The following is a 57671-nucleotide window of genomic DNA, read 5'->3' on the forward strand; positions in this document are numbered from 1 at the left end:
CGGCGCGCAGTGGTGCGCGGCGGCTTTGGCGCTTTTCCTTTACGCCCAATAGGTTCGCGATCGTTCCCAGACATGCTTTTATTCTCCAGGCATAGCTACGGCTGCGGCCGTTACTCTAACTGCTTTCTCGTGCTGCGCATGGCAGAACCCTCTGAATTCGATCCACAGCGTGTCACGATGAAAATTTCTTGGTGCGCCTTGTCGGTAAGGCGCTGGCCGGATCGTCGGGCCAGGGATGTTTCGGATAGCGTCCTTTCATCTCTTTTTGCACTTCTGGATACGCTCCCCGCCAGAACGCTGCAAGGTCACGGGTGATCTGCAACGGCCGGTGCGCGGGTGAGAGCAACTCCAGCACCAGCGGAATGCGGCCTTCGGCCACCGCGGGATTTTGCGCTTCACCAAACATCTCCTGCATACGCACTGCCAACGCCGGAGGCTTTTCAGCATCGTAACGTATAGGCAGGCGACTTCCGGTCGGCACAGTGTAATGAGTTGGCAGCACAGTATCCAGCCGCTGACGTTGTGACCATGTCAGCAAATGTAATAATGCGCTGACAAGATTGACGCCCTGCAGACTCCTGAGATCGCGCACGGATCCCATCTCGGGTAACAGCCAGCGTTCAAGCGAATCGAGCAAACTCTCATCATCCAGCGCTGGCCACGCCTCTTCCGGCAGCCAGGCCGCGGCACAGTGCAAGCGCAAGCGCAGCTGTTCGGCTTCGGGGGTCCAGCCGAGTACCGAGAGCCCTTTTTCGCGGATCCAGCGCAACATCGCCGGGTGTAAAATCTCCGGTTCCGGTCGCGCCTGCGGCTGTGCTTTTAGGACCAGCGCACCCGCGAGTTCCCGTTTCCAGGCGCGCAATGTCCCTTTCTCTTCATCCCATTCCACATCAATGCGCTGCGACACCAGTTCAGGACATTGCTGGCGTAACGCACTTATCTCTACCGGCAGCGCCAGTAACATGCGGGCTTCGGCGGCACTGGCGCCCTGTAACAGGGTCGGCGCGATTAACCACTCATAGCGGCTCAGGCCATCCTGTTCATCCAGCATGGCGCCAATACCGTTAGCCAGCTGATAGCGTGCGCTTTCGCCTCGCCGCTGCGCCAGACGATCGGCAAAGCCTGCCACCAATAATGCGGGGAAGAGATCGGGATCGGCGCGGCCATCGCTGGCATTCAACCGTTGCTGCCATTGACGCGCGCGCCTTTGCCAATGCGGCTGGGGTCGATTAAGGGCGTCGCGTAAATCTGCACTACCGTTGCGCGGTGGGTCTTCCAGTATCGCCACCAGCAGAGCGGCACTGGCGATGGCATCGTGGCCCTCTGCCGCACAAAGAATCGCCGTCAAACGCGGATCGCTGCCAAGCGTCGCCATTTTACGGCCGCGCGCGTTAAGCCTGCCGTTTTCTAATGCGCCTAAGCGCGTGAGCAAAGCCTGTGCCGCTCGCAAGCTGCGTGGCGGTGGCGCGTCCAGCCAGCAGAGCTGTGACGCATCCTGGCAACCCCATTGCAGCAAATCGATCTGCAGCGCGGCCAAATCGCTATTGAGGATTTCGGGTTCACTTTGCGCCGCTGCACGCATCGCCTGCTCCTGCGGCAACAAATGCAGGCAAATGCCGGGTTCAAGACGCCCGGCTCGCCCCGCACGCTGGGTCATGGAAGCCTGGCTGATGCGTTGCGTTTGCAGGCGCGTTACGCCGCTACGCACATCAAACTGTGCCGAACGCTCCAGTGCGCTATCCACCACTAAGCGGATACCTTCAATGGTGAGACTGGTTTCGGCAATGTTAGTGGCGAGCACCACTTTGCGGCGACCGGCGGGCGCAGGCAGAATCGCGCGACGCTGCGCATCCAATGAGAGCGCACCATATAAAGGAGAGAGATCCACGTCTTCACCGACGCGGGATTCCAGCTCGCGCTTCACGCGCTCAATCTCTGCCACGCCAGGCAGGAACAACAGCAGCGAGCCCGACTCCTCACGCAGCAACTGCGCCACTTCTCGCGCCACCGCTTCGTCAAAACGCTGTTGCGGGTTGAGAGAGGCATAACGGCGTGTCACCGGAAAGCTGCGTCCTTCAGAGACAATAAAAGGCGCAGCAGGCAGCAGCTGACACAACCGATCGTTATCCAGCGTTGCGGACATCAGCAGAATTTTCAGGTCATCGCGCAGCCCCTGTTGTACATCCAGCAGCAGCGCCAGTGCTAAATCGGCCTGCAGACTACGCTCATGAAACTCATCGAGGATCACCAGCGACACGCCTTCAAGCATGGGATCGCGCTGCAGCATGCGTGTCAGAATGCCTTCGGTCACCACTTCCAGTCGCGTATGGGGGCCGCAGCAGTTTTCGCCGCGCATACGGTATCCCACAGTGGCTCCGGGCTGTTCACCCAACTGATCCGCCAGGCGCTGCGCCACATTACGCGCCGCCAGACGACGCGGCTCAAGCATAATGATGCGCCCCGTCAGCACCGACTGCTGTAGCAATTGCAGCGGCAGCCAGGTCGATTTTCCCGCGCCGGTGGGTGCCGCCAGTAAAACTTGTGATGACTGAGACAATGCATCCAGCAATGCAGGCAGCACCTCACTTACCGGTAATTCACTCACACTTAACTCCCACTCTGCCTGTGCTAACATGGCGCGCATTGTAGCACTCAACGGCCACGTCACCATGTCAATACAACGTCTGTTTTTTGCCCTCGAACTGCCCGCGGCGCTCCAGCAACAGCTGGTACAGTGGCGCGCAGATCACTTTGCAGAGGAGGCAGGAAAACCGGTGGCCGCCGCCAATCTACATCTGACGCTGGCGTTTCTGGGGGATGTCAGTGCTAAGACCTCGCAGCAGTTACAGCAGTTAGCTTCGCGCATTGTCCAGCCCGGTTTTAGCCTGGATTTGGATGATGCGGGGCACTGGCCGCGCCCTGGCGTCGTGTGGCTTGGCTGCCAACGTGCGCCGCGCGGCTTGTTGCAGTTAGCCAGCTTGCTGCGTGCTCAGGCGGCACGACACGGCTGCGCGCAGAGTGCGCAGCCTTTTCATCCGCATATCACCCTGTTGCGCCACGCCACACAAAAAGTGGCCTTACCACCGCGCGGCTTTCACTGGCGCTACGATGTCAGTGACTTTGCGCTGTTCTCATCGACTTTTAGTCAGGGACGCACCCGTTATCGGCGGCTGGCGCGCTGGCCATTGCCTTCTTCGTCAGGAGCCTGAATGCAGTTTGATCCACCGCTAAAACCCGCTCGTCTTATCGCGCGCTATAAGCGTTTTCTTGCCGATGTCGTGACACCAGAGGGTGAGACACTGACCATTCACTGCGCCAATACCGGCGCGATGACCGGCTGCGCCACACCGGGTGATAACGTGTGGTATTCCACTTCAGACAGCACCACGCGCAAGTATCCGCACAGCTGGGAACTGACCGAGACACAACAAGGCCACTGGATCTGTGTGAACACCCTCAGAGCCAATCAACTGGTGCGTGAAGCCTTAACCCTTGACGCGATTCCAGAATTGTCCGCTTACAGCCACTGCCAACCTGAAGTGAAATACGGTACGGAAAAAAGCCGAATTGACTTCCTGCTGCAAGCGGAGGGCAGATCAAACTGCTATATTGAAGTCAAGTCCGTCACCCTTTTACAGCAGGGTAAAGGCTTTTTTCCGGATGCGGTGACGGCTCGGGGACAGAAGCATCTGCGCGAACTCAGTACTATCGCGGCAGAGGGTCATCGAGCTGTTTTGTTGTTCGCCGTTCTGCATACGGGGATTGAGGACGTCTCCCCGGCGCGCCATATCGACGCACACTACGCAGAACTACTGGGACAGGCTCAACGCTGTGGAGTGGAAGTGTTGGCGTATCAGGCTCAGATTTCACCTGCTCAAATGTTACTCACTCAGCCCGTCGCCGTGACGATTAACGCAGAGTTGTAATATTTATAGCAATTTGCTGTGATAGGAATATTCTGGCCGGTGCGCTAAATACGCTGTTCCTCACAGGCTTGTCAAGGTGCGAATATGAATAATTGCCAACCTTGACTGCTTCTGCTATTTATAGCGGCCTGTTTTTTCCCTGATGGGAATCGATATACCCCTTAATAATTCGCGTTGCAGGCAGTCGGTGGTCATTTAGCCAATGCACATGCAACCTGAAGTATGACGGGAAGGGCGTGTTATCCAGGAGAAACAACATGCAAGAAGGGCAAAACCGTAAAACATCGTCCCTGAGTATCCTCGCCATCGCTGGTGTGGAGCCGTATCAGGTGAAACCGGGCGAAGAGTATATGAACGACGCCCAACTGAGCCATTTCCGCAAGATTCTGGAAGCCTGGCGCAACCAACTTCGGGATGAAGTAGACCGCACTGTGTCACATATGCAGGACGAAGCTGCTAACTTCCCGGATCCGGTAGACCGTGCCGCACAGGAAGAAGAGTTCAGTCTGGAATTACGTAACCGCGATCGTGAGCGTAAACTGATCAAAAAGATCGAAAAAACGCTGAAGAAAGTGGATGACGACGATTTCGGCTACTGTGATTCTTGTGGTGTAGAAATTGGTATTCGTCGCCTTGAAGCGCGTCCGACCGCCGATCTCTGCATCGACTGCAAAACGCTGGCTGAAATCCGCGAGAAGCAGATGGCAGGCTAATGGCCGTGAGCAGACTGTCGCCGCACTGCCGGGAAAACCACTGTTTTCCCGACGTGCGGTGCACCTCAAAATGACCGCACTCCTCTCCTCCTGTGTTGGGCGCTTCGCCCCCTCTCCTTCTGGTGATCTGCATTTTGGTTCGCTGATAGCCGCATTAGGCAGCTATCTGAGCGCACGTGCGCAACAAGGCCGCTGGCTGGTGCGCATTGAAGATATCGATCCACCACGGGAAGTGGCAGGCTCAGCCACGCGCATCCTGCAACAGCTGGAACACTATGGCCTGCATTGGGATGGCGACGTGTTATGGCAGTCGCAGCGCCATGATGCCTACCGGGAAGCGTTGAGCTGGCTGCAACAGCATCGTCAAAGCTACTTCTGCACCTGCACGCGCAGTCGTATTCAGCAGCTCGGGGGCTTCTATGACGGCCACTGCCGGGAATTGCATCTCCCCGCAGAAAACGCCGCGCTGCGTTTGCGTCAGCATCGGCCGGTGTATGGCTTTGACGATCGCCTGCGTGGTCACTTAGCCGCCGAACCCTCGCTGGCGGAAGAGGACTTTATTATCCATCGTCGGGATGGGCTGTTTGCTTACAACCTGGCGGTGGTGGTGGATGACCATTTTCAGGGTGTAACGGAAATCGTTCGTGGGGCAGATTTGATCGAACCCACGGTGCGTCAAATCGCGCTCTACCAGCAGTTCGACTGGCCGGTGCCGGCATATCTGCACCTGCCGCTGGCCATCAATGACGAGGGTAATAAGCTCTCGAAACAGAATCATGCGCCCGCTTTACCCGCGGGGGACGCGCGTCCATTACTGGTGCACGCGTTGCGTTTGTTGGGTCAACCGATACTGGAGGGTTGGCAAGATGCCACCACGGAGCAATTACTGAAGCACGCAGTGGCTCGGTGGAGTATCCAACTGATCCCACAACAGAACGCGCGAATAGCGGATGAGGCGACATCGCCATTCCTAAATGGTTCGCAACAGGCTATGATTAGCCGCTGATTTATTAACACCCTTTTTATCACTGTCGAGGTGTCCCATTTTTACCCGAGTCGCAAATTTTTGCCGGAGAGTCCTCAAGCGTGACGAGGAAGCGCCTGAAGAGGTGGAAACTGAAAGTCTGATGACCGTCATTCCCCGTGAAAGCCATAACATCTCACGCAAAGATATCAGCGAAAACGCCCTTAAAGTGCTGTATCGCCTGAATAAAGCCGGTTTCGAAGCTTACCTGGTAGGCGGCGGCGTGCGCGATTTGCTGCTGGGTAAGAAGCCAAAAGACTTTGATATCACCACCAACGCCACGCCTGAGCAGATGCGTAAGCTATTCCGCAACTGCCGCCTCGTGGGCCGTCGTTTTCGCCTGGCGCACGTGATGTTCGGTCCTGAAGTGATCGAAGTCGCGACCTTCCGTGGTCATCACCAGGAAGAAGCGGAAGACGATCGCAACAATTCCCAGCGCGGCCAGAACGGCATGCTGCTGCGTGATAACATTTTTGGCAGCATCGAAGATGATGCGCAGCGCCGCGATCTCACCATCAATAGTCTGTATTACAGCGTGGCGGATTTCTCCGTACGTGATTACGTGGGTGGGTTGCAGGATCTGGAAGACGGCGTGATCCGGCTGATTGGCGATCCAGAAACGCGTTACCGCGAAGATCCGGTACGTATGCTGCGCGTGGTGCGTTTTGCCGCCAAGCTGGAGATGCGCATTGCCGCGGAAACTGCCGAGCCGATTCCTCGCCTGGCGACGCTGCTGAATGACATCCCGCCTGCGCGTCTGTTCGAAGAATCCCTCAAACTACTGCAAGCCGGTTACGGATTCCGTACCTATCAGATGATGCGCGAGTACCATCTGTTCCAGCCGCTGTTCCCTACCCTGACGCGTGGCTTCACTGCCGAGAGCGACAGCCTGATGGAGAAAATGCTGGCGCAGGTGCTGAAGAACACCGACAACCGCATTCAGAACGATATGCGCGTCAATCCGGCCTTCCTGTTTGCCGCGATGTTCTGGTATCCGCAGCTGGAATCGGCCCAACGCATTGCGCAGGAAAGCGGACTGACCTATTACGACGCCTTTGCGCTCTCGATGAATGAAACGCTGGATGAAGCCTGCCGTGCGCTGGCAATTCCTAAGCGTATCACTACCTTGATTCGCGATATCTGGCAGCTGCAGCTGCGCATGTCGCGTCGTCATGGCAAACGCGCCTGGAAGCTGATGGAGCATCCTAAATTCCGTGCCGCTTATGATCTGCTGGCGCTGCGAGCCGATGTGGAAAACAACCGCGAACTGCAAAGCCTGACCCATTGGTGGGGCGAGTTCCAGGCGGCGGCTCCGGTCGAGCAGAAAACCATGATGAACACGCTGGGCGATGATCCGGTGGCACCGCGTCGCAAACCGCGTCGCCCGCGCCGTCGTCCAACCGGCCCACGCCGCGATACCAATAGCGCATCATGATTCGCGTTTACCTCGCATTAGGCAGTAATCTGGCCGATCCGCTGCATCAGGTTGATGCAGCGCTGGCCGGGCTTGATGCGATACCGCACACCTCGCGCGTTGCAACGTCTTCACTGTACCGCACACCACCGTACGGCCCGCCAGATCAGCCTGATTACCTGAATGCGGTGGTCGCGCTGGACACCACGCTGGAAGCTGAAGCCTTGCTCGATCATACGCAACGTATCGAGCTGGAGCATGGGCGCGTGCGCAAAGCGGAGCGCTGGGGACCGCGCACCCTCGATATCGACATCATGCTGTTTGGTCAGCAGACGATTCACACGCCACGCCTCACCGTGCCGCACTACGACATGCACAACCGCGCGTTTATGCTGGTGCCGCTGTTAGAGATCGCCCCAGGCCTGCGCTTGCCCAACGGTCAGCCACTGACCGGCATCCTCGCCACGCTGGATCGCAGCACCATCCGCTTGTGGTCTGAGTAAGCCGCAATAATCGCACTACGGTCGTATCGCCTTTTCAATCAATCCAGTACACTGCGCGCATCAGAAAACTCTGGAGTGTACGATGAAACCGACAACCATCACCCATCTACGCCAGCTCAAAGCCAGTGGCCGCAAATTTGCCACCCTGACGGCCTACGATTTTAGCTTTGCCCGCCTGTTTGCCGATGAAGGCATTCAGGTGATGCTGATTGGTGACTCCCTTGGCATGACCGTGCAAGGCCATGAATCCACATTACCTGTCACCGTGGCGGATATCGCTTATCACACCGCTGCCGTGCGCCGTGGCGCGCCGAATGCGCTGGTGATGGCCGACCTGCCGTTTATGAGTTACGCCACACCGCAGCAAACCTTCGATAACGCCGCTCAACTGATGCGTGCCGGTGCCAACATGGTGAAGCTGGAAGGCGGTGAATGGCTGGCAGACACCGTGCGTATGCTCACCGAGCGCGCCGTGCCGGTCTGTGGTCATCTGGGCCTGACGCCGCAGTCAGTGAACATCTTTGGCGGCTACAAGGTGCAGGGCCGTGATGAAGCGGGCGCTGAGCGTTTGCTGGCCGATGCACTGGCGCTGGAAGCCGCTGGAGCACAATTGATGGTGCTGGAGTGTGTGCCGGTGGCGCTGGCAGATCGCATCACCAAAGCGTTGAGCATTCCGGTCATCGGTATTGGTGCGGGTAACGTCACCGATGGACAGATTCTGGTGATGCACGATGCCTTTGGTATTACCGGCGGTCATATTCCAAAATTTGCCAAAAATTTCCTCGCGGAAACCGGCGACATTCGCGCGGCAATTCGCCAGTATATTGCCGACGTTGAGGCGGGCATCTACCCTGCCGCCGAACACAGTTTCCAGTAAATCAGGAGATTTGCAGTGCTGATTATTGAATCGCTGCCGATGCTGCGCCGAGAAATTCGTCGCTGGCGGCAGGAAGGCAAACGTATCGCGCTGGTGCCCACCATGGGTAACCTGCATGACGGCCACCTGACGTTGGTGGATGAAGCGCGCGAGCGAGCCGATATTGTGGTGGTCTCGATTTTCGTCAACCCGATGCAGTTTGAACGCGCCGATGACCTGGCGCGCTATCCTCGCACCTTGCAGGATGATTGCGAGAAGCTTAATCGCCACAGCGTCGATTTGGTATTTGCCCCTGCGCCAGCGGATGTTTATCCCAAAGGGCTGGATAGCCAAACCTTCGTTGAAGTCCCCGGGTTATCATCACTGCTGGAAGGTGCCAGCCGCCCTGGTCACTTCCGCGGTGTTTCCACCATCGTGAGTAAACTGTTCAATCTGGTGCAGCCCGATATCGCCTGTTTTGGCGAGAAGGATTTCCAGCAGCTAGCCATTATTCGCAAGATGGTGGCTGATATGGGCTTCGATATCGAGATTGTTGGTGTACCGACCGTGCGCGCGCAAGATGGTTTGGCATTGAGTTCACGTAACGGCTACCTCACCAGCGAAGAGCGCGCGATCGCCGCCGGTCTGAGCCAGGTGATGAACAGCATGGCCGAGCGTCTGAATAACGGCGAGCGCCATGTCGAAGAGATTATCGAAACGGCCGAGGCCGCATTGCGTGAGAAAGGTTTCCGCCCTGATGGCCTGGCCATTTGCGATGCCGACAATCTGCAGCCGCTGACGGTAGATAGCCAGCGCGCCGTCATTCTGATGGCCGCCTGGCTGGGCAATGCGCGCCTGATCGATAATCAGCAAGTGGATCTGACGGAGTAATCTCCGTCGTTTAATCGCAGCTTAACAAGGTTATTCGTTATGATTCGTACCGTGTTACAGGGCAAACTGCACCGCGTGAAAGTCACTCAGGCAGATTTGCACTACGAAGGCTCCTGCGCCATCGACCAGGATTTTCTTGATGCGTCCGGCATTCTGCAATACGAAGCCATCGACATTTATAACGTCACCAACGGTCAGCGCTTCTCGACCTACGCGATTGCCGCTGAGCGTGGGTCGAAGATCATCTCCGTCAACGGTGCCGCCGCCCGTTGTGCCTGTGAAGGTGACATCATGATCATCTGCTCTTATGTGCAGGTGGAAGATGAAGTCGCCCGTAGCTGGCAGCCCAAAGTCGCTTATTTCGAAGGCGACAACGACATGAAACGCATCGCCAAAGCGTTGCCGGTTCAGGTGGTTTGATACAACGGGGGCGGCCATTAGGCCGCCCCCCATAAAACTTAAGTACGCAATCCGCGACCGCGCTGAATCAACGCATACACCAGTACGTAAAACACCACGATAAAGGCAATCAGCACTGACAGGGTAAACACCAGCGGCACATCATTGATGCCGAGGAAACCGTAGCGGAATCCACTGATCATATATACCACCGGGTTCAGTTTTGACACCGCCTGCCAGAACGGCGGCAGCAGCGTCAGCGAATAGAACACGCCTCCGAGATAGGTTAACGGCGTCAGCACGAAGGTGGGGATCAAGCTGATATCGTCAAAGGTACGCGCAAACACCGCATTCAGCAGGCCAGCCAGCGAGAACAGAATCGCAGTCAGCAACAGCGTCAGGGCCACCATTGACCAGGAATGCACGTGGAACGGCACAAAGAACAGTGAAATTGCTGTCACCAGAATGCCAACGCACACCCCACGCGCCACACCACCACCGACATAACCGGCGATAATGATGTGCGTGGGCACCGGCGCCACCAGCAGCTCTTCAATATTGCGCTGGAATTTAGCGCTGAAGAACGAAGAGGCCACGTTGGCGTAAGCGTTAGTAATCACCGCCATCATGATCAGGCCCGGCACGATGAACTGCATATAGCTGAAGCCATGCATATCGCCGATGCGTGAACCAATCAGATTACCGAAGATGATGAAATAGAGCGTCATGGTGATCACCGGTGGCACCAGCGTCTGAATCCAGATGCGGGCAAAACGGTTGATCTCCTTGGCCCAGATACTCTTAAGCGCCACCCAGTATAAATGTGTCATGCTTTCACTCCTTTACCCTGGGTCAGGCTGACGAACAGCTCTTCAAGGCGGTTCGCTTTGTTACGCATACTCAGCACCTGCACACCCTGCGCACTCAGCTGGCTGAACACGCTGTTGAGCCCCTGCTCACGCATCACTTCCACTTCCAGCGTAGAGGTATCCACCAGACGATACTGGAAGCCTTCCAGCTGCGGCAGCGGGCTGCGCGGCGCCAGATCGAGGATGAAGGTTTCCGATTGCAGCTTCGACAGCAGGCCTTTCATCGAGGTGTTTTCCACCAGCTCACCGCTCTGAATAATGCCGATATTGCGGCACAGCATTTCTGCCTCTTCCAGATAGTGCGTGGTGAGAATAATGGTGGTGCCTTTGATGTTGAGATCTTTCAGGAAGGTCCACATTGAACGACGCAGTTCGATATCGACGCCTGCGGTCGGTTCATCCAGAATCAGCAGTTTTGGCTCGTGCATCAGCGCACGTGCGATCATCAAACGGCGTTTCATCCCGCCCGATAGCATGCGTGCACGCTCGTTGCGTTTGCCCCACAGATCGAGCTGGTTAAGATATTTTTCCGCGCGCTTGTTGGCTTCAGCTCGCTCCACGCCGTAATAACCTGCCTGATTGACCACAATCTGCATCACGGTTTCAAACGGGTTAAAGTTGAACTCTTGCGGAACCAGACCCAGCTGGCGTTTCGCATTGACCACGTCTTTTTCCAGGTCATAGCCAAACACCCGCACGCTGCCGCCGGATTTATTCACCAGCGAACTGATGATGCCGATAGTGGTCGATTTACCCGCGCCGTTTGGCCCGAGCAGTGCGTAAAAATCGCCTGCCTCAACGTTGAGATCAAGCTTCTTCAGCGCCTGAACGCCGCCGGGATAGGTTTTGGTGAGCCCGGAAAGTTCCAGTGCATAAGTCATTGCGAATCCATACCCTGTTGTAGTGACATCAAAGCCCTATGAAATGATAGTGCGCTCACGCCGAGCATGCGGGGTTATTCAGAGATAACGAATGAAAAATCAAAGATGAAGCGCTGAGCGATAACCCGCGACACTTTACCACTCTGCATGCGGCAGGGGAACGCAAGCGCAGCCCGTTAGTCAATGACTCGCGGGCTGCGCATCTTATCGCAGGCTGGCGGGGTTAGCCTTGGAAGATTGTGCGGTTATTCACCGGTCGGGATAACTTTGCCAATATACGGCAGATGACGATAGCGCTGCGCGTAGTCGATACCAAAGCCGACCACGAACTCATCGGGAATGGTGAAGCCAACGTATTCCACGGTGACGTCCACTTCACGGCGCTCTGGCTTATCCAGCAAGGTGCAGATAGCCAGTGATTTTGGCTCGCGCAGGCGCAGGATCTCGCGCACTTTGCTCAGCGTATTGCCGGAATCGATGATGTCTTCCACGATCAGCACATCTTTGCCGCGAATGTCCTCATCCAGATCTTTCAGGATTTTCACGTCGCGGGTCGATGACATACCGCTGCCATAGCTGGAGGCGGTCATAAAGTCGACTTCATGCGGGACATCGATGGCACGGCAGAGATCGGCCATAAACATAAAGGAGCCACGCAGCAGACCCACCAACACCATTTCGCTGCCGCTGCTGCGGTAGTGTTCGCTAATCTGCTTGCCCAGTTCGGCAATACGGGTTGCAATCTCCTGCTCAGAGATCATCACGTCGACGGTGTGTTTCATTGCATTCGCCTGGTTAAGGTTTTCAGAAAGCCACGAAGTCTATCATAGTCGAACCAGCCTCTAACGCCGCGCACAGAACGCAAACGATACCGTGGCAAAATTTATTGCGCTGACCTTAACTACAGAAAACCCACCCGCACTCTCACCGGTAATCTCTGGAGATCCTATGGCCGCTTCACCCAGTAAAAAAACACAGATTGGCACCCACGATCTGCATCCGGAAACGCAGATGCTTAATTACGGTTACGATCCGCGGCTATCGGAGGGCGCAGTCAAACCTCCTGTATTCCTGACTTCAACTTTTGTGTTCAACAGCGCCGAAGAGGGACAGGACTTTTTTGATTTCGTCGCCGGACGCAAGCAGCCGCCGGAGGGCAAGAGCGGTGGGCTGGTTTACTCACGCTTTAACCATCCCAATAGCGAGATTGTGGAAGATCGGTTGGCCATCTATGAACAGGCAGAAAGTGCCGCGCTGTTCTCCTCCGGAATGTCGGCCATTGCGACCACGCTGCTGGCGTTTGCGCGGCCAGGTGAAGTGATTTTGCATTCACAACCACTGTACGGCGGCACTGAAACGTTGCTAAGCAAAACGCTACACGATTTAGAAATTAAAGCCGTGGGCTTCAGCGATGGCACCGATGAAGACAAGGTTTATGAAGCAGCCAAACTGGCGTGGCAGCGCGGTCGTGTAGCCCTGATTCTGATTGAGACGCCGGCCAACCCGACCAACAGCCTGGTGGATATTCAGCTAATGAAGCAGGTGGCAGATGTGATCACCCAGCAGCAAGGTTCACGCCCGATTCTCGCCTGCGATAACACCTTGCTCGGCCCGCTGTTTCAACGCCCTTTGCAGCACGGTGCAGACTTGTCGCTCTACTCGCTCACCAAATATGTCGGCGGCCATTCGGATCTGATTGCCGGTGCGGTGCTGGGCAGCAAAGCGCTGGTGAGCAAGGTGCGATCGCTGCGCAGTGCCATCGGCACCCAGCTTGATCCGCACTCCAGTTGGATGATTGGACGTTCGCTGGAAACGCTGTCGTTGAGGATGGAGAAAGCCGCCAGCAATGCAGAAAAAGTCGCCGCGTTTCTACGTGGTAACCCGCAGGTGGAAAAACTGCACTGGCTGCCCTATCTCGATGCGGACAGCTCCGCGGGAGAAACCTTCCAGCGACAATGCAGCGGCGCAGGTTCCACGTTCTCTTTTGATATCAAAGGTGGCCAGCCGGCAGCGTTTCGTTTTCTCAATGCCCTTGGGTTGTTTAAATTGGCCGTGAGCCTGGGCGGTACCGAATCACTCGCCAGCCATCCGGGCAGCACCACCCATTCCGGCGTGCCGCAGGAGGTACGCCAGCGTATTGGCATTACCGATGCCACGGTACGTTTATCGATTGGTATCGAACATGCTGATGATTTGATTGAGGATATCCGGCTGGCACTGGAAGCGGCTCAGGCCTAATCCCTTGCCCGGCACGCTCATTAAGTGAATGGCGGCGTTGACCACGCATCGGACAGCAGGATAAGGCTGCCCGATGTCCACGCTTGCATCCTGATGCTGAGCATTAAAATACGCCGCTTATGCCCTTGTGTTGCTCAATACCCTGCAGCGAAGCTATTTTAGCTTCGCTGCTGTACGGCAATCACTTAGCCGACGGTAAAGCCCAGCATCATGCCGGTGTCTTCATGCTCCAGCAGATGACAATGCGCCATATAGGCGTTCTCCGCATTGGCAACGTAGTTAAAACGCACCAGCACTTCACTGCGCCAGCCGTTCACGCTCACCATATCTTTCCAGCCAGCACGATGCGGCGCTGGTGGCTTGCCGTTTTCTGACAGGATGCGGAACTGGGTGCCATGAATGTGGAACGGATGCAGCATGGCGTCGCCCTCACCAGAAATGGTCCATTTTTCCAGCTTACCCAGTTCGGCATTGAACATTGGCTTGGTCATATTAAACGCCTGGCCGTTGATTTTATTGCCGTTATGGAAATCATAAGTCGCCGTTTTTCCGTGATCCATCGGCATGCTGCCATGGTCCATCGTCATGGCGCCGCCGCTCATTTTCATGCTGCCATGATCCATCTGCATCGCCCCGCCCTTCGAGTCCATGCTGCCGTGATCCATTTTCATCCCGGCCATGGCTTGATGACCGTAACGATCCATCAGCGCCTGCATGCCTTGTTGATCCAGCTGCGGATCCATCATCAGTTGTAGCCAGCGACTTTGCACGCCTTCCACTGATGGCAGCGGCGGCAGATCCACCAGCTTATCCGGCATAGAACCACTCGCCATCACGCGCAGTGGCAGAATTTGCACCAGCGGCAAGGGTTGATCAAAGGGGGCCAGCGTCATGCCCATCTGCGTGACTGGCAGCGTCACCATGTCGAAGGTTTTGCCGTCTGAGGTATCAATCATCACTTCGAAACGCTCGCCAGGCAGCAGCGGCAGGCTATCCACTTTTACCGGCTCGGCCAGCAAACCGCCATCGCTGGCAATCACGTACATCGGGCGCTTATCACTGGTGGCGATATCCAGCGAGCGGGCATTGCAGCCGTTCAACAGACGCAGTCGCAGCCAACCGCGTGGCACCGCTTGCTGCGGATACTGCACGCCGTTGGTTAACATCATGTCACCAAACCAGCCCACCGCCGCGCGCATGATGTCGAGTTGGTAATCGATTTTTGTGCCGTCCTGGGTCAGCTGTTTATCCTGGAAGATCAGCGGCACGTCATCTTCGCCCCACTGCATCGGCAGACGCAATTTGCCGGAATCCTCGTCCTCTAACAGCACCAATCCCGCCAGCCCCTGCGCCACCTGATAGCCGGTTTTGCCATGCTGATGCGGATGGAACCAACAGGTGGCAGCCGGTTGATCGGGCGTAAAGGTCACCTGACGTGAAGCACCGGGCGCAATCAGTGCTTGCGGCCCACCATCGACATCGCCAGGAATTTCCAGACCGTGCCAGTGCAATGTCGTTGCTTCCGCCAGCCGATTATGAATATTCACCGTAACGGCTTTCTCGCGCGGCAACCGCAGTGCCGGGCCGAGCAGACTGCCGTTATAGCCCCACGTCGGGACGGATTTGCCGTTCCATTGGCTGGTGCCACTCATCGCGGTCAGCGTGTACGCTCCGCGTGCATCGGGCTGCAAAATAGAGGGGATCGGTAACAGCGGGCGCGTAGCCGCCATTAATGAACGACTCCACAACGGCAGCGCACCTGCCGCGCTGAGTGCGGCGGTCAACTTTAGAAAATGACGACGTTGCATATTCTTATCCTTGTCGTGAATAAGGGCACAGCGTAAACCTTTACCCTGCGGGAGGGTCAAGCCCCTTAACAGAATGCGCTGATAAAAACCGTGGGAATGCCCCATTTAGGCAAATTTAGCGGAATCCCTGCAATAACTGTGCTAACGTCAATTCATTGCCCCTTGTTGAGAATGATTATGACGAAAAGCATCAAGATCCTGCTGCTGGCGGGACTCCTTGGCTTCTCCTCCACCAGTTTTGCCCTGAGCGAATCCGAAGCAGAAGATCTGGCCGATCTGACCGCGGTGTTTGTTTACCTGAAGAACGATTGTGGCTATCAGGATCTGCCCGATGCGCAAATTCGCAAAGCGCTGGTGTTTTTTGCCCAGCAGAACCGCTGGGATCTGAGTAATTACAGCAACTACAACATGAAGTCGCTCGGCGAAGAGAGTTACAAAGATTTGAGCGGTATCGCCATTACCAATGACAAGAAGTGTAAGTCGCTGGCACGTGACTCGCTGAGTCTGCTCGCTTACGTCAAATAGCCCGCCATCCCGCTCTGCTGCTGAAGATTTGACCGTGCAACCACGGTCATATTTCGCTATGCTTTTTCCCCTAATTTCATGGCGATGACTTTCGAGGAGAGCCCCATCATGGCCCAGAATGAAATGTGGTATGAGACGCTTCATGCCGGATTTGGACAGTATTTCACGGTAGATAAACTGCTCTATCGCGACAAAACGGCGCATCAGGATCTGGTGATCTTTGAAAATGCCGCTTTTGGTCGTGTCATGGCGCTGGACGGTGTGGTGCAAACCACCGAGCGCGATGAGTTCATCTACCACGAAATGATGACCCACGTACCAATCCTGGCGCACGGCAAGGCGAAACGCGTGCTAATCATTGGCGGTGGCGATGGTGCCATGCTGCGCGAGGTCTCACGTCACCAAACGATTGAACAGATCACCATGGTTGAGATCGATGCCGGCGTGGTGAGTTTTTGCAAGACGTATCTGCCCAATCACAGCGCCGGTGCCTATGACGATCCGCGTCTGAACCTGGTGATTGATGATGGTGTGAATTACGTCACCCAGACGCAAGAGAAGTTCGACGTCATTATTTCCGATTGCACCGATCCCATCGGTCCCGGCGAAAGTCTGTTTACCTCCGAATTCTATGCGGGTTGTAAACAGGCGCTAAATCCCGGCGGAATCTTTGTGGCACAGAACGGCGTCTGTTTCCTGCAGCAGGAAGAAGCGATCAACAGCCATCGCAAACTCAGTCACTACTTCTCTGACGTCAGCTTTTATCAGGCGGCGGTCCCCACCTATTACGGCGGTATCATGACGTTTGCCTGGGCAAGCGACAACGAGACACTACGCCAGTGGGATGCAGCCACCCTGCAATCACGCTTTGACGACGCTGGCCTGCGCTGCCGCTACTACAATCCCGCGATTCATGTCGGTAGCTTTGCCTTACCGCAATATCTGCTGAATGCCTTGTCGTGTGAGGAGTGACGAAATTGCAAAAGCTGAAACTACACGGCTTCAATAATCTGACGAAGAGCCTGAGTTTTTGTATTTACGATATTTGCTACGCTAACAGCGAAGCCGAACGTGATGGCTACATCGCCTATATTGATGAGCAATATAATGCGAATCGCCTCACCGAAATCCTGACTGAAACCTGCTCTATCATTGGTGCCAACGTGCTGAACATCGCGCGTCAGGATTATGAACCGCAGGGTGCCAGCGTCACGATTCTGGTCAGCGAAGAGCCGATCAACCCGCAGGATATCGACAAATCTGAGCATCCGGGTCCGCTCCCCAATTCGGTGGTGGCGCATCTGGATAAGAGCCATATTTGCGTGCACACCTATCCAGAAAGCCATCCTGAGGGGGGATTGTGCACCTTCCGCGCCGATATCGAAGTCTCCACCTGTGGCGTGATTTCGCCGCTTAAGGCACTGAATTATCTGATTCACCAACTGGAATCTGACATCGTTACCATTGATTATCGTGTGCGTGGTTTTACCCGCGATGTGAATGGCCTAAAGCACTTTATCGATCACGAGATCAATTCGATTCAGAACTTTATGTCCGAGGATATGAAGTCGATGTACGACATGGTGGATGTGAACGTCTATCAGGAAAATATCTTTCACACCAAGATGTTACTGAAGGAGTTTGACCTGAAATATTACCTGTTTAATACCAAGCCTGAAGAGCTCAGCCCGCAGGAGCACAAGCGCATCACCAATCTGCTGTGGAAAGAGATGCGTGAAATCTATTACGGCCGCAATATTCCGGCGACGGGATTGAAGCTATCGTAGTGGGTGGCGATTAACGCCCGATGCACACCCTGCGCAAGCAAGTGTCGTTGCAGGACTAGCACTGGGTTATATCTCTTGCTGAAGGGTCGCCATTGATGGCGACCTTGTTGCATCAGGCTGTCAGCTGCAAACCAATGCCACGCTCACGCAAAGCGCGACAAACTGCGTCGTCGAGACGCGCATCCGTCACCACATCGGTCAAACTATCAATCGGCGCGGCGCAGTAGAGCGACCAGGAACCGTACTTACTGCTGTCAGCCAGCAGGATGCGGCGGCGTGCATTCGCCAGCAGATCCATCTTCAGACCGGCTTTATCTTCCGTCGGCGTGGTAATACCGCGTTCGATACTCCACGAGTTACAGCTGACAAAGGCGATATCCGGATTGATGCCGCGCAGCAGGCGTCGGCCATGCTCACCAATACAAGACTGGCTGGAGTCATCAATACGGCCACCAATAATGGTGGTTTCAATCTGCTTGAATTCAGACAGGAACAGCGCGATATGCAGGTCGGCGGTGATGACTCGCAGTTGCAGATGCGTGAGCTGGCGCGCCAGTTCCAGCATGGTGGTGCCAGCATCCAGCACGACGGAGTCACCCGACTGCACATAGCTGGCGGCAAACTGCGCGATGGCCTGCTTCTCTGCCAGATTACGCTGCATTTTTTCCAGCGTGGTCGGCTGCGCAGGAATAAAACGATTGAGCGTCACTCCGCCATGGCTGCGGCTAATGACGCCTTCCTTGTCGAGCTTGATCAGATCGCGGCGGATCGTCGCCGGTGAAGCCGAGATCGCACTCACCAGCTGTTCTACAGTGACCAGATTATGACTTTTCAGATAGTCCATAATCTGGTCGAGACGGCTTTGTCCCTTCATATTTCCCTATGCTAGCTGCATCGCGAGTTTAATGGAGATCGCCATGCTCGCAGAGTTCGCTTTACCTGTCCAGGCGATATCAAACGCCGTACCGTGGTCCGCGGAAGTACGGATAAACGGCAGGCCAGCGGTGATATTGACGCCATCATAAAAGCCTAACAATTTCAGAGGGATGTGCCCCTGGTCGTGATACATCGCCACCACCATATCGTACTGACCTTGCTGACACTGCAGGAACACCGTATCCGGCGGGCACGGGCCATAAACATCGATACCCTGCTCTTTCATCACTTTGATCGCCGGTGCCACGGTGGTGATCTCTTCGTCACCAAACAGGCCATTTTCGCCCGCATGCGGATTCACCCCGGCTACGGCAATGCGCGGCTTGTCGAAACCGACGCGGCGCAGGAAGGTATCCGCCATGCCGATCACCGTCTGGATACGATCGCCATTCAGGGTGTCGAGGAACTTACGCAGCGCGATATGCGTCGTGACGTGGATCACCTTCAAATGATCGGTGTACAGCACCATGGCGTAGTTTTTCGTGTTGGTCAGTTGCGCCAGCAGTTCGGTGTGTCCCGGATAAATGTGCCCTGCTGAGTGCAGTGCTTCTTTATTGAGTGGAGCTGTCGCGATCGCGTGCACTTCACCGGCCAGTGCCAGTTCGGTGGCGCGTTTCACACAGCGCCAGGCCAAATCACCGGCTTCTTTCTGCACCACGCCTGGTTTTAACGCTTCAGGATTGGCCAGCGGTTCATCGATAACGTTGATGATGCCCGGTGCGAAATGCGCGTCTTTGACGTTATCCAGCACGCGTAGTTCTGCCTGCGGCGTAATGTTCAATCCCATCACCCGACGCAGCGTGCTGGCACAGCCGACCACCACCGCCGGGATCCCCGCCAGGTCGCCTTCCGCTAACGCTTTAATGATAATCTCCGGGCTGATGCCCGCCGGATCGCCCATGGTCACCGCAATAATTTTATTCACTCGACTTCTCCTCAATGAAACGGATGGCTTCTACCAGGGTGTTTTCGTCACCAAAGCCACCCGCTTTGGTCATCACCGGCAGGTGTAATTCGCTATTTAGCAGAACCCCGTGCGGCACACAGCCCGCCACCAGGCCCTGAATCTGAAAACCACTGGCGCCGAGCGCCTGTGCGACGGCAATCGCCACGTCGCCGCCCGAAAGATACAACCCGGCAGGCAAGGCCTGGCGGCAAACGTTCTGGGTCAATTGGGCGAGGAAGTGGCAGATGCGTTCTCCCAGCTCCTGACGTGACACCTGATGTTGCTGACACAGCTGTTCAATCTCATGGCGTTGCTCTGCATGCTGTGTGGTGCGCACCACGCAGTGTGTGCCGTCGCGTAGGGCCTGTTGCATCGCCTGCTGCCACTCGACAGCCTGCGGCCACGCGGGCTGAGCAAACAGCTGACGGATATCAATATCGATAATGCGAATGTCACGTTGGGTCGCAAGGTGGGCGATTTGCTGCTGTGCGATGGCGCTCATGGAACCCACCACTGCCAGCACCGGCCTGGCCGGACGCGCCGCCAGATATTCGCCCAGGGCATCACCCAATCCGGAAGCGCCGGCCAGCAGAGGCCGTGTGGATAAACTCGCCGCCGCCGCCACGATCAGCGCAATGTCAGCATCCTGTTCGGCATCCAGCACCACCAGGCCCTGCTTACTGGCGAGCACTTGTGCCAGCTTGCCACTGCGCACCGTCGCCAAATCCAGGGTTTCACCGGCCAGATCACTCTGCATATGCAGGCGGGTTAACACATGGCTACTGGTCACCGGGGTTTTCGGGTCGCTGGCAAATTCGGTGTCCGTCAGACGCTGCATATTGATCCATACTTCACCTTCACGCGTGGTGCGGCCCAGTTTCGGCACTGCGGGTACCACCAGCGCTAAGGTTTTTCCGCTGGCGTGTAACGCCGCTTCTATCTCTGCGCCCGGATTGCCACGTAGCGTGGAATCAATCTTTTTGAACAGCCAGCCATCCTGGGCAATCGCCTGATGCTGCTGCAATGCTAGCGTTGTACGATGCGCGGCTTCTGACGCGCTGACTGCACGGCTGTCGGTGCTGATGACCAGCACATCGGCGCTGTTAGCATCGTGTGGCGTGCGGCTATCAAACAACACATGCACCTTTGCACCCGCACGTGCCAACCCGCTACCAGCGTCATTGGCACCGGTAAAATCATCCGCAATCACTAAGACGGGTGTTTTCCATGGCTGTGAAGTCATTCTCTTTCCTCTGCCGGCAGCTCGCCGTGTTGAGATTGATTATATTCAATCACGATTGATTATATGTGAGCAAGATCAAATTATTTGAAATCAATTTGTCCTATAAATTTAGGCAATGTAGTGACAGAACCCGCACTGAATGAGCAAAGTTAATCATTTAGTACGAAAAAAACGCGATAAGGGTATGAAATGAATATCAACAGCACCGTGATCAGTGGCTTTCAGGCGCTTAATGACCTCAGCTATTTGCTGCAGGGTAAAGAAAAAGCCCTTCTGGTAACCGATAAAAATATCGAAGGCATTCCAGCGGTTCAGTCGCTGATCGCGCAGCTGAAGCAGCAGATCAGCAGTTTGAGCATTGTGAACAACGTGCCACCCGAGCCGAGCCAGCACGATGTCGCTGCCATTGTGGCCGCGTTACCCTCAACCGACATTGATCTGGTAATTGGCGTGGGCGGTGGCAGCGTGTTGGATGTCGCCAAACTGCTGTCCATTCTGTGCGTTGACGGTGCGCCGACACTGGATGCCCTGCTCGCCGGTGAGAAACCCCTGACCCGCACCACGTCACTGTTGATCCCGACGACTGCCGGTACGGGCTCCGAAGCCACGCCGAACGCGATCCTGGCGATCCCAGAGAAAGAGACCAAAGTCGGCATCATCACTCCGATTATGCTGCCCGATTATGTCGCACTGGTGCCCGAACTGACCACCAGCATGCCGCCGCATATCGCCTCTTCGACGGGTATTGATGCACTGTGTCATCTGATCGAGTGCTTTACCGCCACCGTGTCCAATCCGGTGAGTGATAACTATGCGCTGATCGGCATGAAAAAGCTGTTTGCCAGCCTTGAGACCACGATTGCTGAACCAGGCAACCTCGAAGCGCGCCTCAACATGCTGTGGGCCTCTTATTACGGTGGCGCATCGATTGCCCACGCAGGCACCCATCTGGTGCATGCGATGTCCTATCCGCTGGGCGGCAAATATCACCTGCCGCACGGTGTGGCGAACGCCATTTTGCTGGCACCGTGCATGCGCTTTGTGCGCCCCGCTGCCGTGAGCAAATTCGCGCAGGCCTACGATCTGCTGCCGGACGCCGATGCCTCACTGGATGAAGAGGCGAAATCACACGCGCTGGTGGAGTATTTCGCCGCGCTGGTGAAACGTCTCAAACTGCCTGCCAGCCTCGAAGAACTGGGCATCGGCCCGGATCATCTGCCGTATCTGGTTGAAGCCGCGCTCGACGTGCAGCGCCTGATGAAGAATGTACCGATGAAAGTGAGCGCCGATGACGTACGAAACGTCTACCTGACACTCTTTCCGGCTTTGAATCACTAAGGATTAATGAGGGCATCATGAGCAAGAAAATTCAGGGCGTATTAACCGCCATCGTCACCACCTTTGACAGTGAAGGTGCATTTAATCCCGCGGCTCAGCGCCTGCAGGTACAACGTCAGCTTAGCGCCGGCAACGGCATCTTCTGCGGCGGCACCAACGGTGAGTTCTTTGTGCTCAACGAGCAGGAGAAATTAGCGGTCACTGAAACCTGCGTGGACGAAGTGAACGGCGCGGCGCCAGTGGTTGCACACATCGGTGAAATCTCCACCCGTGAAACCATCCGTCTCGGCAAGCAAGTCGCCAAACTGGGCGTGGATGCGGTTTCAGTGATCACCCCGTATTTCGTGCCGCTGAAGCAGGAAGAGTTGATTGCGCACTACCGCGCGGTAGCGGATGCAATTGAAGTGCCGCTGTATCTGTACAACATCCCTGCGCGCACCGGCAACACTTTGCAGCCGGAAACCGTGCGTGCGTTGGCTTCGCATCCCAACATCATCGGCATTAAAGACAGCGCGGGCAGCTATGAAAGTCTGAGCGGTTTCCTTAAGGCTGCGGAAGGCATGGAGAACTTCAACGTGCTGACCGGTCCAGATTCGCTGATCCATCGTGGTTTTGTAGAAGGCTGCACCGCCTGTATTTCGGGTCTCGCCAACGTGGCACCGAAAGAGATCAACGCCATTTGGGCACGTTTCCACGCGGGTGATATTGAAGGCTCGCGTCAGGCGCAGGAAAACATTACTGGCCTGCGTACCGATCTCTACAGCGTCGGTTTCCCGCCCGCTACCGTGAAGAAAGCCGTTTCACTGTTGGGTTCAGATGTGGGTAACAGCCGCTATGCGGTGAGCTTCTCTGCCGAAGAAGAGCAGAAGATCCGCCAGATCGTGAATCAGTATCTGCAGTAAAGACCGATTGGGCAGCCTTTGCTGCCCGCTCCAACACCAGGATTGGGAAACGCTATGAAAGTTATCTGTACTTCACCGTCTTTCGCCAAATACGACGCTGCACCTATCAACACCCTGCAACAGCATGGTTTTGAGCTGATCACGCTGCCCGCCGATGCACCGCTCAGCGCGCTGGAACCGCATCTGGCCGAGACCGTGGCGATGATCGTTGCCTTCACCGATGTGAACGAAGCACTGCTGGCGCAAGCGCCTCAGCTGAAGATCGTGTGTAAGCATGGCGTCGGTGTCGACAACATCAATCTGGATGCCACCCGCGCACGCGGCATTTACGTCACCAATGTGCCAGATGCCAACAAACATGCCGTGGCCGATTTCGCCTTTGCCCTGATCCTCAACAGCGCGCGTCAGATCACGCAGGCCGCCATTGAAACCCGTGCCGGCAACTGGCCGCGCATCTTTGCCACCGATGTGTATGGCAAAACGCTGGGTATTATCGGCCTCGGGAATATCGGCAAACAGGTCGCGCTGCGTGCCAAAGGCTTCAATATGCGCGTGATTGCGTTCGATTTTTATCCGGATGAAAAATTTGCTGCCGAACATGGCATCGAATTCGTCAGCCTTGATCATCTGACCGAAAGCAGCGATTTCATCACCTTGCACAAGCCGCTCACCGATAAAACCCAGAATCTGTTCGATGCTGCCCGCATCAAGCGCATGAAGAAGAGCGCTTTCCTGATCAATGCCTCTCGCGGTGGCATCGTCAACGAACAAGATTTGTATCAGGCGCTGCTGGATAACGTCATCGCCGGTGCCGCTGCCGATGTCTTCGAGCAGGAACCGCTGGCGGAACATCCGCTGTTCACGCTCAGCAACTTTATCCCCACTTCGCATATCGCGGGTTACACCGACGGCGCCATCAGCGCGATTGGTGAACGCTGCGTCGCGCAGATTGTGCAGTGCATTAAACAGGGCGAGCGCCCGACAAATGTTATGAACGGGCTGGATTAATTTTCTCAAAACCCTACTTAATCCAAATTTTAATCCCCAGTCATGAATGCTGTAGCCAGTGATAAGGTCATTTACCCCCAGACGAGTGGGGTAAATGATTGCCGTCAACGCCGCTATCGCACGAAAGACGCCGGGAAGGTGAAAAATATTATGAACAACACCTCTCGCTCTACCCGCATTCGCTGGTGGATTGCTGGCCTGATGTGGCTGGCAATCGCCATTAACTATATTGACCGTACCGTACTCTCTGCGGCTGCCCCGCATTTGATCAAAGAGCTCGACATCAATCCCGAGATGATGGGCTTTATCATGGCAGCGTTTTTCTGGTCTTATGCGCTGTTGCAGATCCCGGCGGGCTGGTTCGCCGATCGCTTCGGTCAGAAAAAAGGTCTCGGTATTGCGGTGGCCTGGTGGTCAATTGCTACCATGGCTATGGGGCTGGCAACCGGCTTTAAATCACTGCTGGCGCTGCGTTTAGCGCTCGGCGTCGGTGAAGCCGCCGCGTACCCCAGCAACGCGGGTATCACCGCACGCTGGTTCCCGGATCGCGAACGTGCCACGGTGTCAGGCCTGTTCGACAGCGCATCGAAATTTGGCGGTGCCGTTGCCATGCCGCTGATCGTGTTTATGATCGCCATGTTCGACTGGCGCATCACCTTCCTGGTGATCGGTTCACTCGGTGTGTTCTGGGTCATTGCCTGGTACTTCATTTATTCGGAAAACCCGGAAGATCACAAAGCGATCAGCCAGGAAGAAGTGCGCTTTATCCGTGATGGTCAGGCGCAGAAACACGGCGACAAAAGCGTCCGTCCGATGAAGTGGTACAAGTTGCTGCGCTACCGCAATATCTGGGCAATGTGCATTGGCTTCTTCACCATCAACTACACCTCATACTTCTTTATCACCTGGCTGCCGACCTACCTGGTGAAAGATAAAGGCATGGATTTCCTCAAAATGGGGATGGTCGCTGCACTGCCGTTGATTTGCGGCATGGTGATTGAAGTGCTGGCGGGTTGGGCATCGGATCGCATGGTGCACAACAAGGTGCTGTCGCTGACCGCTACGCGCAAGCTGTTCCTGACGATTGGTCTGCTGATGGCACTGTGCATCGGTTTTGCCCCTTTCACTGACTCGGTATTTATGACCGTGCTGCTGCTGTGTATCGCTAAATCGGGTACCACCGTTGCGGCTTCTCAGGTCTGGGCGCTACCAGGCGATGTGGCACCACAGAACAGCGTCTCCATTGTGGCGGGCCTGCAAAATACCGTTTCGAACATGGGCGGTGCCGTGGGTCCCATCATTACCGGCGCTATCGTCGGGGCGACAGGCCACTTCACCTGGGCGCTGGTGTTCTCTGCTGTATTAGTGGTTATCGGTATTGTTAACTACCTGTTCCTGATGGGTAAAGTTGAACCTATCGTGGATGAGGAACAGGCGCATCATCCACACTCCGTGGTAAGCGGCGCGTAAGTGCCAAACTCGCCGCATCGTCCTGATGCGGCGTTTCCCCTACAGAAAATAAAAAACAATTGGAGGCGACATGTCGCTGAATTCCAATGGATCACCTGCTGCAATTCAGGCAAGTAAAGCGAAAGGGAAATTTCGTTTCGTCATTCTCACGGTGCTGTCAGTTGGCATCGCCATCAACTACATCGATCGCGCCGCCATGAGTGTCGCCATGCCGTTTATGAGCCAGGAGTTGCACTTCTCGCCCACAGACAGCGGCTTATTGCTCTCGGCGTTTTTCTGGAGCTATGTACTGTTCCAGCTGCCCGGCGGCTGGCTGGTCGATAAACTCGGTCCACGCATCACTTTTGCCGTCAGCAGCCTTGGCTGGGGTTTAGCCACCGCCGCCTGTGGCCTGGCCAGTTCTATTGCCGCACTGGTGGGCTTCCGCTTTGTGCTCGGCGCGGTAGAAGCCCCCAGTTATCCCGCCAGTTCTTCAACGGTAACACGCTGGTTCCCACGTCAGGAGCGCAGCTTCGCGGCGGCCACTTTCAACAACGGCAGTAAAATCGGCGGCACGCTGGCGATTCCGATTATCTCCTTCCTGATTGCGTTGGTCGGCTGGCGTATGACTTTCGTCATCTCCGGCGTGGTGGCGGTAGTGTGGGCGCTGGCGTGGTATTTGTGGTATCGCGATCCGCGCGATCACAAAACGGTGACGCGTGAGGAAGTGGAGTTCATTGAGGCCAATCAGGATCCACAAACCGGCGATCCAATGAGCGTGCGCCAGTTGTTGGGCCAACGTGCCGTACAGGCGATGATGGCCGGCTTCTTCTGCATTAACTTCGTTTCTTACTTCTTCTTTACCTGGTTCCCAACTTATCTGGTGGAAACCTTTCACTTGTCACTGATGAAATTCGGCCTGCTCGGCATGCTGCCTGGACTAGCGGCGATTGTGGGCGGCTGGTGTGGCGGGTTGCTGTCCGATTCACTGGTGCGTCGCGGTTACTCGCTGAGCGTGGCGCGCAAGATCCCGCTGGTCGGCGGCATGCTCGGTAGCGCTACCATCGGTCTCGCGGCGTTCTCCCCCACTGTTGGCCTGGCGCTGGCAGCACTCTGCTTTGCCAACTTCGCCGCCACCTTTGCGTCTGCCGCGCTGTGGGCGCTGCCGTCAGATGTCGCGCCAAACCGCGCTAACGTTGCCACCATCGGCGGTATCCAGAACATGGCGGCCAATCTGGCCGGGATTATTTCGCCTATCCTGATCGGGGTGATCATGCAATACACGCACTCCTTTGTGATCCCACTGGAGATCGCCGGGGTGATCGGTGTTGTGGGGGCGCTGATTTACGCCTTCTGGCTGCCGCGTGTGCAGCCGATGGGCACCGAATCTGCCGCAGCACTGGAAGGCAACTTAAGGAGAGAAGTATGAATGCTCGCTGGAAGCAACGCCCGGCACAGGCGACCTGGGGAGATTTTGGTCCCGACGATCAGCTCGGTCGATTGAATCTTTTAACCGCGCAAAAGGTGCTGGAAGGCGTAGCCGAGGTGAAAACCGGGCAAACTTTCTGCCTGAGTTTACCGCTCGATCTACCGGGCGGCACGGCGATGAATCCGCGTCGGCCGCCGCCTCAGCTCAATGCGACACGCCGTGGCGAACATGCCAATATGACCTATCCGCTGTCGCGTGATAACCCGCTGCTCACCGATGTGATCTGTGATGATACCGTGACGCTGGCGCTGCAATATTCGACGCAGTGGGACAGTCTGGCGCACATGGGGCAATGGTTTGACGTCAACGGCAACGGCGAACCGGAGATGGTGTTTTACAACGGCTACAAAGCCAATGTGGATATCGTTGGGGAAACTGATTATCGCGGCGGTTGCGGCTGCGATCACGGCAGCCATTTGGGCGCAAAGAAACTCGGCATCGAAAATGTGGCGCAGCACGGCATGCAAGGCCGCGCCGTGATGATTGATATTAAACGTCACTTCGGCACTGAACGGTTTGCCTTTGGCTATCAGCATCTGCAGCAGATCCTCCAGGCAGATGGCATCGAGGTGCGCCAGGGCGACATGGTGTGTTTCCGCACCGGCATGGATGAAGCGATTCTGGCGATGCAGGGCGAGCCGGATATGACGTTTTTGAACAGCCACTTTGCGGGTCTGGATGGCAGTGATGAGCAGCTACGCAACTGGATCGTCGAGAGCGGCGTAGTGGCGCTGATTGCCGATAATCCGGCGGTGGAAATTTTACCGGCACGCCCAATGAACGATGATTTTTATCCGTCCCATCCACTGCATGATCTATGTCTGTTCAGATTGGGGGTGTATCTCGGCGAGCTGATGTTACTCAGTCCGCTGGCGGATTGGCTGGCGCAGCACCAGCGCCATGCGTTTCTGCTCACCGCCCCACCGTTGCGTTTACCGGGCGCGGTGGGATCGCCCGCCACCCCGGTGGCGACGGTTTAGGTTGTGTGCAGAGTTGTGGCAGATCGCTCCAAATAAAGCGATGATCAATCCAACAGGACAGAGAAGCCTCGCCCGAAGAGCAAAGCGTTCGCCACATGGATGTGGCGGTCGATCAGCATGGATGCGTGATTCCTTTGCGATCGGGCGGGGATTTTCTGGACCGAGCACCAAGCCCGGCAGCAAAAAAACAGCAACACAATTTACCAAGTGCGCATAAATGCGCACCCGACGAAAACAATGCCAGGCTTGGCGTCACAGACTTTGACCACGACATGTACGTGTATCCAACTTACTTACCGGCGAGAAACTGCCGATAAGCCGCAATCACCGCCAGAAAATCTTCCACGCCGCAAAACGACAGGCTCTCTTCGTCGTAATAGGTCATGCCCTCTTCCATGCCATCATCTTCCAGCGCCAGCTGGTTGGCACGGATCATCACCTCTTCTTCATCCAGCCAGATGGTGTACTCATGTCCGACACGCTGCCACTGATTGATGGTGCCCTTCACTTCCCGCGCTGCCGCTTCCACTTCATCCAGCAGGGCCAGATTATCGCTGACCTCTTCATTGAACCAGTGCCCCACCGCTTCGTGGTCCATCGACATACGTACTTTGACCTGCCCGGTCAAATCACGCAGAAATTCATACTCCATGGGTTTGCCTCGTGTAGCTAATGGCGCGACGTGCAGCACCGGTTAGGTGCATTTTGTGCGTAGCGCGCTGAATAAAGTGGGATCGCGCTCGCATTATGCCAGGTGATGCCTGAGGAAAAAAGTGCATAAAAAAGGGGACGATTCGCATCGTCCCCTCTTCATCCTTCGCGCCGATTAAACAGCGGTCTGGAAGATCACGCCGTCAGCTTTCTCGGTGTACTGACCCAGTTGGTCAAAGTTGAGATAGCGGTAAGTATCTGCCGCCGTCTTATCAACCTGAACCATAAACTGCTGATACTCATCTGGCGTTGGCAATTTACCCAGCAGGGATGCTACTGCAGCCAATTCAGCCGAAGCCAGGAACACGTTCGCGCCGGTACCCAGACGGTTCGGGAAGTTACGGGTTGACGTGGAAACCACTGTCGCACCGTCTTTCACACGCGCCTGGTTACCCATGCAGAGTGAACAGCCTGGGATCTCGATACGCGCACCGCTCTTACCGAAGACGCTGTAGTAGCCCTCTTCCGTCAGCTGTGCGGCATCCATCTTGGTTGGTGGCGCAACCCACAGACGGGTTGGCAGCTGGCCTTTGTGCGCATCCAGCAGTTTACCGGCTGCACGGAAGTGACCGATGTTGGTCATGCAAGAGCCGATGAACACTTCATCGATCTTCTCGCCCTGCACATCAGACAACCAGCGTGCATCATCTGGATCGTTTGGCGCACACAGGATTGGCTCTTTGATTTCGGCGAGATCGATATCGATCACTGCCGCATACTCTGCATCCGCATCGCCTTCCAGCAGTTGCGGATCCGCCAGCCATTTCTGCATGCCTTCAACGCGGCGCTCCAGCGTACGACGATCGCCGTAACCTTCGGAGATCATCCACTTCAGCAGCACGATGTTTGAGTTCAGATACTCAATGATCGGCTCTTTATCCAGCTTGATGGTACAGCCCGCCGCAGAACGCTCAGCCGATGCATCCGTCAGCTCAAATGCCTGCTCAACTTTCAGTTTCGGCAGACCTTCGATTTCCAGCACGCGACCAGAGAAGATGTTTTTCTTCCCTTTCTTCTCAACGGTCAGCAGACCCGCTTTGATGGCGTACAGTGGGATGGCGTGAACCAGATCGCGCAGGGTGATGCCCGGCTGCATTTCGCCTTTGAAGCGCACCAGTACTGACTCAGGCATATCCAGTGGCATTACGCCGGTCGCAGCAGCAAATGCCACCAGACCAGAACCTGCCGGGAAGGAGATACCGATTGGAAAACGGGTGTGCGAATCGCCGCCGGTACCCACGGTATCTGGCAGCAGCATACGGTTCAGCCAGCTGTGGATAACGCCATCGCCAGGACGCAGTGAGACACCACCACGGTTCATGATGAAGTCTGGCAGGGTGTGGTGCGTGGTCACGTCAACCGGCTTAGGATAGGCTGCGGTATGACAGAATGACTGCATCACCAAATCGGATGAGAAGCCGAGGCACGCCAGGTCTTTCAGTTCATCACGGGTCATTGGACCGGTGGTGTCCTGAGAACCTACAGAGGTCATTTTAGGTTCACAGTAGGCACCCGGACGGATACCTTCAACGCCACAGGCACGGCCAACCATTTTCTGCGCCAGTGAGTAACCACGGGTGCTGGCAGCCACATCTTTCGCCTGCACAAACACATCGCTGTGCGGCAGACCGAGAGATTCGCGTGCTTTGGTGGTCAGGCCACGGCCGATGATCAGTGGGATACGACCACCGGCACGCACTTCATCCAGCAGCACTTCGGTTTTCAGCTCGAAGGTCGCCAGCAGTTCGTCGGTTTCGTGATTGCGCACTTCGCCTTTGTAAGGGTAAACGTCGATGACGTCGCCCATTTCCAGACGGTCAACGTCGACTTCAATTGGCAGCGCGCCCGCATCTTCCATGGTGTTGAAGAAGATAGGAGCAATTTTACCACCGAGGCACAGGCCGCCACCTTTCTTGTTAGGCACGTAAGGGATGTCATCCCCCATGAACCACAATACTGAGTTAGTGGCAGACTTACGGGAAGAACCTGTACCCACAACATCACCGACGTAGGTCAGTGGGAAGCCTTTTTTCTGCAGTGCTTCGATCTGTTTGATCGGCCCAATGTTACCGGCATCGTCGGGTTCGATACCATCACGTGGGTTTTTCAACATCGCCAGTGCGTGCAGTGGAATATCCGGGCGTGACCATGCATCCGGTGCCGGAGAGAGGTCATCGGTGTTGGTTTCGCCGGTCACTTTAAACACGGTGGTGGTGATTTTTTCAGCCAGCTTAGGACGCTTCAGAAACCACTCTGCATCGGCCCAGGACTGGATAATTTTTTTCGCGTGGGGGTTACCCGCTTTCGCTTTCTCTTCGACATCGTAGAAGTTATCGAACATCAGCAGCGTGTGGGACAGGGCTTCAGCGGCAATCGGAGCCAGTGCTTCATCGTCAAGCGCTTCGATCAGGGCATGGATGTTGTAGCCACCCTGCATGGTGCCCAGCAGTTCAACTGCCTTTTCGCGAGTAACCAGAGGAGAGAGGGCTTCGCCCTTCGTGACAGCTGCCAGGAAACCAGCTTTTACATAAGCCGCTTCATCAACACCTGGGGGTACACGGTTGACCAATAGATCGGTCAGGAATTCTTCTTCACCCGCTGGCGGGTTTTTCAGCAGTTCAACCAGCGCGGCCATTTGGGAAGCATCTAACGGCTTAGGTACGATTCCCTGGGCAGCACGCTCGGCAACGTGCTTACGGTATTCTTCTAGCACGACGTTCTCCTCGCTCTCATTGTATAGCTTTCCGGTACACCCCTTGAGCTGTCAAACAGTAGGGTGAGGTGCCCGGTTCCGCGTCGGCCAGCATAGCAGCATTTCGGCTGATTGTTAATCTGTTTACAAAAAAGCAACATCCGTGCGTTATTTAGCAGATTTATCTGGAGATTGAGCGCGATCACACAAAAAAGCAGGCCACCTGAGCCTGCTTTTTTGTGTTTTAAGAGCTAGAAATTAGCGATCGACCAGGGTGAACTCGCTTTCGTTGTAGCGCTCACCTTGAATGTTTTCTGGATTGAACAGCGTATCCAGGGCCTGAATATCTGCCGAATGAATGGTGAGAGCAGCCGCAGCACAGTTTTGTTCCAGATTGGCAATTTTACTGGCACCAGGGATCGGCACAATATCCTCACCTTTCGCCAGCACCCATGCCAGCGCCAGTTGTGCTGCCGTCGCATCATAACCTGCAGCCATCCCTGAGAGCTGATTCACTAACTTCTGGTTATGCGCCTGTGCGTCCTGCTGGAAACGCGGCAGGGAGCGACGAAAATCATCGTCCGCCAGCGTGGCCGCCGCCGGGAATTTGCCGGTGAGGAAACCTCGGCCTAACGGACTGTAAGGGACAAATCCGATATTCAGCTCACGGCAGGTCGCAAGAAGCTCTTGCTCTGGATCGCGCGTCCACAGCGAGTATTCACTCTGCAGGGCGGAGATCGGATGCACCGCCTGCGCGCGGCGTAAAGTGGTGGATGAGACTTCGGATAAGCCGAGATACTTCACCTTCCCTTCACGCACCAGATCCGCCATCACGCCTACCACATCCTCTATCGGCACGGCCGGATCAAGACGATGCTGATACAGCAATTCAATGGTTTCGACACCGAGTCGCTGGAGTGAACCTTCCACGGCGCGGCGGATATGCGCCGGTTCGCTATTGGCACCGGTAATACGCTCCCAGCCCTCACCATGATCGGTGATGCGGAAACCAAACTTGGTGGCGACCTTGATATCACTGCGGCCTTTGATCGCTTTAGCCAGCAACGTTTCATTGGTGAAGGGACCATAAACTTCAGCGGTATCGAGGAAATTGACACCGAGATCAAACGCGCGTGCCAGCGTATTCAACGCCTGCTTCTCATCATTCTGACCATAGGCAAAGCTCATGCCCATGCAGCCTAATCCTAACGCTGAAACCTGTAATCCCTGACTGCCTAATTGGCGCTGTTGCATTGATTTATCCTCTTCGCTTACGGTGTTAATGTTATAAACCTCAGCAATCGCAGCAACAATTGTGCGATTTTCGTTGATTTAGTGAATGGAACTCAGCAATGAACAACTACCGTGCATCAATGCAGGAATTGGAGATGTTTGCCGCTATCGCGCAGCATCTGAGTTTTCGCAAAGCCGCTGAGGAGCGTAACGTGACGCCCTCCAGCCTGAGCCACGCCATGCGCAATTTTGAAGCGCGTTTAGGAGTACGGCTGTTACATCGCACCACGCGCAAGGTGGCACTGACCGAAGCCGGCGAGCGATTTTTGCTGCGCATCCAGCCTGCATTGGCCGATCTTTCACAAGCGGTGGATGAACTGAATGACTGGCGTAGCGATCCTCGTGGTGTGTTGCGCATCAGCATGCCGCGTTCCGCGGAGGCGCTGTTTTTTCAGTCCCTGATACTGCCGTTTGTGCAACGCTACCCGGAGATTACGCTAGAGATCGACAGCAATGACGCACTGGTCGATATCGTTGAGAGCGGTTTTGATGCGGGCGTGCGCTATGGCGATGTGCTGGCGCAGGATATGATCGCCGTGCCCTTTGGCAAGCCGATGCGGGCACTGGCGGTGGCCAGCCCGGCTTTTCTTGCGCAACATGGCGTACCGCAGTTCCCGGCAGAGCTATTGCAGTTTCCCTGCATTGAAAGACGCTTTCCCAGCGGACGTCGTTATCGTTGGGAATTTTGGCAGGATGGGCGCAAACAGGAAGTGGCGGTAAAAGGCTCACTGGTGCTGGATAATAACGAGCGCATTCTGCAAGCGGCTCGCGCCGGATTAGGTATCGCCTTTTTGCATCAGGATGCCGTCCACACGGCTTTAGCCAAAGGGGAATTAGTTGAAATACTGGCTAATTATACCCAGGTTGAGGAAGGATTCTGGCTCTATTATCCCAGCAGGAAATACCTTTCCGCACCGCTCAGGCATTTTATTGACTGGATTAAAAATATTGAAAATAAATTAAGGTAACACCTAACACCTTTAACTAAAGGCGAATAATAAAACCGATAAATTTAATTGAAATTAAAGATAATTTAAACGTGAAATAAAAAGGAAATCGCGTAGACTGCCTGCGGGCGCTTGAGGCAATCTGCCTCAAGCATTATCAATTGAGGTGGGTTGTGGAAGGAGAAACTCATGCGGTCAATTTTCATCAACCGCACGAGCAGGCAACTACCCGAAACACCTAAGCAATGTTAGGGTAGTTGCTTGCTCGTGCTAATGCAAGGAGTAAGTGATTATGAAGTTATCATTCAGCAAGCTGATTATCGGCGGGCTCATGTTATTAGTGTTGTGCCTGGTGAATCGTAATACACTTTGTGAGTTACGATTTAAGATATTCGCTGCTGAATTATCTGCGGTAATGGCTTACGAAGTTAAGCAGTAAAACTTCAATAGCAGGGGTTCGCCCCTGCTATTTCCGGCAGGGCTTATGCGTTAGCTCCAGCGCCTTATTTATCGTTTTAATTAAATAGAAACCGTAATAAAAAACGGCTCCATTAAGGAGCCGTTTTTTATTTAGCACGAAAAATTATTTCTTTTTCGCTTTCGGGTTTGGCAGGTCAGTGATGCTACCTTCAAACACTTCAGCCGCCAGACCCACTGACTCATGCAAGGTTGGGTGAGCATGAATGGTCAGTGCGATGTCTTCTGCGTCACAGCCCATCTCGATCGCCAGACCGATTTCACCCAGCAGCTCGCCGCCGTTGGTACCGACAATCGCACCACCAATGACACGGTGAGTCTCTTTGTCGAAGATCAGCTTCGTCATGCCGTCTGCGCAGTCAGAAGCGATTGCACGACCAGAAGCGGCCCACGGGAAGGTGGAAACTTCGTAGCTGATGCCTTTCTCTTTGGCTTCTTTCTCGGTCAGACCAACCCAGGCAACTTCTGGCTCGGTATAGGCAATAGAAGGGATCACTTTCGGGTCGAAGTAGTGCTTCAGACCAGAAATCACTTCTGCCGCCACATGGCCTTCATGCACACCTTTGTGCGCCAGCATTGGCTGACCGACGATATCGCCGATAGCGAAGATGTGCGGCACGTTGGTACGCAGTTGCTTATCGACGCGGATGAAACCACGGTCGTCCACTTCCACGCCCGCTTTGCCCGCATCCAGACCTTTGCCATTTGGCACACGGCCGATTGCTACCAGCACTGCGTCATAACGCTGTGCTTCAGCCGGGGCTTTTTTACCTTCCATTGATACGTAGATACCATCGTCTTTCGCTTCAACAGCGGTCACTTTGGTTTCCAGCATCAGGTTGAATTTCTTGCTGATACGTTTGGTGAAGACTTTCACCACGTCTTTATCAGCAGCAGGGATAACCTGGTCGAACATCTCAACCACGTCGATCTCTGAACCCAGCGCGTTATACACGGTGGCCATTTCCAGACCGATGATGCCGCCGCCCATAACCAGCAAACGCTTAGGCACTTCTTTCAGTTCCAGCGCGTCTGTAGAGTCCCACACGCGTGGATCGTTGTGTGGAATGAAAGGCAGTTCGATTGGGCGAGAGCCGGCAGCGATGATCGCGTTATCGAAGTTGATGGTGGTTGCGCCACCCTCACCTTCCACCACCAGGGTGTTCGCGCCGGTAAATTTACCCAGACCGGTAACCACTTTCACTTTACGGCCTTTCGCCATACCGGCCAGACCGCCAGTCAGTTGAGTGATGACCTTCTCTTTCCAGGTACGAATCTTGTTGATGTCAGTTTGCGGCTGGCCAAACACGATGCCGTGCTCTTCCAGTGCTTTGGCTTCTTCGATCACTTTCGCAACATGAAGCAGCGCTTTTGACGGGATACAGCCCACGTTCAGACAAACACCACCGAGGGTGCTGTAACGCTCAACGATTACGGTTTCCAGACCTAAATCAGCGCAACGGAAGGCTGCAGAGTAACCTGCAGGACCTGCCCCAAGTACCACGACTTGAGTTTTAATCTCTGTACTCATCATGACCTCTTATTAGATTGCCGGCGGCCAGACGTAGAGCCTATCCCAGGCTCTGCATGCCCTAAATCCACCGGGACATTTCACCGCAAGAGTTTACAGAATTGTTAATAAACTGCCAACCGCGGCAACTCCGAATGCTTACAACAAGGCCGGCATTTGCCGGCCTTGGTTAACTTCACATCACCAGACGGCGAATGTCGGACAGTGTGTTGTTGATGATGGTGATAAAGCGCGCACCATCAGCACCGTCGATCACGCGGTGGTCGAAGGAGAGTGAGATTGGCATCATCAGACGCGGCTCAAACTCTTTACCGTTCCACACCGGCTCCATCGCAGACTTAGACACACCGAGGATCGCCACTTCTGGCGCATTCACGATAGGTGCGAAGTGCGTGGTGCCCAGGCCACCAAGGCTGGAGATGGTGAAGCAACCGCCCTGCATATCGCCAGCGGTCAGCTTGCCATCACGCGCTTTCTTAGAAATCGCCATCAGCTCACGCGACAGTTCAGTGATGCCTTTCTTGTTCACATCTTTGAACACTGGAACCACCAGACCATTTGGCGTATCGACCGCCACACCGATGTTGATGTATTTCTTCAGCGTCAGTCGTTGTGCATCTTCAGACAGTGAACTGTTGAAACGCGGCATCTGTTCCAGCGCAGCGGCAACGGCTTTCATGATGAACACCACAGGGGTGAACTTCACATCCAGCTTACGTTTTTCCGCTTCGGCGTTTTGCTGCTTACGGAACGCTTCCAGATCGGTGATATCGGTTTTATCGAAGTGCGTAACGTGTGGGATAACCACCCAGTTACGGCTCAGGTTAGCGCCCGAGATTTTCTGGATGCGACCCAGTTCCACTTCTTCGACTTCACCAAACTTGCTGAAGTCCACTTTCGGCCAAGGCAGCAGACCCGGCAGGCTTCCGCCGCTCGCTGCAGCAGCCGGAGCAGCTTCCGCACGTTTCACCGCATCTTTCACGTAAGACTGCACGTCTTCTTTCAGGATGCGACCTTTGCGTCCAGTGCCTTTGACTTTCGCCAGATTGACACCGAACTCGCGCGCCAGGCGACGGATCACCGGGGTCGCGTGAACGTAAGCGTCGTTCTCAGCAAACTCACCTTTCGCATCAGCTTTTGCTGCTGGTGCAGCGGCAGGTTTCGCTGCCGCCGGCGCTGGAGCCGCTTCCTGTTTCGCCGCAGGTGCCGCAGCAGCAGGCGCAGCGCCTTCTACTTCGAACACCATGATCAGTGAACCGGTGCTGACTTTATCGCCGGTAGACACTTTCAGCTCTTTCACGGTACCGGCGAATGGCGCTGGCACTTCCATTGACGCTTTGTCGCCTTCAACCACAATCAGTGACTGCTCAGCGGTGACTTTGTCGCCCACTTTGACCAGCACTTCGGTGACTTCAACTTCATCGCCGCCAATGTCTGGCACGTTGACGTCTTTCGAACCACCCGCAGCAGCCGGGGCCGCAGCGGGAGCCGCTTCCTGCTTCGCGGCTGGGGCCGCAGCCGGTGCAGCACCTTCGGCTTCGAAGATCATGATCAGCGAGCCGGTATTCACTTTATCGCCAGTAGCGATTTTGATCTCTTTCACCACGCCCGCGAACGGTGCTGGCACTTCCATTGAAGCCTTATCGCCTTCAACGGTAAGCAGAGATTGTTCAGCTTCAACTTTATCGCCGACTTTCACCAGAATCTCGGTGACTTCAACTTCATCACCGCCGATATCAGGCACGTTCACTTCTTTACTTACTGCCGCAGCAGCAGGCGCCGGAGCGGCTTCGGCTTTTTTCTCTTCTGCTGCAGGGGCAGCGGCCGCGCCTTCAGCGTCGAAGATCATGATCAGTGAACCGGTATTCACTTTGTCACCGGTCGCGATCTTGATCTCTTTGACGACGCCCGCTTGTGGCGAAGGCACTTCCATTGAGGCTTTATCGCCTTCCACGGTGATCAGCGACTGTTCAGCTTCAACTTTGTCGCCCACCTTCACCAGGATTTCGGTGACTTCAACTTCGTCTGACCCGATATCCGGTACGTTAATTTCGATAGCCATTACTCTCTTACCTCTTAAGCCAGACGCGGGTTAACTTTATCGGCATCGATGCTGAATTTGGTGATCGCTTCTGCCACCACTTTCTTATCGATTTCGCCGCGTTTAGCCAGCTCACCCAGCGCTGCAACCACAACATACGATGCATCCACTTCGAAGTGGTGACGCAGGTTTTCGCGGCTGTCTGAACGACCGAAGCCATCGGTACCCAGTACGCGATAATCGCTTGAAGGTACGTAGCTGCGAACCTGTTCTGCGAACAGCTTCATGTAGTCCGTTGAGGCAACAGCTGGCGCTTCGTTCATTACCTGAGCGATGTACGGCACGCGAGGCGCTTCAGTTGGGTGCAGCATGTTCCAGCGCTCACAATCCTGGCCATCACGCGCCAGTTCAGTGAACGAGGTAACGCTGTAAACGTCAGAACCGATGCCGTAGTCTTTCGCCAGGATCTGTGCGGCTTCGCGCACGTGGCGCAGGATAGAACCTGAACCCAGCAGCTGCACTTTGCCTTTGCTACCGTCTACAGTTTCCAGCTTGTAGATACCCTTACGGATACCCTCTTCCGCACCCTGCGGCATCGCAGGCATGTGGTAGTTTTCGTTCAGCGTGGTGATGTAGTAGTAGATGTTTTCCTGCGCTTCGCCGTACATACGCACCAGACCATCTTGCATGATGACCGCAACTTCGTACGCGTAAGACGGATCGTAAGAGATACAGTTCGGGATAGTCAGCGACTGAATGTGGCTATGGCCATCTTCGTGCTGCAGACCTTCACCGTTCAGCGTCGTACGACCTGAGGTACCGCCGACCAGGAAGCCGCGCGCCTGTTGGTCGCCCGCCAGCCACATCAGATCGCCGATACGCTGGAAACCGAACATTGAGTAATAGATGTAGAACGGAATCATCGGCAGGTTGTTGGTGCTGTAAGAGGTCGCCGCCGCCAGCCAGGATGAACCTGCGCCCAGCTCGTTGATCCCTTCCTGCAGAATCTGGCCTTTCTCGTCTTCTTTATAGTAAGCAACCTGCTCACGGTCCTGCGGGGTGTATTGCTGGCCGTTCGGGCTGTAAATACCGATCTGACGGAACAGACCTTCCATACCGAAGGTACGCGCTTCATCCGCAAGGATTGGCACCAGACGATCTTTAATCGACTTGTTCTTCAGCATCACGTTCAGGGCACGTACAAATGCGATGGTGGTCGAGATCTCTTTGTTCTGCTCTTCCAGCAACGGTTTGAACTCTTCCAGCGTTGGCATTTCCAGCTTCTCGCTGAACTCTGCCTGACGGGTTGGCAGGTAGCCACCCAGCTTCTCACGCTGACCGTGCAGGTAGTTATATTCGTCAGAACCTTTCTCGAAGGTCACATACGGCAGGCTTTCGATCTGATCGTCAGCCACTGGCACGTTGAAGCGATCACGGATGTAGCGAACGCCATCCATGTTCATCTTCTTCACCTGGTGCGCGATGTTTTTACCTTCCGCAGTGTCACCCATACCATAACCTTTGATGGTATGTGCCAGGATCAGGGTCGGCTGACCTTTGGTGTCCTGCGCTTTTTTCAGTGCCGCGTAGATTTTCTTCGGATCGTGACCACCACGGTTCAGGGCGAAGATCTCTTCGTCTGACCAGTCTTTCACCAGTGCTGCGGTCTCCGGGTATTTACCGAAGAAGTGCTCACGCACGTAAGCGCCATCACGGGATTTGAAGGTCTGGTAGTCGCCATCAACGGTTTCGTTCATCAGCTGGATCAGTTTACCGCTGGTGTCCTGCTTCAGCAGTTCATCCCAACGCGCGCCCCAGATCACTTTGATCACGTTCCAGCCAGCACCGGCAAAGATGCCTTCCAGCTCGTTGATGATTTTGCCATTACCGGTAACCGGGCCATCAAGGCGCTGCAGGTTACAGTTAATGATGAACACCAGGTTGTCCAGCTTCTCACGGGTGGCGATGGTGATCGCACCTTTAGATTCTGGCTCATCCATCTCGCCATCACCGAGGAAGGCGTAAACGGTCTGGTTAGACGTGTCTTTCAGGCCACGGTGTTCCAGATATTTCAGGAACTTCGCCTGATAGATCGCGTTCAGTGGACCCAGGCCCATTGAAACGGTTGGGAACTGCCAGAAGTCAGGCATCAGTTTCGGGTGCGGGTAAGACGAGAGACCTTTACCGTGCACTTCCTGACGGAAGTTGTTCATCTGCTCTTCGGTCAGACGGCCTTCAAGGAAAGCACGTGAGTAGATGCCTGGAGAGATATGGCCCTGGAAGTAAACCAGATCGCCGCCGTCTTTATCACTGCGCGCACGGAAGAAGTGGTTGAAGCACACTTCATAAATGGTGGCAGAAGACTGGAAAGATGAGAGGTGACCACCCAGCTCCAGATCTTTCTTCGATGCACGCAGGACCGACATAATGGCGTTCCAGCGAATTGCGGAACGGATACGACGTTCAAGAGAGGTGTTGCCCGGATAGTCCGGTTCATCTTCAACAGCAATAGAGTTGATGTAGTTACTGATAGCCGACGCACCGCCAGCCACTTTCACGCCACCTTTGCGTGCTGCGTTCAATACCTGATCAAGCAGATACTGCGCGCGCTCAACACCTTCTTCACGGATGACCGATTCGATCGCCTGTAGCCAGTCACGAGTTTCGATCGGATCCACGTCATTCTGTAAACGTTCTGACATGGGGTGTGTTCCTTATCTGTGTCTAATACGTTGAATTATCAGGAGCCTGTCTGCTTGTGCTTTGCTTCTGGTTCACAGCACAAGTAAGACAGGCCCGTCGTTTATGTCCGCACGTTCGTTGCCGTGCGTTATTCCTTACGTTGCTGTAAACGACGCAGGGAGCGTTCACGACGGCTCTGCTCCCGACTTCTATCCAGCAAGATTTCCTCAATAAACGCCAGGTGACGATGGGATGCCTCGCGTGCTTGTTCTGGCTCACGAGCCACAATCGCCTCAAAGATACTGGCGCGGTGACCGCTCACTTTCGCCAGCATTTCCCGGCGAGCGTAAAGCAATTCGAAATTCTGACGGACGTTTTGTTCCAGCATAGGGCCCATGGAACGCAGCAAATGTAAAAGCACCACATTATGGGCGGCTTCTGTGACAGCGATCTGATACTTCATCACTGCATCTGCTTCGGCATCCAGATCGCCGCTGTCCTGCGCCTGTTGGATGTGAACATGGCAGTCGCGGATACGCTGCAAGTCTTCATCCGTGCCACGCAGCGCCGCATAATAGGCAGCAACACCTTCCAGTGCGTGACGGGTTTCCAGCAGGTCAAACTGGGATTCTGGATGTTCGGCAAGCAGGCTGACTAAGGGATCGCTCATGCTTTGCCAGAGATTTGTTTGCACGAAGGTACCACCGCCCTGACGGCGTAGCAGCAGGCCTTTGGCTTCCAGGCTCTGAATTGCTTCGCGCAGGGATGGACGTGAGACATCAAACTGTTTCGCCAGTTCGCGCTCGGGGAGAAGCTTTTCACCTGGCTGGAGCGTCCCTTCCATAATGAGAGACTCCAACTGTTGCTCGATCGCATCGGAGAGCTTGGGTTGGCGAATTTTACTGTAAGCCATCTTCCCTTCTTATTGTGAAAACGTCCGGAGTAAATTGGTAATACCAATTGAAAAATGGTGCCCGTAAAGTAACAAAGTATTCACCTTGTGTCTATATGGCAGGCATCACACTTCAGGGGTATATCGCTGTTACAGCGCGCTAACTTACCGTGATAAAGGCATATATTTGCTACGTAAGTGAATTGTTAACAGATTTCACTTTTACCAAACCTTACACTGAGTTAGCCCTAAGCCTGACAGGCAACCATAAGGGAAAGCTATTCGCGTTTATTGATTTTTCATGTCAGAAATAGCGCGAGCGATACCTAGTGGATAGTGCTGCTTTTTCAGCCATCTCTCAGCACAAAAAGCAAAAGCAGGTGCAAAGCGGCGCGCTTATCACTATTCTGGTCGCCATGGTAGTTTCAGCATGCACACAGCACGCCAAATACCGTAAAGAAAAGAATACATTGCGTAAAACAGCCTTACAGTGCGCGCACTGCAGGTGCACAATAACAACATCACGAGGTTTGTATGGAACAACAGCATGGCGAATCGCTGCACCGCGGCCTGAAAAATCGCCATATTCAGCTGATTGCGCTGGGCGGTGCCGTGGGTACTGGCCTGTTTCTGGGCAGCGCATCAGTGATTAAATCGGCCGGCCCGGCCGTGATTCTCGGTTATGCAATTGCAGGATTTATTGCCTTTCTGATTATGCGCCAGTTAGGTGAAATGGTAGTGGAAGAGCCGGTCGCCGGCAGCTTCAGCCACTTCGCTTACAAATACTGGGGCAACTTTGCCGGTTTTGCCTCAGGCTGGAACTACTGGGTGCTGTACGTTTTGGTCGCGATGGCCGAACTGAGTGCCGTCGGTAAATACATCCAATTCTGGTATCCCGAATTCCCTACCTGGGCCAGTGCGGCGATCTTCTTCGTCGTCATTAACGCCATCAACCTGACCAACGTTAAAGTGTTCGGGGAAATGGAGTTCTGGTTCGCGATCATCAAGGTTGTCGCGGTAATCGGCATGATCCTGTTCGGCGGCTGGCTGCTGTTCAGCGGCAACGCCGGCCCGCAGGCCAGTGTAACCAACCTATGGAGCCAGGGTGGTTTCCTGCCACACGGTATGACCGGCCTGGTGATGATGATGGCGATCATTATGTTCTCGTTTGGTGGTCTTGAGCTGGTGGGTATCACGGCGGCTGAGGCTGACAATCCGCAAGAGAGCATCCCGAAAGCCACTAACCAGGTACTGTGGCGCATCCTGATTTTCTATATTGGTTCACTGGCAGTGTTGCTGTCATTGATGCCATGGACGCGCGTCACCGAAGAGACCAGCCCGTTCGTGCTGATCTTCCATGAATTGGGTGATGCACTGGTGGCGAATGCCCTGAACGTGGTGATCCTGACAGCCGCGCTGTCGGTCTATAACAGTTGCGTGTATTGCAACAGCCGTATGCTGTTCGGCTTAGCGCAACAGGGCAATGCGCCAAAAGCGCTGCTCAATGTTGATAAACGCGGCGTGCCAGTTGCTACGATTCTGGTGTCTGCAGTCGCCACAGCGCTGTGCGTCCTGATCAACTACCTGATGCCGGGTGAAGCGTTTGGCCTGCTGATGTCACTGGTGGTTTCTGCGCTGGTAATCAACTGGGCGATGATCAGCCTGGCACACATGAAATTCCGCAAGAAGAAAGACCAGCAGGGTGTGACCACGCGCTTTAAAGCGGTGCTCTATCCGTTTGGTAACTGGCTCTGCCTGGCCTTCATGGCGGCAGTACTGGTGATCATGGCGATCACACCAGGTATGGCGATTTCTGTGTGGCTGATTCCTGTCTGGATCATTATCCTGGCAGTGGGTTACACCATCAAAAATAAAGTGCAAAAAGCCTAATGTATGCCCTTGCCCGGCGCGCCGTCGCCGGGCAAGCTTCTCGATCTGCCTCACACTTTTCTACGCCCACCTGTTTTGTCCATCTACGTGACCAATTGTTCCCCAGCAGGTTACTGATTTAACGCTGATAATTTCGTCTCACCTTGTCGCTGGAGACGAACAATGAAAGGCGCAGCACTCTCATTCAGAGAGAAATTGGGATACGGCATGGGCGATGCCGGATGTAATATGATCGGCGGCGCGATCATGCTTTTCCTTAACTATTTTTACACCGATGTGTTTGGCCTTGCGCCTGCGCTGGTCGGTACACTGCTACTTTCTGTTCGCGTGCTGGATGCGGTCACCGATCCGATTATGGGCGCCATCGCCGATCGTACTCAAAGCCGCTGGGGACGATTCCGCCCGTGGCTACTGTGGGTTTCCGTACCCTATGTGCTGTTCAGCGTGTTGATGTTCACCACCCCAGACTGGAGTTATGACAACAAAGTTATCTGGGCCTTTGTCACCTACTTCCTGATGTCGCTAACCTACACCGCCATCAACATTCCTTACTGCTCGTTGGGCGGTGTGATTACCAACGATCCCGGTGAACGCGTCTCCTGCCAATCTTACCGCTTTGTGATGGTTGGCGTGGCGACACTGATTCTGTCGCTATCACTGCTACCGATGGCCGAGTGGTTTGGCGGTGACAATAAAGCGCGCGGGTATCAGATGGCGATGAGCGTGCTGGCGCTGATAGGTCTGGTGATGTTCCTGTTCTGTTTTGCCACGGTACGCGAACGTATTCGTCCAGCCGCGCCCAGTAATGATGATTTGAAGAAAGACCTGCGTGACGTCTGGAAGAACGATCAATGGGTGCGCATTCTCCTCCTCACCTTCTGCAATGTTTGTCCCGGCTTTATCCGCATGGCCGCCACCATGTATTACGTTACCTGGGTGATGGGGCAATCCACGCATTTTGCCACGCTGTTTATTAGCCTGGGTGTGATTGGCATGATGTTCGGCAGTACGCTGGCAAAAATCCTCACCGACCGCTGGTGCAAGCTGAAGGTGTTTTTCTGGACCAATATCGCGCTGGCACTCTTCTCCTGCGGTTTCTATTGGATTGATCCTCACGCGACTGTGGCAGTGGTTGTCGCTTACTTCCTGCTTAATATCCTGCATCAAATCCCGTCGCCACTGCATTGGTCGCTGATGGCGGATGTCGATGATTATGGCGAATGGAAAACGGGGAAACGTATCACCGGCATGAGCTTTTCCGGCAATCTGTTCTTCCTGAAAGTCGGCCTGGCTGTGGCTGGCGCGATGGTCGGTTTCCTGCTCTCTATCTATGGGTATGACGCAAGCGCTCAACAGCAACAGCCTTCGGCCATCAACGGCATCATGCTGCTGTTTACCGTGATTCCCGGTGTCGGCTATCTGATCACCGCCGGTGTGGTGCGCTTGCTGAAGGTGGATCGCAAACTCATGCGCATCATTCAGGATGATCTTGCGCTACGCCGTGCCAACGCACGTGAATTATCCCCTGCCTCACTGACTGTCACCCCGCAACCTGGAGAGATCAAATGAGCTGGCCAAATCCCTTTATTACCCAACGCGCCGATCCATTTATCCTGCGTCATGGCGTAGGCTACTACTTCGTGGCATCGGTGCCAGAGTATGACCGACTCGAAATTCGTCACGCTGACACACTGAACGGCCTAATTGAGGCCGAAGCGGTGACGGTGTGGCGTAAACCCGATACCGGACCCTTCAGTGCGTTGATTTGGGCACCCGAACTGCATCATATCAATGGGCAATGGGTGATTTACTTTGCTGCTGCCCCAACGCGCGACATCAAAGATGGTCTGTTTCAACATCGCATGTATGCGCTGGTGTGTGATGACAACGATCCGCTTTCCGGCCACTGGCAACCTGTTCGCCGTGTGTTTACCCCAATCGACTCTTTCTCGCTCGATGCGACGCATTTCGTGCATCAGGGCAAAAACTGGTATCTGTGGGCACAGAAGGATCCCGCTATTCCGGGCAATTCCAATCTCTATTTCGCGGAATTGCTGAATCCCTGGACGCTGAAAAGCGCACCGGTGATGCTCAGCCGGCCGGAGTATGAGTGGGAGTGCGCAGGCTTTAGCGTCAATGAGGGCCCAGCGGTTATTCAGCACGGCGATCGGCTGTTTGTCACCTATTCCGCCAGCGCAACTGATGAGAATTACTGTCTGGGAATACTCAGCATCGACATGATGGCCGATCCCCTCGACAGCACTGCCTGGCAGAAATCTGCGCGTCCAGTCTTCACCACCAGTTGGGAAAATCAACAGTATGGGCCGGGGCATAACAGCTTTACGCGGGACGAAAAAGGCAGGGATGTGCTGGTGTATCACGCACGGAATTACACTGAAATTGAAGGCGATCCGTTATGGGATCCGAACCGCCATACACGACTGAAGTACATCGAATGGCGTGAAGACGGCACACCGGATTTCGGTGTACCGCCAGCCGATCACACTAGCGTGCCGTAAATGGTCAGCAGCGCGACTACGACCACCAGCACTAACGATATCCGCTTCGCCAGCGCCACGGCCACCCGTGGCGTTTCCACTTTATCCATATGCGGATCGCGCGCCAGCGAGAACTGCGCCAGACTGGTCAGCACCTGATATTGCGAACGATGCCGATCGCTTAGCGAGGCAAACCACGCAGGCAATGCCCGCTCACCATGGCCTAACAGCGCATAAGCCACACCTGCCAGACGCACCGGTATCCAGTCCAGCACGTGCAATATGCTGTCTACACCTGACTGCGCGCGCTCCAGTGGAGAATGGTGTTTTGCCAGCCAACTCTGCCAGGCGCGCAGGAAGGCATACCCCACCAGCAGCACAGGGCCGTAAGGCCCTCCCACCACAAACCAAAACAGTGGCGCGAGGTAAAAGCGGAAGTTAATCCAAATCAGCGCATTTTGTAGCTCACGCAAAAACTCACGCTCACTGCACTCAACGGGTACACCATGAATCAGTGTCAGTTCCGCTGCCATGGCCTGATGCGCCGCTTCATCATCGTGGCTAGCGGCTTTCAGGTAGCGATGATAGTGCAGACGCACAGAACCTGCGCCGATACACAATAAGCCCACCACAATCCAGAATGCCAGTTGTGCCACGCCAAACAGAATGCCTTTCAGGCTCCACACCAGCAGCCAGACAATCAGCATCGCGATGAGGGTCATCACTAACGTGCGCAGCAGTGAAAATCGCTGGCGTCCGCGAAACAGCGGCTCCAGACGATGATCCAGTTGCCAATGCTCACCCAATTTAAACAGGCGTTCCCAACCTAACACTAATAACAAGCTAAACAACGTCATACCTGCTCCTGCTGTTTCAGGGATTCTCCTGCCTGATAGACTCTTTATAGCGTATCCAGTCAAATGCGGGGCCTGGATCGGTTTTGCGCTGTGGCGCGATATCGCTGTGTCCGGTGATGCGTTCCAGCGTCAGCGGATAGTGCTTAAGCAACAAGGCCGTGACCTTTTTTAAGGTCTTATACTGCGCGTCGGTATACGGCAACGTATCTGTGCCTTCCAGCTCAATGCCCATCGAGAAATCATTACAGTTTTCTCGCCCGGCAAATTGCGACACACCGGCATGCCATGCACGCTGATCAAACGAAACATACTGCACCAACTCACCATCACGACGAATCAGGCAGTGTGCCGCCACGCGCAGCTGCGCGATATCGGCAAAATAGGGGTGGGCATCCGGTGGCAAGGTCCCGGTAAACAATTGATCAATCCACGGGCCACCAAATTCACCCGGAGGCAAACTGATGTTATGAATAATCAGCAACGAGGGAATTTCATTTTCCGGTCGTTGATTAAAGTGCGGCGAGGGCACTTTGCGCGCGCTGGTGATCCAGCCATCTTCCAGTTTCATGCTCTAAATCCCAGGCAAAATCAGGCTGAGAATAACATGTTTCCCCTTTTCGGCTTGTGACTTAATGCGAACGGCGATAGTTGTTAAGGATACTAAACATTTCAGCTATCACGACTGGCAATAGGCCATAAATCAGGCTAAGGTGAGCGCAGTTAAATCCGATTAATGGAGTGGCATAAGCATGGCATCGCGTCGTTACGATCCCGATCATCGTCGTCAGGAACTGATTAAGCGTATTGAACAGGACATCCCCGAAGCCGTTGCGCGCGCACTTCAGGAGGATTTAGGTGGTGAGGTGGATGCTGACCGTGACATCACCGCCCTACTCTTGCCGGAAGATAAACAGGCCGAAGCACAGATCATCACGCGTGAACCCGGTGTTTTTTGTGGTAAACGCTGGGTACAAGAAGTGTTCATCCAACTGGGTAACAAAGTCGCGATTATCTGGCATGTTGAAGACGGCCAGCCCGTGGTGGCTGATCAGCTGCTGTTCGAATTGAAAGGCCCGGCTCGTCTGCTCTTAACCGCTGAGCGGACCGCACTGAACTTCGTACAAACGCTTTCCGGCGTAGCCACAGAAGTCAGTCATTATGTCGAGTTGCTCGATGGCAGCGAAACGCAATTGCTGGATACACGCAAAACCTTGCCAGGCCTGCGGACAGCGCTGAAATATGCCGTATTGTGCGGTGGCGGCAGTAACCATCGGCTAGGTCTTTCCGATGCCTTCCTGATCAAAGAAAACCATATTATCGCCAGCGGTTCGGTTCGCAAAGCCGTTGAGAAAGCGCTGTGGCTGGATCCCGATGTACCAGTTGAAGTTGAAGTAGAAAGCCTACAAGAACTGCAGGATGCGATTGATGCCGGTGCCGACATTATCATGCTGGATAACTTTAGCTTCGAGATGATGCATGAAGCCGTCCTTCTCACCGACAAACGTGCCCTGCTGGAAGTTTCCGGTAACGTCACGGAGGCAACACTGCCGCAGATAGCTAAAACGGGCGTCGACTTCGTTTCGGTGGGCGCTTTGACCAAGCATGTGCGCGCCATGGATCTCTCCATGCGTTTTCGAGAACACTAATTTCCCTCCTCTTACCGCCGCATCTGCGCGGCGGTTTGTGAGTTATCTTCCCGTTTACTGTTACTTCTTCTGCAAACGCTGCGATTCATTACATCCTGCCTTCCAGCGTTAAACAGTCCCACTATCGCTTTCTGACGTCGTTTTCTACCTTAGCCGCTCCACAACAAGGAGCTGAATAATGGATAGACAACAAGGTTTTACCCTCATCGAATTGATGATAGTGATTGGCATTGTGGCCATTCTTAGTGCTATTGGCCTGCCCAGCTACCAAAATTATCTACAACGCGCCGCGCTGACCGACATGCTGCAAACCATGGTGCCATATAAAACCGCCGTGGAACTCTGCGCAATTGAACGTGGCGGCCCCACTCAGTGCCAGGCGGGTACGGGCGGAATTCCTGCTGCCAAAGGTTCGCGCTATGTGGCCTCGCTCAGCGTCGTGAATGGCGCAATCACCTTAACGGGTCAGGAGAGTCTTACCGGGTTGAGTGTGGAAATGACACCAATATGGAACACCACGGAAGGCACTCTGGACTGGCAACGCAGTTGCACCAGTACCAATACCAGCCTGCGTGACAGCTGCCTTGAACAGTTCCGCTTCACCGATAAGGACACGCGCTGATGCCACAGCCCAACACCCCACTACAGATATTATGTGCACGTTATCAGGCTGTGATGCTTCAGCATGACGCGACATCACTGCGCGTCGCAGTAGCCGAGACGCCCGATCCGCTGCTGCTGGAAGCCCTGCAATTCGCCAGCCAGTGCAAAGTCGAAGTCGAGTGCTGGCCTGCGGCACGACTGGAGCAACTCCTGCACAACCCTGATGACTCGGCGACGTTACACGAACCGGCCGCCACCGAAACAGCGATTAATGCCGTTGAACAGATTTTGCGTCAGGCGATCCAACGCCGTGCTTCTGACGTGCATTTTGAACCTCAGCAGCACGGGTTACGCGTCCGATTTCGTATTGATGGTGTTTTGCACAAGCTGTCACATTTGCCAGATGCACCAACGGCTGCGGTGCTTGCCAGACTGAAAATCCTCGGCGGGCTGGATATCGCCGAGCGTCGCTTGCCACAAGATGGGCAATTCACACTGAACCTTGACGATCAACAGGCCGCATTTCGCCTCTCTACTTTACCCATTAGTCACGGTGAGAAAGCCGTGGTGAGACTGCTGCAAAGTGAAAACAGCGCGATCACACTGGATAAAATCGGCATGCCGGTTGCCCAACTCCGGTTACTAAAGCACGCGCTGGCTAAACCTCAGGGACTGATACTGGTCACCGGGCCTACCGGCAGCGGTAAAACCTTCACTCTTTATAGTGGATTAAGCGCTCTGAATGTGCCGGATAAAAATGTCTGCAGTGTAGAGGATCCCGTTGAAATTCCTTTGGAGGGCATTAACCAGACGCAAATCCAACCGCGTAGCGGGCTCGATTTTAACCGTGTACTGCGGGCTCTGCTGCGACAGGATCCGGATGTGATTATGGTGGGTGAAATCCGCGATGCCGAAACGGCCAGCATTGCCTTTAAAGCGGCGCAGACCGGGCACCTGGTGCTATCAACATTGCACACCAATTCGACGGCGGAAACACTCACTCGTCTGCGACAGATGGATATTCCCGGTTACTTGCTCGGCCCGGCCTTACAGTTAGTCATCGCGCAGCGTCTGGTACGACGGCTCTGCGAGCACTGCCGCCAGCCAGCACAGGCCCTGGCACATCTGCCACACGACATTTGGCCTGGCACCTTACAAACCTGGCGCGCCCCAGGCTGTGACCACTGCTTCTCGGGCTATTACGGGCGTCTGGCGTTATTTGAGGTGCTGCCGATGAGTAACAAATTACAAAACGCGATTTCAGCTGATATGCCGCTGGATCACATTATCTCACTGGCCAGTGAAGGCGGGATGAAAACCCTGCTCGCCGCCGGGTTGGAGGCTGTGAGTCGCGGTGACACCTCCTTTGAAGAAGTTCAGCGGGTTGTGGGATTGGAGGATGGCTAATCTCTACCATTATCGCTGGCAGGCGCTTGACACCCAGGGTGCGTTACGGCAAGGAACCGCATTAGTTGCCAGTCAGGAAGTGCTCCTGCAGCAACTCTCAGATCGCGGTGTGCTGCCGGTTAGCTGGCAGCGTGGAAAATGCTGGCGCACGCGTGACTGGAAGTGGCAGCACAAAATTGACCTTATTCGTCAGTTGGCTACCTTGCTCAAGGCAGGATTGCCGCTGGCGGAGAGTTTGACCTTGCTGGCTGAGGGGCACCCGCATGCTGGCTGGCGCGAACTGCTTAATGAATTGCAACGTCGGGTCATGGCCGGAGAGCCATTTTCTTCTGCACTTCGCGCCTGGCCGCAGATCTTCCCTGCGCTGTTTCCGGCATTAATGGAAGTGGGTGAACTCACCGGTCAGCTCGATGAATGCTGTCGCCAGTTGGCGGTACAGCAAAGCAAGCAACAGCACTTGAGACAGAAAGTGGTTAAAGCTCTGCGCTATCCACTGTTTATCTTGCTGGTAACGCTGGCGGTGAGTGCGGGTATGTTGCTGTTTGTGCTGCCCGAATTTGTCTCCGTATATGCCAGTTTTGATGCCCCCCTTCCCGCCTTCACCGCCGCCGTGATGAGTCTGTCAGCGTTTTTACAACAGGCGGCGATCCCCCTGGCGCTAACGATAATGTGCATATTGTTCGGCGCAAGGTGGCTTTACCGTGGTTCCGTGCACTGGCAAATACGTGTTCATCGCTGGCTATTGCGTCTGCCGTTACTTTCAACACTCTGGCGGGGTGGTCAGCTCAGCCAGATTTACGCCGTCTTGCAATTAACGCAGCAGGCCGGACTCACTTTATTACAAAGCCTGCAAGCCGTTGAGGTCACGCTGGGATCGCCACTGTGGCGTGAAGCGATTATCGCGTTACAGCGGCATATCGCTGGCGGCTCACCACTGCATCAGGCTATGCAGCATCATCTGCTTTTCACCGCACTCTGTGCACAACTGATCCGGGTCGGTGAGGAAGCGGGGGCGCTGGATGTCATGCTGGCACGATTAGCGGAGTGGCATGAAGCACAAACGCTGATGAGGGCTGATGCACTGGCGGCTTCGCTCGAGCCCTTGATGATGATTGTGATCGGTGGAATTGTCGGGACGTTAGTGATTGCCATGTATCTGCCGGTATTTGGCTTAGGCGATGCGATTCGTTGACAGATGCGCGCGGTGCGCACCTGTCTTCAACTTTCAACTTTCAACTTTCAACTTTCAACTTTCAACTTTCAACCATCGATAATCGACCATCAGCCATCAGCCATCAGCCATCAGCCATCAGCCATCAGCCATCAGCCATCAGCGCGTGAATACCCGATTTTCCTGTTCCGCCACACGAATAAACGTGGTGCGCTTTGTCAGTTCTTTAAGGCGTGCTGCCCCTACGTAAGTGCAGGCCGAACGCAGGCCGCCGAGGATATCCTTCACGGTTTCCTCCACCGGGCCACGCAGTGGCAGACGAACGGTTTTCCCTTCTGCAGCACGATACTGGGCAACACCGCCGACATGGCGTTTCATCGCGGATTCAGAGCTCATACCATAGAACAACATAAACTGTTCGCCCTGCTCTTCGACGACGTTCCCCTCGCACTCATCGTGCGCCGCCAGCATGCCGCCGAGCATGACAAAATCTGCCCCGCCGCCGAAAGCTTTCGCAATATCACCCGGCACCGAACAGCCGCCATCGCTGACGATCTGGCCGCCGAGGCCATGCGCCGCATCTGCACACTCAATCACCGCAGACAGTTGCGGGTAGCCGACGCCGGTTTTGACACGTGTAGTGCAAACAGAACCGGGACCAATACCGACTTTGACGATATCTGCGCCAGAGAGAATCAACTCCTCGACCATTTCACCGGTCACCACATTACCCGCGCAGATGGTTTTGCCTGGGAAACTTTCACGTACTCGTTGCAGGAACTCAACAAAGTGCTCGGAGTAACCATTGGCAACATCAATGCAGATGAAATTGAGCTGTGACGATAGGGCGAGAATCGCGGTGAGTTTACTGAAATCGGCTTCGGAGGTACCGGATGACACCATCACATGCCCGAGCACTGCAGCCGGTACGCGCTGGATAAATGCCTGCCAGGCTTCCACGCTGTAGTGTTTATGCACTGCAGTCAGAACATTGAAGCCCGCCAGCGCTTCGGCCATGGTGAATGTGCCCACGGTGTCCATATTGGCGGCAATCACCGGAACGCCGGTCCAGTTCAGACCTGAATGCTTGAAAGTGTAGGTGCGTTCGAGTTCAACCTCAGAACGGCTTTTCAGGGTGGAGCGTTTGGGGCGGATCAAAACATCTTTAAAGCCCAGTTTTAAATCTTCTTCAATACGCATAGCTGAGTGTCCTGGTTAGTGACGACGAACCGCAGTTCGGGTAGCGCTCACGGCTCCAGTGTCGTTATCATACGCGCCATTCGTTCCGCGACAAGACTGCGAATTTCACTTTATTTAAGCTACAATCCCTTAAATTTAGCTGAGAAAATTGATTGTGATCATGCTCTCATCTTATTGCGGCTGATGGTCGCCCAATGAAGACAATTCTGAGAGAACGCTATGCCTTTTACCGTTGCGCTCACCGGAGGAATTGGCAGTGGTAAAAGCACCATTGCCAATGCTTTCGCCGCGCTAGGCGTTGATATTATTGATGCTGATGTGATTGCACGAGAAGTGGTTGAACCTGGTTCACCCGCCCTGCAGGCGATCGTTAAACGCCATGGTGAGTCAATATTGACCGCCGAAGGAGCGTTGTATCGGGCACGGCTGCGCGAGATTATTTTTCAGCAGCCGAAAGAAAAAAACTGGCTAAATCAGCTGCTTCATCCTCTTATCAATGCCCGTACGCAGCAGCTAAAATTATTGGCAACGTCACCCTATGTGTTATGGGTGGTGCCACTATTGGTGGAAAACGGGTTACAGCATCAGGCTGACCGGGTTCTGGTGGTTGATGTGGATGAAGCTACGCAGTTGCGGCGTACTCAGCAGCGTGATGGCATCACACTTAGCCAGGCAAAAAATATTCTTGCCGCACAGGCCAGCCGCGAGCAGCGTCTGGCCTGTGCGGATGACATCATCGATAACAGTGGTACGCCCGAGCAGGCGTTGCCGCGCGTTGCTGAACTTCACCAGCGTTATTTACGCCTGGCAGCAACCGGACAGGATTAACATCATGAGTACAGTCGTTCTGTTTGAACACCCGCTGAATGAGAAGATGCGCACCTGGCTGCGCGTGGAGTCATTACTTAACCAACTGCATGAAACGGTGCCTGTGGTGAATTCCGTCTCTGCATTAGGGGTATTTCGCATCATTGGTGATCTGTTAGATATCTTTGAGCGCGGTGATATGCGTACCGAGCTATTGAAAGAGCTGGAGCGCCAGCAGCAGAAACTTCGCGCCTGGCTTGATGTGCCAGGTGTGGACGAACACACCGTCAGCAGCCTGCGTGATCGATTAAAACAGCAATCCAGCGAGCTGAATGCGGCACCACGTATGGGTCAGCAGTTGCGCGAAGATCGGTTGATTGGATTGGTACGCCAGCGATTGAGCATTCCTGGTGGCTGCTGCAGTTTTGATTTGCCGAGCCTGCATATCTGGCTGCACCAGCAGCAGTCCCAGCGGGATTCACAGGTTAACGGCTGGCTGGCGTCACTGGTTCCTCTGCGCAATAGCCTGACCATGATCCTCGATCTGGTGCGTCAGTCAGGCGTATTTCGCCATCAAACCAGCCTGAACGGTTTTTACCAGGATAATGCCGAAGGTTCGGATTTGTTGCGTCTCCAGCTCACCCTCGAAGATGCGCTGTACCCGCAGGTTTCAGGCCATAAAAGCCGTTATGCCATTCGATTCCTGCCACTGGACAGCGAGCGCGGTGAAGTGCCAGCCCGATTGAATTTTGAATTAGCGTGTTGTTGAGGTTGTTATGCAGGAAGAGATGATTACCGTACCTTGTCCCAACTGCGGTAAAGATGTGATGTGGGATGAACTGAGTCCGTGGCGCCCGTTCTGCAGCAAGCGCTGCCAGCTGATTGATTTGGGCGAATGGGCCGCTGAAGAGAAGCGTATTCCCAGCGATAGCGATCTGACCGACAGCGATGACTGGAGCGAAGAACAGCATTAATAAGAGATAAGGGGCTTACGCCCCTTCGCTTAAATTTCGTCAGCCACCAGGCGAGCGATAAGTTCGTGGTTGGCAGGAGGAAACTCTTCCGCGACTAAATCACGCTGTTCCACCCAACGCTGAGGCTGTCCTTCACGGCCGTACGGCTCACCGTTCCATCCTTCCACCAGGAAGAAGTGCAATGTGACGCGCAGATCGTCATAGCTATGATCGGCCAGACCAATCGCCTTCGCGGCTGTCACCTCAATGCCGGTCTCTTCCATCAACTCGCGTTTTAACGCTTGTTCAGCGGTTTCATCCTGTTCAATTTTTCCGCCAGGAAACTCCCATTTATTCGCCATGTAGGAGCTTGCCGCACGCTGGGCAAGGAAGATCTGACGGCTGGCATTGCGAATGATGCCCACTGCGACTTGCAGGTGTTTCATAAGCTGAATTCCGCTTTTAATTAATGAGCGCTGATAGTAATGCAGTCGCCAGGCAATGTTAACTCTGTGGCGACGGCCAAAAGAAAAAGGAGCCCGAAGGCTCCTCGTTTATCAGGCCAGGCGGCCATGACACTGTTTGTATTTCTTACCGGAACCGCATGGGCACAAATCGTTGCGCCCTACTTTGCGCTCCCCACCCTGCGCAGCCAGCGCGGCGGCCGCAGCGGTTTCGTCATCAACGTGGCTCAGCTGTTGCTGCTGTGCCAGACGCTCAGCCTCTTCACGGCGTTGCTGTTCCATCGCTTCGACTTCCTCCGGCATGCGCACCTGTACTTTGCTCAGGGTGCTGATCACTTCATACTTCAGTGACTCCAGCATCGCCGCGAACATTGAGAAGGACTCGCGCTTGTATTCCTGCTTCGGATCTTTCTGCGCATAACCGCGCAGATGGATGCCCTGACGCAGATAATCCATCGCCGCCAGATGCTCTTTCCACAATGAATCCAGAGTTTGCAGCATCACGCCTTTTTCGAAGTTACGCATCATTTCAGCGCCAACCACTTCTTCTTTCGACGCATAGTTTTCATGCGCGCGGCTCATGATACGTTCACGCAGCGTTTCTTCATGCAGGTCCGGCTCTTTATCCAGCCATTCTGCAATCGGCAGATCCAGATCGAAATCGTTACGCAGGCGTTCTTCCAGACCAGGAACATCCCACATTTCTTCCAGCGACTGCGGCGGAATGTAGGTGTCGATGGTGGCTTTGAACACATCTTCACGGATGCTGTTGATGGTTTCAGACACATCAGACACGTCCAGCAATTCATTACGCTGGCTGTAGATGGCGCGGCGCTGATCGTTCGCCACATCATCGTATTCCAGCAACTGCTTACGGATGTCGAAGTTACGGCTTTCCACTTTACGCTGTGCGTTGGCAATCGCTTTGGTGACCCACGGATGCTCAATCGCTTCGCCTGGTTTCATGCCCAGTTTACGCATCATGTTAGATACGCGATCCGAGGCGAAGATACGCATCAATGCATCTTCCATCGACAGATAGAAGCGGGATGAACCGGCATCACCCTGACGACCCGCACGGCCGCGCAACTGGTTATCGATACGGCGAGATTCGTGACGTTCAGTACCAATGATGTGCAGACCGCCCGAAGCCAGCACCGCATCATGGCGCAGTTTCCAGGCTTCTTTGATGGCCTGAATCTGCTCTTCTGAAGGTTCATCCAGCGCTGCCACTTCGGCCTGCCAGCTGCCGCCCAACACGATATCGGTACCACGACCTGCCATGTTGGTTGCGATGGTGACTGCAGCAGGTTGACCCGCCTGTGCCACGATATCCGCTTCGCTGGCGTGGAACTTGGCGTTCAGTACGCTGTGTTTGATACCCGCGCGCGTCAGTTCGTTAGAGACCACTTCTGATTTTTCAATCGAGATGGTACCCACCAGCACCGGTTGACCGTTGGCGGTACAGGCACGGATGTCTTCGATGATCGCGTCGATCTTCTCTTTCTCGGTCATATAGACCAGGTCAGCCATATCTTTACGCACCATCGGACGGTTAGTTGGCACCACGATGGTATCGAGTTTATAGATCGAGCTGAATTCAAACGCTTCGGTATCAGCAGTACCGGTCATACCGGCCAGTTTTTCGTAAATACGGAAGTAGTTCTGGAAGGTGATGGAAGCCAGCGTCTGGTTCTCGTTCTGGATTTCCACGCCTTCTTTGGCTTCAACAGCCTGATGCAAACCATCAGACCAGCGACGCCCCTGCATGGTACGGCCGGTGTGCTCATCGACGATGATCACTTCGCCATCTTTCACGATGTAATCGACATCGCGAGTAAACAGCGCATGCGCACGCAGTGCAGCCGTCACGTGGTGCATCAGCATGATGTTGGTTGGCGAGTAAAGTGACTCACCTTCTTCCATGATGCCCTGGCTCACTAGCAGCTCTTCAACTTTTACCAGACCACGCTCGCTCATGTGAGCCTGACGTGCTTTCTCATCGACCCAGAAGTCACCTTCACCCTGGAAGGTTTCTGAATCTTCCTTCTCCTGGCGCACCAGGTGAGGAATGATTTTATTCACTTTGGTGTACAGCTCAGAGCTGTCTTCGGCAGGACCAGAGATGATTAACGGCGTACGCGCTTCATCGATTAGGATGGAGTCCACCTCATCCACCAACGCGTAGTGCAGTTTACGCTGTACACGCTCTTCCGGGCTGAATGCCATGTTGTCGCGCAGGTAGTCGAAACCGTATTCATTGTTAGTACCGTAGGTGATATCCGCAGCATAGGCTGCGCGTTTGGCCACCGCGGGCATGTTTGGCAGGTTGATACCGATAGACAGACCCAGGAACTCGAACAGTGCGCGGTTGTTTTCGGCATCACGCTGTGCCAGGTAGTCGTTCACCGTGACCACGTGCACGCCTTTACCGCTCAGTGCGTTCAGGTAAGCCGGCAGTGTTGCCGTCAGGGTTTTACCTTCACCGGTACGCATCTCGGCGATGCAACGCTCATTCAGCACCATGCCGCCAATCAGCTGTACATCGAAGTGGCGCATACCAAACACACGTTTACTGGCTTCACGTACCGTAGCAAAGGCTTCAGGAATCAGGCTTTCAAGGCTTTCACCTTTCTTCAGGCGTTCACGGAACAGGTCGGTTTTGGCTTTCAGTTCGTCATCCGAGAGCTTGACGAAATCCGGCTCCATCTTATTGATGACATCGACAATTTTGCGCATACGGCGCAGGGTACGATCGTTACTGCTGCCAAAGACTTTGGTTAA

Annotated in this window: 52 protein-coding genes (2 of these 52 cut by a window edge); 31 read left to right on the forward strand and 21 right to left on the reverse strand. The window is 54.7% G+C overall.

Annotation, left to right across the window (positions count from 1 at the left end; all coding sequences use genetic code 11):
* Positions 1 to 74, reverse strand: partial view of a bifunctional glycosyl transferase/transpeptidase gene (gene mrcB / locus IAE30_RS05655; protein WP_200678452.1) — the 5' portion only. 2473 nt of this gene lie to the left of the window's left edge; only the first 74 of its 2547 coding nucleotides appear in the window; it begins with the start codon at positions 72 to 74; its stop codon lies beyond the left edge, outside the window.
* 98 nt (positions 75 to 172) lie between these two features.
* Positions 173 to 2644, reverse strand: a complete 2472-nt coding sequence (gene hrpB / locus IAE30_RS05660) for an ATP-dependent helicase HrpB (protein WP_200678453.1) — start codon at positions 2642 to 2644, stop codon at positions 173 to 175.
* 25 nt (positions 2645 to 2669) lie between these two features.
* Here hrpB and thpR point away from each other — a divergent pair, with 25 nt between their 5' ends.
* The 9 genes from thpR (at position 2670) to panD (ending at position 9747) form a co-directional block, all read left to right on the forward strand.
* Positions 2670 to 3209: an RNA 2',3'-cyclic phosphodiesterase gene (thpR, locus tag IAE30_RS05665; RefSeq protein WP_200679080.1), complete on the forward strand. Its 540-nt coding sequence runs from the start codon at positions 2670 to 2672 to the stop codon at positions 3207 to 3209.
* Entirely contained in the window at positions 3210 to 3926 is a 717-nt protein-coding gene (sfsA, locus tag IAE30_RS05670; RefSeq protein WP_200678455.1) for a DNA/RNA nuclease SfsA, read from the forward strand. It begins immediately after the preceding gene.
* A gap of 257 nt (positions 3927 to 4183) precedes the next feature.
* The gene (dksA, locus tag IAE30_RS05675; protein WP_034829547.1) at positions 4184 to 4639 is read left to right on the forward strand and encodes an RNA polymerase-binding protein DksA; all 456 of its coding nucleotides are present in this window, start codon (positions 4184 to 4186) and stop codon (positions 4637 to 4639) included.
* Between the two features lie 70 nt (positions 4640 to 4709).
* Positions 4710 to 5645 carry a tRNA glutamyl-Q(34) synthetase GluQRS gene (gene gluQRS / locus IAE30_RS05680; RefSeq protein WP_200678457.1) on the forward strand — a complete coding sequence of 312 codons (936 nt, stop codon included), beginning with the start codon at positions 4710 to 4712 and terminating at the stop codon, positions 5643 to 5645.
* A gap of 37 nt (positions 5646 to 5682) precedes the next feature.
* Positions 5683 to 7098 carry a polynucleotide adenylyltransferase PcnB gene (gene pcnB / locus IAE30_RS05685; protein WP_205625007.1) on the forward strand — a complete coding sequence of 472 codons (1416 nt, stop codon included), beginning with the start codon at positions 5683 to 5685 and terminating at the stop codon, positions 7096 to 7098.
* Positions 7095 to 7580, forward strand: coding sequence for a 2-amino-4-hydroxy-6-hydroxymethyldihydropteridine diphosphokinase (folK, locus tag IAE30_RS05690; RefSeq protein ID WP_200678459.1), 486 nt, complete (start codon positions 7095 to 7097; stop codon positions 7578 to 7580). Before pcnB ends, folK begins: the two co-directional genes overlap by 4 nt.
* An 82-nt stretch (positions 7581 to 7662) precedes the next feature.
* On the forward strand, positions 7663 to 8457 hold the full coding sequence (gene panB / locus IAE30_RS05695) for a 3-methyl-2-oxobutanoate hydroxymethyltransferase (protein ID WP_045816819.1): 795 nt from the start codon (positions 7663 to 7665) through the stop codon (positions 8455 to 8457).
* A 15-nt stretch (positions 8458 to 8472) separates the two neighbouring features.
* Positions 8473 to 9327 carry a pantoate--beta-alanine ligase gene (panC, locus tag IAE30_RS05700; RefSeq protein WP_038648994.1) on the forward strand — a complete coding sequence of 285 codons (855 nt, stop codon included), beginning with the start codon at positions 8473 to 8475 and terminating at the stop codon, positions 9325 to 9327.
* Positions 9328 to 9366: 39 nt separating this feature from the next.
* On the forward strand, positions 9367 to 9747 hold the full coding sequence (gene panD / locus IAE30_RS05705; protein WP_200678461.1) for an aspartate 1-decarboxylase: 381 nt from the start codon (positions 9367 to 9369) through the stop codon (positions 9745 to 9747).
* Between the two features lie 38 nt (positions 9748 to 9785).
* Here the strand turns inward: panD and IAE30_RS05710 are convergent, their stop codons facing one another.
* The 3 genes from IAE30_RS05710 to hpt all read right to left on the reverse strand — a co-directional run bounded on the left by IAE30_RS05710 (position 9786) and on the right by hpt (position 12258).
* Complete coding sequence (locus tag IAE30_RS05710) at positions 9786 to 10556, reverse strand: ABC transporter permease (RefSeq protein WP_034829563.1); 771 nt, start codon at positions 10554 to 10556, stop codon at positions 9786 to 9788.
* Entirely contained in the window at positions 10553 to 11476 is a 924-nt protein-coding gene (locus IAE30_RS05715) for an ABC transporter ATP-binding protein (protein ID WP_034829565.1), read from the reverse strand. Before IAE30_RS05715 ends, IAE30_RS05710 begins: the two co-directional genes overlap by 4 nt.
* A gap of 245 nt (positions 11477 to 11721) precedes the next feature.
* The gene (gene hpt / locus IAE30_RS05720; RefSeq protein WP_034829567.1) at positions 11722 to 12258 is read right to left on the reverse strand and encodes a hypoxanthine phosphoribosyltransferase; all 537 of its coding nucleotides are present in this window, start codon (positions 12256 to 12258) and stop codon (positions 11722 to 11724) included.
* Between the two features lie 166 nt (positions 12259 to 12424).
* On the opposite strand from hpt, the gene IAE30_RS05725 reads away from it, so the two are divergent.
* A complete protein-coding gene (locus tag IAE30_RS05725; protein WP_200678463.1) occupies positions 12425 to 13714 on the forward strand; it encodes a cystathionine gamma-synthase family protein in 1290 nt (429 codons plus the stop codon).
* A gap of 185 nt (positions 13715 to 13899) precedes the next feature.
* Here IAE30_RS05725 and cueO read toward each other — a convergent pair whose 3' ends face one another.
* On the reverse strand, positions 13900 to 15522 hold the full coding sequence (cueO, locus tag IAE30_RS05730; RefSeq protein ID WP_200678472.1) for a multicopper oxidase CueO: 1623 nt from the start codon (positions 15520 to 15522) through the stop codon (positions 13900 to 13902).
* A 177-nt stretch (positions 15523 to 15699) separates the two neighbouring features.
* Here cueO and IAE30_RS05735 point away from each other — a divergent pair, with 177 nt between their 5' ends.
* From IAE30_RS05735 to speD, 3 genes are all read left to right on the forward strand, one after another.
* Positions 15700 to 16047 (forward strand): YacC family pilotin-like protein, encoded by a 348-nt coding sequence (locus IAE30_RS05735; RefSeq protein WP_007888732.1) that lies wholly within the window; start codon positions 15700 to 15702, stop codon positions 16045 to 16047.
* A 108-nt stretch (positions 16048 to 16155) separates the two neighbouring features.
* Entirely contained in the window at positions 16156 to 17019 is an 864-nt protein-coding gene (speE, locus tag IAE30_RS05740) for a polyamine aminopropyltransferase (protein WP_045816816.1), read from the forward strand.
* 5 nt (positions 17020 to 17024) lie between these two features.
* On the forward strand, positions 17025 to 17834 hold the full coding sequence (speD, locus tag IAE30_RS05745; RefSeq protein ID WP_045816815.1) for an adenosylmethionine decarboxylase: 810 nt from the start codon (positions 17025 to 17027) through the stop codon (positions 17832 to 17834).
* 112 nt (positions 17835 to 17946) lie between these two features.
* Here speD and IAE30_RS05750 read toward each other — a convergent pair whose 3' ends face one another.
* The 3 genes from IAE30_RS05750 to IAE30_RS05760 are packed head-to-tail and all read right to left on the reverse strand — an operon-like array spanning position 17947 to position 20959.
* A complete protein-coding gene (locus IAE30_RS05750) occupies positions 17947 to 18708 on the reverse strand; it encodes a DeoR/GlpR family DNA-binding transcription regulator (RefSeq protein ID WP_038649008.1) in 762 nt (253 codons plus the stop codon).
* A 6-nt stretch (positions 18709 to 18714) separates the two neighbouring features.
* Positions 18715 to 19695 (reverse strand): D-threonate 4-phosphate dehydrogenase, encoded by a 981-nt coding sequence (locus tag IAE30_RS05755; protein ID WP_034829583.1) that lies wholly within the window; start codon positions 19693 to 19695, stop codon positions 18715 to 18717.
* Positions 19688 to 20959, reverse strand: a complete 1272-nt coding sequence (locus IAE30_RS05760; RefSeq protein ID WP_200678475.1) for a four-carbon acid sugar kinase family protein — start codon at positions 20957 to 20959, stop codon at positions 19688 to 19690. The genes IAE30_RS05755 and IAE30_RS05760 overlap by 8 nt, the downstream gene beginning before the upstream one ends.
* 189 nt (positions 20960 to 21148) lie before the next feature.
* Between IAE30_RS05760 and IAE30_RS05765 the strand changes: the two genes are divergently transcribed.
* The 6 genes from IAE30_RS05765 (at position 21149) to IAE30_RS05790 (ending at position 28125) form a co-directional block, all read left to right on the forward strand.
* On the forward strand, positions 21149 to 22297 hold the full coding sequence (locus IAE30_RS05765) for an iron-containing alcohol dehydrogenase (RefSeq protein WP_200678477.1): 1149 nt from the start codon (positions 21149 to 21151) through the stop codon (positions 22295 to 22297).
* 17 nt (positions 22298 to 22314) lie between these two features.
* A complete protein-coding gene (locus IAE30_RS05770) occupies positions 22315 to 23199 on the forward strand; it encodes a dihydrodipicolinate synthase family protein (protein ID WP_045816812.1) in 885 nt (294 codons plus the stop codon).
* Between the two features lie 54 nt (positions 23200 to 23253).
* Entirely contained in the window at positions 23254 to 24207 is a 954-nt protein-coding gene (locus tag IAE30_RS05775) for a phosphoglycerate dehydrogenase (RefSeq protein WP_200678479.1), read from the forward strand.
* Between the two features lie 150 nt (positions 24208 to 24357).
* Complete coding sequence (locus tag IAE30_RS05780) at positions 24358 to 25677, forward strand: MFS transporter (protein ID WP_038649020.1); 1320 nt, start codon at positions 24358 to 24360, stop codon at positions 25675 to 25677.
* Positions 25678 to 25747: 70 nt separating this feature from the next.
* Entirely contained in the window at positions 25748 to 27085 is a 1338-nt protein-coding gene (locus IAE30_RS05785) for an MFS transporter (protein ID WP_200678481.1), read from the forward strand.
* The gene (locus IAE30_RS05790) at positions 27082 to 28125 is read left to right on the forward strand and encodes a cyclase family protein (RefSeq protein ID WP_045832767.1); all 1044 of its coding nucleotides are present in this window, start codon (positions 27082 to 27084) and stop codon (positions 28123 to 28125) included. Before IAE30_RS05785 ends, IAE30_RS05790 begins: the two co-directional genes overlap by 4 nt.
* Positions 28126 to 28414: 289 nt before the next feature.
* Here the strand turns inward: IAE30_RS05790 and yacL are convergent, their stop codons facing one another.
* From yacL to IAE30_RS05805, 3 genes are all read right to left on the reverse strand, one after another.
* Entirely contained in the window at positions 28415 to 28777 is a 363-nt protein-coding gene (gene yacL / locus IAE30_RS05795) for a protein YacL (RefSeq protein WP_038649027.1), read from the reverse strand.
* Between the two features lie 174 nt (positions 28778 to 28951).
* Entirely contained in the window at positions 28952 to 31549 is a 2598-nt protein-coding gene (gene acnB, locus IAE30_RS05800; RefSeq protein ID WP_200678483.1) for a bifunctional aconitate hydratase 2/2-methylisocitrate dehydratase, read from the reverse strand.
* Positions 31550 to 31786: 237 nt separating this feature from the next.
* Positions 31787 to 32782: an aldo/keto reductase gene (locus IAE30_RS05805; RefSeq protein WP_200678485.1), complete on the reverse strand. Its 996-nt coding sequence runs from the start codon at positions 32780 to 32782 to the stop codon at positions 31787 to 31789.
* A gap of 98 nt (positions 32783 to 32880) precedes the next feature.
* On the opposite strand from IAE30_RS05805, the gene IAE30_RS05810 reads away from it, so the two are divergent.
* Together IAE30_RS05810 and IAE30_RS30405 are read left to right on the forward strand one after the other, a co-directional pair.
* Complete coding sequence (locus tag IAE30_RS05810; protein ID WP_200678487.1) at positions 32881 to 33789, forward strand: LysR family transcriptional regulator; 909 nt, start codon at positions 32881 to 32883, stop codon at positions 33787 to 33789.
* A gap of 271 nt (positions 33790 to 34060) precedes the next feature.
* The gene (locus tag IAE30_RS30405; RefSeq protein WP_139810742.1) at positions 34061 to 34207 is read left to right on the forward strand and encodes a Hok/Gef family protein; all 147 of its coding nucleotides are present in this window, start codon (positions 34061 to 34063) and stop codon (positions 34205 to 34207) included.
* A 144-nt stretch (positions 34208 to 34351) separates the two neighbouring features.
* On the opposite strand, the gene lpdA is transcribed toward IAE30_RS30405, so the two are convergent.
* The 4 genes from lpdA to pdhR all read right to left on the reverse strand — a co-directional run bounded on the left by lpdA (position 34352) and on the right by pdhR (position 41412).
* On the reverse strand, positions 34352 to 35776 hold the full coding sequence (gene lpdA, locus IAE30_RS05820) for a dihydrolipoyl dehydrogenase (protein ID WP_038650261.1): 1425 nt from the start codon (positions 35774 to 35776) through the stop codon (positions 34352 to 34354).
* Between the two features lie 175 nt (positions 35777 to 35951).
* Positions 35952 to 37838 carry a pyruvate dehydrogenase complex dihydrolipoyllysine-residue acetyltransferase gene (aceF, locus tag IAE30_RS05825; RefSeq protein ID WP_200678488.1) on the reverse strand — a complete coding sequence of 629 codons (1887 nt, stop codon included), beginning with the start codon at positions 37836 to 37838 and terminating at the stop codon, positions 35952 to 35954.
* Positions 37839 to 37852: 14 nt separating this feature from the next.
* Positions 37853 to 40519, reverse strand: a complete 2667-nt coding sequence (gene aceE / locus IAE30_RS05830) for a pyruvate dehydrogenase (acetyl-transferring), homodimeric type (RefSeq protein WP_034829620.1) — start codon at positions 40517 to 40519, stop codon at positions 37853 to 37855.
* 128 nt (positions 40520 to 40647) lie between these two features.
* Complete coding sequence (gene pdhR, locus IAE30_RS05835) at positions 40648 to 41412, reverse strand: pyruvate dehydrogenase complex transcriptional repressor PdhR (RefSeq protein WP_034829622.1); 765 nt, start codon at positions 41410 to 41412, stop codon at positions 40648 to 40650.
* A 513-nt stretch (positions 41413 to 41925) separates the two neighbouring features.
* On the opposite strand from pdhR, the gene aroP reads away from it, so the two are divergent.
* From aroP to IAE30_RS05850, 3 genes are all read left to right on the forward strand, one after another.
* Positions 41926 to 43281, forward strand: a complete 1356-nt coding sequence (gene aroP, locus IAE30_RS05840; RefSeq protein WP_038649040.1) for an aromatic amino acid transporter AroP — start codon at positions 41926 to 41928, stop codon at positions 43279 to 43281.
* A 162-nt stretch (positions 43282 to 43443) separates the two neighbouring features.
* Complete coding sequence (locus tag IAE30_RS05845; protein ID WP_200537438.1) at positions 43444 to 44850, forward strand: glycoside-pentoside-hexuronide (GPH):cation symporter; 1407 nt, start codon at positions 43444 to 43446, stop codon at positions 44848 to 44850.
* The gene (locus IAE30_RS05850) at positions 44847 to 45800 is read left to right on the forward strand and encodes a family 43 glycosylhydrolase (RefSeq protein WP_200678490.1); all 954 of its coding nucleotides are present in this window, start codon (positions 44847 to 44849) and stop codon (positions 45798 to 45800) included. Before IAE30_RS05845 ends, IAE30_RS05850 begins: the two co-directional genes overlap by 4 nt.
* Here the strand turns inward: IAE30_RS05850 and ampE are convergent.
* Positions 45782 to 46636, reverse strand: coding sequence for a beta-lactamase regulator AmpE (ampE, locus tag IAE30_RS05855; RefSeq protein WP_034829634.1), 855 nt, complete (start codon positions 46634 to 46636; stop codon positions 45782 to 45784). The two genes, IAE30_RS05850 and ampE, sit on opposite strands and share 19 nt — an antisense overlap.
* A gap of 16 nt (positions 46637 to 46652) precedes the next feature.
* Positions 46653 to 47204, reverse strand: a complete 552-nt coding sequence (gene ampD, locus IAE30_RS05860) for a 1,6-anhydro-N-acetylmuramyl-L-alanine amidase AmpD (RefSeq protein WP_045816802.1) — start codon at positions 47202 to 47204, stop codon at positions 46653 to 46655.
* Positions 47205 to 47385: 181 nt separating this feature from the next.
* Here ampD and nadC point away from each other — a divergent pair, with 181 nt between their 5' ends.
* The 4 genes from nadC to hofC all read left to right on the forward strand — a co-directional run bounded on the left by nadC (position 47386) and on the right by hofC (position 51484).
* Positions 47386 to 48282: a carboxylating nicotinate-nucleotide diphosphorylase gene (nadC, locus tag IAE30_RS05865; RefSeq protein WP_200678492.1), complete on the forward strand. Its 897-nt coding sequence runs from the start codon at positions 47386 to 47388 to the stop codon at positions 48280 to 48282.
* 178 nt (positions 48283 to 48460) lie between these two features.
* On the forward strand, positions 48461 to 48904 hold the full coding sequence (gene ppdD / locus IAE30_RS05870) for a prepilin peptidase-dependent pilin (RefSeq protein WP_200678494.1): 444 nt from the start codon (positions 48461 to 48463) through the stop codon (positions 48902 to 48904).
* Positions 48904 to 50292, forward strand: coding sequence for a type II secretion system protein GspE (gene gspE, locus IAE30_RS05875; RefSeq protein ID WP_200678496.1), 1389 nt, complete (start codon positions 48904 to 48906; stop codon positions 50290 to 50292). The genes ppdD and gspE overlap by 1 nt, the downstream gene beginning before the upstream one ends.
* Positions 50285 to 51484 carry a protein transport protein HofC gene (gene hofC / locus IAE30_RS05880; protein ID WP_200678498.1) on the forward strand — a complete coding sequence of 400 codons (1200 nt, stop codon included), beginning with the start codon at positions 50285 to 50287 and terminating at the stop codon, positions 51482 to 51484. Before gspE ends, hofC begins: the two co-directional genes overlap by 8 nt.
* Positions 51485 to 51622: 138 nt before the next feature.
* Here the strand turns inward: hofC and IAE30_RS05885 are convergent, their stop codons facing one another.
* Complete coding sequence (locus IAE30_RS05885; RefSeq protein ID WP_200678500.1) at positions 51623 to 52663, reverse strand: GMP reductase; 1041 nt, start codon at positions 52661 to 52663, stop codon at positions 51623 to 51625.
* Between the two features lie 219 nt (positions 52664 to 52882).
* Here IAE30_RS05885 and coaE point away from each other — a divergent pair, with 219 nt between their 5' ends.
* The 3 genes from coaE to yacG are packed head-to-tail and all read left to right on the forward strand — an operon-like array spanning position 52883 to position 54444.
* Positions 52883 to 53491 carry a dephospho-CoA kinase gene (gene coaE, locus IAE30_RS05890; RefSeq protein ID WP_038649058.1) on the forward strand — a complete coding sequence of 203 codons (609 nt, stop codon included), beginning with the start codon at positions 52883 to 52885 and terminating at the stop codon, positions 53489 to 53491.
* A 4-nt stretch (positions 53492 to 53495) separates the two neighbouring features.
* On the forward strand, positions 53496 to 54239 hold the full coding sequence (gene zapD, locus IAE30_RS05895) for a cell division protein ZapD (protein ID WP_034829657.1): 744 nt from the start codon (positions 53496 to 53498) through the stop codon (positions 54237 to 54239).
* Positions 54240 to 54246: 7 nt separating this feature from the next.
* Positions 54247 to 54444, forward strand: a complete 198-nt coding sequence (yacG, locus tag IAE30_RS05900; protein WP_034829659.1) for a DNA gyrase inhibitor YacG — start codon at positions 54247 to 54249, stop codon at positions 54442 to 54444.
* A 29-nt stretch (positions 54445 to 54473) separates the two neighbouring features.
* On the opposite strand, the gene mutT is transcribed toward yacG, so the two are convergent.
* Together mutT and secA are read right to left on the reverse strand one after the other, a co-directional pair.
* Positions 54474 to 54869: an 8-oxo-dGTP diphosphatase MutT gene (mutT, locus tag IAE30_RS05905; protein WP_034829661.1), complete on the reverse strand. Its 396-nt coding sequence runs from the start codon at positions 54867 to 54869 to the stop codon at positions 54474 to 54476.
* Between the two features lie 111 nt (positions 54870 to 54980).
* Positions 54981 to 57671, reverse strand: the 3' portion of a protein-coding gene (gene secA / locus IAE30_RS05910; protein WP_038649061.1) for a preprotein translocase subunit SecA. The gene runs 15 nt beyond the window's last position; 2691 of the gene's 2706 nt are visible here — the last part of the coding sequence; its start codon lies off the right edge, out of view — the gene reads right to left on this strand; its stop codon occupies positions 54981 to 54983.

Origin of the sequence: Pantoea sp. S61 (assembly GCF_016625145.1) — a bacterium.
Lineage (GTDB): Bacteria > Pseudomonadota > Gammaproteobacteria > Enterobacterales > Enterobacteriaceae > Pantoea > Pantoea rwandensis_B.

Bases quoted from the DNA above. Each gene is read 5' to 3' on its own strand.
- hofC (WP_200678498.1), top strand. From the start codon at position 50,285: ATGGCTAATCTCTACCATTATCGCTGGCAGGCGCTTGACACCCAGGGT.
- ampD (WP_045816802.1), bottom strand. From the start codon at position 47,204: ATGAAACTGGAAGATGGCTGGATCACCAGCGCGCGCAAAGTGCCCTCG.
- nadC (WP_200678492.1), top strand. From the start codon at position 47,386: ATGGCATCGCGTCGTTACGATCCCGATCATCGTCGTCAGGAACTGATT.
- IAE30_RS05715 (WP_034829565.1), bottom strand. From the start codon at position 11,476: ATGACTTATGCACTGGAACTTTCCGGGCTCACCAAAACCTATCCCGGC.
- IAE30_RS05845 (WP_200537438.1), top strand. From the start codon at position 43,444: ATGAAAGGCGCAGCACTCTCATTCAGAGAGAAATTGGGATACGGCATG.
- aroP (WP_038649040.1), top strand. From the start codon at position 41,926: ATGGAACAACAGCATGGCGAATCGCTGCACCGCGGCCTGAAAAATCGC.
- IAE30_RS05790 (WP_045832767.1), top strand. From the start codon at position 27,082: ATGAATGCTCGCTGGAAGCAACGCCCGGCACAGGCGACCTGGGGAGAT.
- ppdD (WP_200678494.1), top strand. From the start codon at position 48,461: ATGGATAGACAACAAGGTTTTACCCTCATCGAATTGATGATAGTGATT.
- thpR (WP_200679080.1), top strand. From the start codon at position 2,670: ATGTCAATACAACGTCTGTTTTTTGCCCTCGAACTGCCCGCGGCGCTC.
- lpdA (WP_038650261.1), bottom strand. From the start codon at position 35,776: ATGAGTACAGAGATTAAAACTCAAGTCGTGGTACTTGGGGCAGGTCCT.
- hrpB (WP_200678453.1), bottom strand. From the start codon at position 2,644: ATGCGCGCCATGTTAGCACAGGCAGAGTGGGAGTTAAGTGTGAGTGAA.
- aceF (WP_200678488.1), bottom strand. From the start codon at position 37,838: ATGGCTATCGAAATTAACGTACCGGATATCGGGTCAGACGAAGTTGAA.
- IAE30_RS30405 (WP_139810742.1), top strand. From the start codon at position 34,061: ATGAAGTTATCATTCAGCAAGCTGATTATCGGCGGGCTCATGTTATTA.
- IAE30_RS05780 (WP_038649020.1), top strand. From the start codon at position 24,358: ATGAACAACACCTCTCGCTCTACCCGCATTCGCTGGTGGATTGCTGGC.
- panB (WP_045816819.1), top strand. From the start codon at position 7,663: ATGAAACCGACAACCATCACCCATCTACGCCAGCTCAAAGCCAGTGGC.
- pdhR (WP_034829622.1), bottom strand. From the start codon at position 41,412: ATGGCTTACAGTAAAATTCGCCAACCCAAGCTCTCCGATGCGATCGAG.
- mutT (WP_034829661.1), bottom strand. From the start codon at position 54,869: ATGAAACACCTGCAAGTCGCAGTGGGCATCATTCGCAATGCCAGCCGT.
- cueO (WP_200678472.1), bottom strand. From the start codon at position 15,522: ATGCAACGTCGTCATTTTCTAAAGTTGACCGCCGCACTCAGCGCGGCA.
- IAE30_RS05765 (WP_200678477.1), top strand. From the start codon at position 21,149: ATGAATATCAACAGCACCGTGATCAGTGGCTTTCAGGCGCTTAATGAC.
- aceE (WP_034829620.1), bottom strand. From the start codon at position 40,519: ATGTCAGAACGTTTACAGAATGACGTGGATCCGATCGAAACTCGTGAC.
- IAE30_RS05760 (WP_200678475.1), bottom strand. From the start codon at position 20,959: ATGACTTCACAGCCATGGAAAACACCCGTCTTAGTGATTGCGGATGAT.
- ampE (WP_034829634.1), bottom strand. From the start codon at position 46,636: ATGACGTTGTTTAGCTTGTTATTAGTGTTAGGTTGGGAACGCCTGTTT.
- zapD (WP_034829657.1), top strand. From the start codon at position 53,496: ATGAGTACAGTCGTTCTGTTTGAACACCCGCTGAATGAGAAGATGCGC.
- IAE30_RS05770 (WP_045816812.1), top strand. From the start codon at position 22,315: ATGAGCAAGAAAATTCAGGGCGTATTAACCGCCATCGTCACCACCTTT.
- IAE30_RS05735 (WP_007888732.1), top strand. From the start codon at position 15,700: ATGACGAAAAGCATCAAGATCCTGCTGCTGGCGGGACTCCTTGGCTTC.
- sfsA (WP_200678455.1), top strand. From the start codon at position 3,210: ATGCAGTTTGATCCACCGCTAAAACCCGCTCGTCTTATCGCGCGCTAT.
- IAE30_RS05785 (WP_200678481.1), top strand. From the start codon at position 25,748: ATGTCGCTGAATTCCAATGGATCACCTGCTGCAATTCAGGCAAGTAAA.
- IAE30_RS05750 (WP_038649008.1), bottom strand. From the start codon at position 18,708: ATGAAGGGACAAAGCCGTCTCGACCAGATTATGGACTATCTGAAAAGT.
- IAE30_RS05850 (WP_200678490.1), top strand. From the start codon at position 44,847: ATGAGCTGGCCAAATCCCTTTATTACCCAACGCGCCGATCCATTTATC.
- hpt (WP_034829567.1), bottom strand. From the start codon at position 12,258: ATGAAACACACCGTCGACGTGATGATCTCTGAGCAGGAGATTGCAACC.
- gluQRS (WP_200678457.1), top strand. From the start codon at position 4,710: ATGACCGCACTCCTCTCCTCCTGTGTTGGGCGCTTCGCCCCCTCTCCT.
- coaE (WP_038649058.1), top strand. From the start codon at position 52,883: ATGCCTTTTACCGTTGCGCTCACCGGAGGAATTGGCAGTGGTAAAAGC.
- yacL (WP_038649027.1), bottom strand. From the start codon at position 28,777: ATGGAGTATGAATTTCTGCGTGATTTGACCGGGCAGGTCAAAGTACGT.
- dksA (WP_034829547.1), top strand. From the start codon at position 4,184: ATGCAAGAAGGGCAAAACCGTAAAACATCGTCCCTGAGTATCCTCGCC.
- speE (WP_045816816.1), top strand. From the start codon at position 16,156: ATGGCCCAGAATGAAATGTGGTATGAGACGCTTCATGCCGGATTTGGA.
- IAE30_RS05775 (WP_200678479.1), top strand. From the start codon at position 23,254: ATGAAAGTTATCTGTACTTCACCGTCTTTCGCCAAATACGACGCTGCA.
- IAE30_RS05710 (WP_034829563.1), bottom strand. From the start codon at position 10,556: ATGACACATTTATACTGGGTGGCGCTTAAGAGTATCTGGGCCAAGGAG.
- yacG (WP_034829659.1), top strand. From the start codon at position 54,247: ATGCAGGAAGAGATGATTACCGTACCTTGTCCCAACTGCGGTAAAGAT.
- IAE30_RS05810 (WP_200678487.1), top strand. From the start codon at position 32,881: ATGAACAACTACCGTGCATCAATGCAGGAATTGGAGATGTTTGCCGCT.
- gspE (WP_200678496.1), top strand. From the start codon at position 48,904: ATGCCACAGCCCAACACCCCACTACAGATATTATGTGCACGTTATCAG.
- IAE30_RS05805 (WP_200678485.1), bottom strand. From the start codon at position 32,782: ATGCAACAGCGCCAATTAGGCAGTCAGGGATTACAGGTTTCAGCGTTA.
- IAE30_RS05725 (WP_200678463.1), top strand. From the start codon at position 12,425: ATGGCCGCTTCACCCAGTAAAAAAACACAGATTGGCACCCACGATCTG.
- panD (WP_200678461.1), top strand. From the start codon at position 9,367: ATGATTCGTACCGTGTTACAGGGCAAACTGCACCGCGTGAAAGTCACT.
- IAE30_RS05885 (WP_200678500.1), bottom strand. From the start codon at position 52,663: ATGCGTATTGAAGAAGATTTAAAACTGGGCTTTAAAGATGTTTTGATC.
- folK (WP_200678459.1), top strand. From the start codon at position 7,095: ATGATTCGCGTTTACCTCGCATTAGGCAGTAATCTGGCCGATCCGCTG.